The sequence below is a fragment of the Kitasatospora sp. RG8 genome, from assembly GCF_017813315.1.
GTDB lineage: Bacteria > Actinomycetota > Actinomycetes > Streptomycetales > Streptomycetaceae > Kitasatospora.
In genome coordinates this window covers 1-55,700 of record NZ_JAGIYX010000018.1, presented here as the reverse complement: position 1 = coordinate 55,700, position 55,700 = coordinate 1, and the positions used below count along the sequence as shown (strand labels likewise).

Genomic DNA, 55,700 nt, shown 5'->3' with positions numbered 1-55,700 from the left:
CGGACCGGCTCACCACTGAGGTCGCGCACTCGCACACTCACGGACCGCGGGCAGCGGGACTGCATCGGCAGGGCTGCATCGACGAGCGCCGACGGAACTGTGTCGGGGAGGCTGCGTCGACGGGCTGCATCGGCAGGCTGCATCGCGGCGGGGGCGGTGTCTCGGGACCTCAGTAGAGCAACGGCCTTCTCCTGTTCTGACGGGTGGCACGGATGACGCTACGGAGGCCCGCAGGCACCTGCAACCGATTTTCCTCCGTGCCGATCACGTGCCGATCCGGTGACAACCGCGTCCCGGTCAGGGGCGGATGTAAGGACGCCTTTATCCGCATGGCAGACTCCTCACCTGCCGTACGAGTGGCCCGGGCGTCCCCGGAACGTACGGCGTCCATCCACAGGGGGAATTGAACTGATGTCACACATATCCCGGACGACTCGTGCTGCACTGGGCGCCTCCGTGGTCGCGCTGACGATGGTGGTCGCGACGGCGTGCGGGCCGGACAACAGCGACACGACCGGGGCCGAGACCGCGGCGCCCACCACCGCGGCCACCAGCACGGACAAGCCGGGCGCGGCGCCGATCAAGCTGCCCAGCCTCGACGAGCTGAAGAAGTGGAAGTACGACGACTGGGAGAAGTTCGCCCAGCAGAACGTGATCACCCCGGCCGTGAAGGGCTACTGGGACCTCCAGAAGATCCTGAAGGCCAAGCCGTCCAAGCCCGGCCAGCCGAACCCGCAGCCGACGACGGCACCCACCGCCCAGCCGACCGGTACGGCCTCGGGCCAGCCCACCTCCCAGCCGGACGGCGGCAACGACCCGATGCCGAAGCTGGTCGAGGAGAAGCCCGTCCCGCACCCGTTCGCCAAGAACTTCCACGTGAACGGCAAGCTGTTCTTCCAGGACGGCAACCAGGAGTACGTCTGCTCCGGCACCGTCGTCTCCGACCCGGCCAACCCCGGCAAGAGCAACCTGGTGTGGACCGCCAGCCACTGCCTGCACGGCGGCAAGGGCGGCAAGTCGCACACCAACATCACCTTCGCCCCGGCGTTCAACAGCACCGGCGCGCTGAGCGGCGGCAAGCAGGGCTCGCTGGCGCAGGCCGAGCCGTACGGCGAGTGGGGCGCGGTCGCCGGCATCGTCTCCCCGACCTGGTCGAGCGAGGCCGACCCGGAGTACGGCGGCGCGTGGAGCCAGTACGACTTCGGCATCATCCGGGTGGCCAACCCGGACGGCAGCAACAAGTCGCTGGAGGAGGTCGTCGGCGGTTCGGTGCCGGTCTGGTTCAACGCCCCGCGCGACCAGATCACCGCGGTCAGCAGCTACGGCTACCCGGCCGGCAAGCCCTTCGACGGCATGGAGCTGGAGCACTGCGACAGCCCCAAGCCGGTCCGCCACACGATCGACCCGAGCCGCCCGGCGATGCTGACCATCGGCTGCAACGGCACCGGCGGCGACAGCGGCGGCGGCTGGTTCGCCACCAAGGACGGCAAGCAGGTCCTGGTGTCGGACACCTCCATCGGCGGCAACGACAACACCTGGGAGGCCGGCCCGTACCTGGACGACGTCGCCCAGCACGCGCTGGAGTACATCTCCAAGAAGAAGTGACCCCGGGCACGTCCTGAGGCGTCCGCGTCCGGGGGCGGCCCGCGTCCCGGACGCGCGCCGCCCCCGGACGACCCGTGTTCCGGGCCGCCGGGGCCCGCGGCCTCACCGCCGCGGGCCCCGGCGTGTTCCCCGGCTCTTCTAGAATCGGGGACATCATGAGCGCCACACTCGTAGTCAAGGACCTCAGCGCCGGCCACGGCGACCGCACCCTCTTCTCCGGCCTGGACCTGGTCGTCGCCCCCGGGGACGTGATCGGGCTGGTCGGCGTGAACGGCGCCGGCAAGTCGACGCTGCTGCGGCTGCTGGCCGGGCTGGACACCCCCGAGGGCGGGTCGCTGCGGCTCAGCCCGGCGTCCGCCAACGTCGGCCACCTGCCGCAGGAACCGGAGCGGCGGGAGGGCGAGTCGGTCCGGGACTTCCTGGCCCGGCGCACGGGCGTCGCGGCGGCGCAGGCCGCGCTGGACGAGGCCACCGAGGGCCTGGTCGAGAGCCGCCCCGGCGCCGACGACGCGTACGCGACCAGCCTGGACCGCTGGCTGGACCTGGGCGGCGCCGACCTGGAGGAGCGGGCCGAGGAGGTCGCCGACTCGCTCGGGCTCAAGGTCTCGCTCGACCTGCCGATGACGGCGCTCTCCGGCGGCCAGGCCGCCCGGGCCGGCCTGGCCTCGCTGCTGCTCTCCCGCTACGACGTCTTCCTCCTCGACGAGCCCACCAACGACCTCGACCTGGACGGCCTGGAGCGGCTGGAGTCCTTCGTGAAGGGCCTGCGCGCGGGCACCGTGCTGATCAGCCACGACCGCGAGTTCCTGGCCCGCACCGTCACCAAGGTGCTGGAGCTGGACCTCGCCCAGCAGCAGGTCAACCTGTACGGCGGCGGCTACGAGGCCTACCTGGAGGAGCGCGCGACGGCCCGCCGGCACGCCCGCGAGGAGTACGAGGAGTACGCCGACACCAAGGCGGGCCTGGAGGCCCGGGCGCGGATGCAGCGCGGCTGGATGGAGAACGGCGTGCGCAACGCGCGCCGCAAGGCCGGCGACAACGACAAGATCGGGCGCAACATGCGCTCCGAGTCCACCGAGAAGCAGGCCGCCAAGGCCCGGCAGACCCAGCGGATGATCGAGCGCCTCGACGTGGTCGACGAACCGCGCAAGGAGTGGGAGCTGCGGATGGAGATCGCCACCGCACCGCGCTCCGGCTCGGTGGTCGCCACCCTGCGTGCGGCGACCGCCCGCCGCGGCGGCTTCGCCCTCGGCCCGGTGGACCTGCAGATCGACTGGGCCGACCGGGTCGCCATCACCGGCGCCAACGGCGCGGGCAAGTCGACCCTGCTGGCCGCGCTGCTCGGCCGGCTCGAGCTCGACGGCGGCAGCGCCGTGCTGGGCTCGGGCGTGGTGGTCGGCGAGGTGGACCAGGCACGCGGGCTGTTCCTCGGCGGCGAACCGCTGGCGGAGGCGTTCGCCGCCGCCGTACCGGAGCTCACGCCGGAGGAGGTGCGCACGCTGCTGGCCAAGTTCGGCCTGAAGGCGGCCCACGTGCTGCGCGCGGCCGACACCCTCTCCCCCGGCGAGCGCACCCGGGCGGCGCTGGCGCTGCTCCAGGCCCGCGGGGTCAACCTGCTGGTGCTGGACGAGCCCACCAACCACCTGGACCTGCCCGCCATCGAGCAGCTGGAGTCCGCGCTCGCCTCGTACACCGGCACGCTGCTGCTGGTCACGCACGACCGGCGGATGCTGGACACGGTGGCGGTGAACCGGCGGATCGAGGTCAGGGACGGGCGCGTCCACGAGAGCTGAGCCCGGACGGGCCCGGCGTTTCCGGCGCGGGCGTTTCCGGTGCCGGCCCGGCGTTTCCGGCACGGGCCCGGCGTTTCCGGCGCGGGCCCGGCGTTTCCGGACCGGCCGGGGAAGTGGTCTGGACCTTACCTCTTCCCCGGCCGCCCGCCATGTGCTGTGCTGTCGGCCATGGTTGACAGTGCAGTTGACGACACCGCGGCCGGGACGCCCCACCCCACCGTCCCGCTGACCCCGATGACCGTGCCCGCCCACGAGGCGGAGGCGCGCAGCCGTTCCTTCCACGACGTGATGGCACGGCGACGGACCGTCCGCGACTACTCGACCCGCCCGATCCCGGACGGCGTGGTCGAGTGGGCGGTCCGCACCGCGAACACCGCACCCAGCGGCGCGCACGTCCAGCCGTGGCGGTTCGTGGTGATCACCGACCCGGAGCGCAAGCGGGCCCTGCGCGAGGCCGCCGAGGCGGAGGAACGCGAGTTCTACGCACACCGGGCCTCCGAGGAGTGGCTGGCCGCGCTGGCCCCGATCGGCACCGACTGGCGCAAGCCCTTCCTGGAGGACGCGCCCGCCGTGATCGTGGTGTTCGAGGTGCACAAGGGCCCGCACTCACCGCGCCCCTACTACACCAAGGAGTCGGTCGGCATCGCGGTCGGCCTGCTGCTCGCCACCCTGCACCAGGCCGGGCTGGCCACGCTCACCCACACCCCGAGCCCGATGAGGTTCCTCAACGAGGTGTGCGAACGGCCGTCCGAGGAACGGGCCGCGTACGTGATCCCGGTGGGCTACCCCGCGGACGGCGCGCGCGTCCCCGACCTTCGGCGCAAGGAGCTCGACGACGTCCTGGTGCGCCTCTGACGCGCCCCCGGGCTGCGCCCCGTCCCGGCGCGTTCCCGGTGGTGGCAGGTCTGGACCATGGTCATAATCGCGGTCATGAGTCCTGTCATGCCCCGGTCCTGTGAGGTCTCCCCCGGCCGGCCGCCGGAACTGCTGCGGCTGGCCGGCGGCGTCTCGCTGCACCGCCGCTCGACCGACCACGCGGCCGCGCTCAACGCCGCCGTCCGCGCCAACCTGGAGCACCTGCGGCCCTGGCTGGAGTGGGCGGCCGAGGCGCCCAGCCCCGCCCAGACCGTCGAGGTCACCAGAGCAGGGGTCGCGGCCTGGGACGCCGGCACCGACTACATCTACCTGGTCGGCCTGGACGCCCGGCCCGGCAGCGTGATCGGCTCGTTCGGCCTGCACGGCCGGATCGGCCCGGGCGCGCTGGAGATCGGCTACTGGGTGGACGCGGAGCACGTCGGCCGGGGCATCGCCACCGCCGCCGCCGAGGCGCTCACCGGGGCCGCGCTCGCCCTGCCCGGCGTCGGGCGGGTGGAGATCCACTGCGACCAGGCCAACGCGGCCAGCGCCGCCGTGCCGCGCAAGCTCGGCTACCGGCTCGCCCGGATCGACGACGCGGCGGTCCGGGCACCGGGCGAGACCGGGCGGCAACTGGTCTGGGTCAAGGAGCGGTGAGCCGGGGCGGGCCGCCGGTCGTTGCGACGGCCCGCCCCGGGGCCGCCCGGCACCACGGCCCGGAGCCCCGACCCGCCGTCCCGGCCCGCCGCTTCCGCGCGGCACGACCGGCGCACTCGGTACCGGGCGCTCAGTACCGCCCGCCGGTCGGGGCCTGGAGGGCGTCCAGCTCGGCGAGGTCCGCCGCCGGGAGCACCACGTCGGCCGCGCCCGCGTTGTCCACCAGGTACTTCGGCGTCTTCGTGCCCGGGATCGGCAGGACGTAGCGGCCCTGCGCCAGCACCCAGGCCAGCGCCACCTGCGCCGGCGTCGCACCGACCCGCGCGGCGACCTCCTTCACCTTCTCCACCAGGGCCAGGTTGGCCGCCAGCGCGTCCTCCTGGAACCGCGGCAGCGAGCGGCGGAAGTCGTCCGCCGCCAGCTGGTCGGCGGAGGAGATGCTGCCGGTGAGGAAGCCGCGGCCGAGCGGCGAGAACGGGATGAAGGCGATGCCCTCCGCCTCGGTGTACGGCACCACCTCGGCCAGCGCGTCCCGTGTCCAGAGCGACAGTTCGGACTGCACCGACGCCACCGGGTGCACCGCCTGCGCCCGCTTGATCTCCTCGACGCCCACCTCGGAGAGCCCGATCAGGCGCGCCTTCCCGGCCGCGACGACCTCGGCGAGCGCACCCCAGGTCTCCTCGATCGGCACCTGCGGGTCCACCCGGTGCAGCTGGTAGAGGTCGACGTGGTCGGTGCCGAGGCGACGCAGGCTCTCGTCGATCGAGCGCCGCACGTGCTCGGGACGGCCGTTGTTCTCCACCCGCTTGTCGCCGGTGCCGGCCACCAGGCCGACCTTGGTGGCCAGCACCGCGCGCTCCCGGTACGGGCCGGCCAGCGCGGCGCCGACCACCTCCTCGTTGCTGTACGGGCCGTAGACGTCGGCTGTGTCGATCAGGGTGACGCCGAGGTCCAGCGCCTCCCGGATCACCCGCACCGAGGTCTCGTCGTCGCGGTCCTGCAGGCCGTAGGCCCAGGTCATGCCCATGCAGCCGAGACCGACCACACCGACCTCGGGACCCTGCTGACCAAGTGTGGAGGTACGCATCTTCCGGTGCTCCTTCATGTCGCGGATCAACGGCTTCACCCTCTCTCTTGGAGTGCGCTCTAGGTCAAGCCGCCTCCCCGGCGAGCCACTCCCACCAGCCGCCGGCCAGCACGAGGTCGGCGAGGAACCGGTAGCCGCCCGCCCCCGGGTGGGCGCCGTCGCCACCGCCGGCCTCGGCGGCCCAGACCGGATCCGCGGCGACCGCGGCCGTCACGTCGACGAACGGCACGCCGCGTGCGGCACAGAGCACAGCCGTCCTCTCGGCCAGGGTCAGCAGCCGGCCCAGGTGCTCGGCGCCCCAGCCGACCACCGGGGGCGGCCCGACCACCAGGACGCCGAGGCCGCGCTCGCGGGCGCCGTCCAGCAGTGCGGCCAGGTTCTCCAGGCAGCGCTCCGGCGCCACCCGCGGCCGGCCGTCCTCCAGGGTGGTGTCGTTGGCGCCGACCGAGACCACCAGCCGGTTGTCCGCCCCGGGCAGGGTCCGCGCGTCGACCTCCGGCCAGATCCGGCGCAGCACGTCGGCCGAGGTGTTGCGCCGGATGCCCAGGTTGAAGGCCGTGAGGTCCTCGGGCGGCCCCGCGGCCGCCGCGGTCGCCTGGAGCACCCGGCCGACCCAGCCCCGGAACTCCGGGTCGCCGACGCCCTGGGTGAAGGAGTCCCCGATGAAACAGATGCGCAAGTCCTTGATCATCGGGTCACCGTAGGGGGGCGGCCGGCCGCGGCGCGGATCTTTTCACAGGGCGGACTCCCCCGTCCCCGTACGCCGACAGCCGGAGCCTTAAACCGTTCCTAAAACCTTCCCAGCAGCCCCCTCTGATGTGCCGTAGGTGCTTGACGTGCACAGCTGGTCTAGTCCAGTTTGAAGCTGCACCGCGCACCTCCCCGCACCGGACCACACCCCCGCCCGCCCCCGCCCGCGCCCCCTCGCGAGGCGGCGGCCGGCCGTCCCGAGAGGCACCCCACATGCCACGCGCGCCCCACGACACCCCCGCGCCCGAAACCCCCGCGCCCGACGCCGCCGCGGCCGGCGCCCCCGCCCGGCACCGCCGCCCCGCGGGCCGGGTCAAACTGCTCAGCCTCGCCGCCGCCACCGCACTGGCCGCCGGCGGGCTCGCCACCCTTGCCGGGAGCGCCGGCGCGGCCGACGGCAACCTGCTCGTCAACGCCGGTTTCGAGAGCGGCTCACCCGCCCCGTGGAGCTGTTCCGGCAGCACCGGCTCGGTCGTCAACTCGGGTGCGCACAGCGGCTCCTACGCGCTGAAGGGCGCCGCCGGCAGCAGCGACACCGCGCAGTGCGGCCAGAGCGTCACCGTGCAGCCCAACACCAGGTACACGCTGAGCGCCTGGGTCCAGGGCCAGTACGTCTACCTCGGCGCCACCGGCAGCGGTGTCACCGACCCGGCCGTCTGGACTCCCGGCGGCGCCGCCTGGCAGCAGCTGTCCACCACGTTCACCACCGGACCGGCCACCACCAGCGTCACCGTCTACCTGCACGGCTGGTACGGGCAGGGCGCCTACCTGGCCGACGACGTCACGCTCACCGGTCCCGGCGGCAACCCGTCCACCCCGCCGCCGACTTCGGGCACGCCGACGCCCACCGGCACACCCACCGGCACGGGGACGCCCACCACGCCGCCGCCGAACGTCGCCGTCCCGGTGGCCCCGTACATCGACATGGGCGCGTGGCCCACGCCGTCCCTGCCCGCGATGGCCACGGCCGGCGACCTGAAGTCCTTCACCATGGGCTTCGTCACCGGCGTCGGCTGCAAGGCCAGCTGGTTCAACGCCTACGACCCGCGCACCGGTTGGGCCAAGGACCAGGTGGACGCACTGCGGGCGGCCGGCGGCGACGTCAAGGTCTCCTTCGGCGGTGCCAGCGGCACCGAACTCGCCGCCGCCTGCACCACGGTGGACTCGCTGTTCGCCGAGTACGACGCCGTGGTCAAGGCGTACAACCTGCGCTACGTCGACTTCGACATCGAGGGCGCGGCGATCGCGGACACCGCCGCCAACGACCGCCGCTCGGCCGCGCTCGCCAAGCTGCAGAAGGCCAACCCGGGCCTGAAGGTCTCGTTCACGCTGCCGGTGCTGCCCGAGGGCCTGACCAGCGAGGGCGTCGCGATCGTGAAGTCCGCCCGGGACGCCGGCGTGGCCGTCGACCTGGTGAACATCATGGCGATGGACTACTACCGCAGCGGCGCCGACTACGGCGACGCGGCGGTCCAGGCGGCGCAGTCGCTGTACGGCCAGCTCAAGACGCTCTACCCGGCGAAGGGCGACGCGCAGCTCTGGGCCATGGTCGGCGTCACGCCGATGATCGGCGAGAACGACGACCACCAGGTCTACAACCAGGCGGACGCCCAGCAGCTGGTCGCCTTCGCCAAGCAGCACCACCTCGGCGAGCTGGCCTTCTGGGACGCCACCCGGGACGCCAACGCCTGCACCGGGGCGCTGTTCAAGTGCACCAACATCCCGCAGCAGCCGTACGAGTTCGCGAAGATCTTCGCCCAGTACGGCGGCTGAGCCGCGGTGCCGGCGGCCCCCGCCCGTCGAAGGGTCAGGGGGTCGCCAGCACCACCCGCGAGCGGTCGGCCGCGAGCCGCAGCGCGAAGCCGGCCATCGCGGTGCCCATCAGGTAGCGGTGCACCCGCTGCCAGAGCGGACGGCGGGCGAAGAACGAGGACACCGAACCGGCCGTCAGCACGAACACCGCGTTGCCGGCGATGCCGACCGCGATCTGCGTCAGGCCCAGCAGCAGGCTCTGGACGGCGACGTGGCCGCGCTCGGGCTGGACGAACTGCGGCAGCAGCGAGACGTAGAGGATCGCGATCTTGGGGTTCAGCAGGCAGGTCAGCAGACCCATGCCGAAGAGCCGGCCCGGCCGGTCGGCGGCCAGCTCCTGCGGCGCGAAGGCCGAACTGCCGCCCGGGCGGACGGCCTTCCACGCCAGCCAGAGCAGGTAGCCGGCGCCGGCGAACTTCATCGTCAGGTAGATCTCCGGCACCAGTGCGAACACCGTCGCGATGCCGGCCGTCGCCGCGAACAGGTAGGCCAGGAAGCCGACGAGGACGCCCGCCAACGAGATGAGCCCGGCCCGGCGGCCCTGGGTGACCGAGCGGGAGACCAGGTAGATCATGTTCGGACCCGGGATCAGCACCATCCCCAGCTCCACCGCCGCGATTCCGGCCACCGCACTGAGGCTCACCATCGTGCTCTCCCTGTTCCCCGCTCTGGTCGCGGCACATCACTCCGCGATCAAGGCCCTCATCCTACGAATAATGTGATCACACTCCTGGGGCGCGGCCGGTACAGTCCTCCCCACTGCCCGGGCGTCGCACATCGGCAGGCGCCCCGCCCCGCTCGGGCGTACAGCCGGTTCGAGTCCGACGGGGCCACCGAGCCACCACGGCACAGCACAGCACAGCACAGGGGGACGGACATGGCGCTCCGGAGCGACGGGAACCCATCGGCCGACGTGGTCACCGCCGAGGAACTGGCCGCCTTCAGCCGCACGCTCGGACGCCTGCGCGCCCTCCCCGCCGGCGACCGCGTCCGGCGGCACGCCGAACGGCAGTTGGAGTCCTTCGTCCGCGAGAGCCGCAAGCGCCGCCGCCAGAGCGCCAAGGACGAGGCCCGGAAGACCGACGCCGAGCTGATCGCCGCCACCGCGACCGGGGCCCGCGACCGGCGCGAGGACGCGCCGCTGGCCGGGCGTCCGACCGGCGCCCCGCTCGGCGAACTCCTACTCGGCCGCCGGTGCTACGTCTGCAAGCAGCCCTACCGCCAGGTGGACGCCTTCTACCACTCGCTCTGCCCGGTCTGCGCCGCCGACAACACCGCCCGCCGCGCCCTCACCACCGACCTGCGCGGACGCCGTGCGCTGCTCACCGGCGGCCGGGTCAAGATCGGCTTCCAGCTCGCCCTGATGATGCTGCGCGACGGCGCCGAACTGATCGTCACCAGCCGGTTCCCGCACGACACCGTCCGCCGGTTCCGTGCCGCACCGGGCTCCGCCGACTGGTGGAGCCGCCTCACGGTGGTCGGCATCGACCTGCGCGACCCGCGCCAGGTGCTCGGTCTCACCGATCACCTCCGTGCCGACGGGCGCCCGTTGGACATCCTGGTCAACAACGCCGCGCAGACCCTGCGCCGCCCGCCCGGGTCGTACGCGCTGCTGGCCGCCGGCGAGCAGTCCGCCCTGCCGGCCGCCTCGGCCGCCGCGGTGACGCACGCACCCGGGTTCCGGCCGATGCCGGCCCTCGCCCCGGCCTGGCCGGCCGCCGAACTCGACGCCTCACCCGCCGCGTTGACGGCCGAGGTGTTGCCCGACACCGCCGACGAGGCCGGGCTGCTGCCCGACCTCGCCCCCGCCAACTCCTGGTCCGTCCGGCTCGGCCGGCTCGACCCCGGCGAGGTGCTGGAGACCCAGCTCGTCAACGCCCTCGCCCCTGCGCTGCTCTGCGACCGGCTGCTCCCGCTGCTGCTGGCCTCCCCCAACCCCCGCCGCTACATCGTCAACGTCACCGCGGTGGAGGGCCGGTTCGCCGTCCGCAACAAGACCGCCGGTCACCCGCACACCAACATGGCCAAGGCAGCCCTCAACATGCTCACCCGCACCAGCGCCGATGAACTCGCCCTCCAGGACGTCCACATGTGCGCCGTCGACACCGGCTGGATCACCGACGAGAACCCGGCCCCCAAGAAGGCCCGCCTCTGCGCCGACGGCTTCCGGACCCCGCTCGACATCGTCGACGGCGCCGCCCGCGTCTACGACCCGATCGTCCGCGGCGAGGCCGGCGCACCGGTGTCGGGCGTCTTCCTCAAGGACTACCGCGAGGCGGCCTGGTGAGCCCCGCACCTCACACGCGGTCCTGCTGACCGCACCCCTGGGCAGAGCGGGCCGGCATCCCAACAATGGGCATGTCATAAGCTCGTCCCGTCCCACTCTTCACACCCAACGGGGGTACCGATCCATGTCCCTGAACACCCGTACGCCGATGAGCAGGCGCACCCTCGGCCGCACCGCCCTGCTCGGCGCCCTCGCCGCCGCCGGGCTGGGCACGGGCATGCCGCACGCCTCGGCGGCCACCGTCCCGGCCGGATCGGACTGGATGGGCGCCGTCGACCCGCAGACCTCCCTCGCGCGACTCACCCTCCCCGGCACGCACGACTCCTGCTCGCTCCACGGAGGAGGACTGGCGCAGACTCAGACGCTCTCGCTGCCCGACCAGTTGGCGATGGGCGTCCGCTTCCTCGACATCCGGTGCCGTGCCATCGACGGCGTCTTCGCGATCCACCACGGGCCGGTCTTCCAGAAGATCTTCTTCGGCGACGTCCTCAACCAGTGCCAGGCCTTCCTCGCCGCACACCCCGGCGAGACCCTGGTGATGCGGGTCAAGCAGGAGTACTCCACCGTCTCCGACGCCGAGTTCGGCGCCCTCTTCGCCGACTACCTGCGCCGCTGGCCGGGCCTGGTCCGGACCGAGGACGGGATCCCGCGCCTGGGCGAGGTGCGCGGCCGGATCGTCCTGATAGCCGACAACTCAGGCCTGCCCGGCCTCCGTTGGGGCGGCCCGCACACCGACATCGAGGACGACTACGAGATCGGCACCATCTTCGACCTCAACTCCCGGAAGTGGCCGGAGGTTTCCGCCCACCTGGACGCCGCCCGCACCGCCACCGACCCGCAGCGGCTCTTCCTCACCTTCACCTCCTGCACCGGCTGGGGCCTCTGGCCGCGCCAGGCCGCCGACGCCATCGCGCCCAAGCTGAGCGGCTACCTCGCAGCGCTCGACCGGTCCGCCCGGCCGGTGCTGGGCACCGTCCCGATGGACTTCGTCACGGCCGGTCCGGTGCGCTCGCTCTACGCGCTGAACTTCGGCGCCTGACCCTCCCGGGCCCGCCCCGCGGCGTGAGAACATCGCCTGATGCGCAGACTGACGGTGCTGGGTACGTGCGGGGCCTGGCCGGAGGCCGGGCGGGGTGCCAGCGGCTTCCTGCTGGAGTACGACGGGTTCCGCGTCGTGCTGGACCTCGGCTACGCGACGCTCCCCCGGCTGCTGGAGCACGCGCCCGCCGGGGACGTCGACGCGGTGGTCGTCACCCATGAACACCCCGACCACTGCGCCGACCTCAGCGCCCTCTGCCGCGCCCGCTACTTCGCGCAGCCGCGCGGTCCCCGCGTGCCGTTGTACTGCCCGCCCGGGGTCGTCGGGCGGGTCCAGGCGATGGAGCCGACCGAGGACCTGCACGAGGTCTTCGACGTGCACGAGCTCCCGGGGAACCACCGCGTGGGACCGTTCGCCCTCGATGCGGCCCTGCTGCCGCACCACGTCCCGCACGCCGGCGTCCGGTTGGCCGCCCCCGGCCTGACGCTCGCCTACAGCGGCGACGCCGGCCCGGACGAGGCGCTCGCCCGGCTGGCGGCGGACGCGGACCTGTTCATCGCCGGCGCCACCCTCCAGGGCACCGGGCCCGGGAACGACGACCCCTGTCTGATGAGCGCCGCGACGGCCGGCACCTGGGCGGCCCGGGCCGGCGCCCGGCGGCTGCTGCTCACGCACTTCTGGCCCGGCAGCGACCGCGCGCGCTCGGCCTCGGAGGCCGGGAGCACCTTCACCGGCGAGATCGTCACCGCAGACGAGGGGCTGCTGGTCGCCCTCTAGGCGGGTCCTCCCGGCGTACTCCCGGCGCGGTGGCAACCGGCCCGCGAGGGGTGCTCGGCGAACCCCACGTGCGCTGGACCCCACGTGCACCGGACCCCACGTACGCCGGACCCCACGTACGCCGGACCCCACGTACGCCGGACCCCACGTACGCCGGACCCCACGTACGCCGGACTGCTACGTGCACCAGAACAGGAACGGCGTGCAGGTCGGCGTGGGCTTCGGTGTGCTGGTGGCCGAGGGCCGCGGGGTGGTCGTCGGGGCCGTGCTCGGCACCGGCTGGGCCGGCGGGGCGGGCGCCGGTTCCGCGGCGCCGGTGGTCGCCGGGGCCGGCGGCGCGCCGGCTTTGGCGGAGGCGGAGGCGGAGGCCGCCGGTGCGGAGGCCGTGGTCGTGGTGGGCCCGGCCGGGCGGGAGCTGGTGCGTGTGGCGGTCGGCACGGCCCGGGTGCTGGTCGCGGCCGGTGCGGCCGGGGGCGTGGTGGGGGCCTGGGACGCTCCGCTCTGCGGCTCCGCCGTGGCCGGCCGGCCCGCGCCCGGGGCCGGCGGCGGGGTCTCCTCGCCGTTCGCGGCCAGGGCCGCCACGCCGAGGCCCGCGACGGCCAGGCCCACGACCGACAGCACGAGCACGCCAGGACGCCGGCCGGACCGACGCGCGGTGCGCCGCTGGGCGGACCGTCCGGCCGGCCGCCCGGAGAACGGGGGCGACGGCTCGGCGAGCGCCGGACGCGGTGCGACCGGGGTGTCCGGGACGCCGGTCGGTGTGTCCCCGGCGCCCGCGGGGGTGCCGCAACCGGGACAGGCGAGGGCGCCGTTCAGGTGGCGGCGGCAGGGTGCGCAGTAGTCCATGTGATCTTCCCGTGCTGCCGGGGTGGCCGGCACACGCCGGTGGTCGTCGGCCGGCTCCGCGCACGTCGTCGTGCGCATGCGGAGCCTAGGCAGCCCGCCTGTGGGGATTCCACACCTCACGGTGAGGCTTCTGAAAAGATGCCGTGTCGCCGCGCGCGCCGGGCCCGGACGTGGTGCCTGCGATCGCCCGGCGCGCCCGCCCCCTCCGCCCCGGCCCGCGTCAGCGCAGCCGGAACATCTGGACCGGCGCCCAGGTGTCGTGCCCCCAGTCCGACACCCGCAGCAGGCGGTCGCCGTCCAGGTGGAACCGGCCCTCGGTGCCGACCTGGAAGGTGGTCAGCCTGCGCACGGCCGACACCCGTCCGGTGGCTCCGTCCAGGACGTGGAGGTGCACGGTGCCGTCCGCCTCGCCGGACGGGGCGACCCACTTGCTCAGGACGAGGACGGAGCCCTCGACGCGGAACAGGCCGGTGATCCTCTCCTTGGACCGCCAGGTCCAGCGCACACCGCCGCCGGCCCGGGCGAACGCCGTCAGGTGGTCGTACGCCCCGGGGCCGGGACGGGTCGGGACGACGACGACCTCCTCCGTCGCCACCACGGGCCGGTCCGCCCCGATTCCGACCCGGCCGAGCACCAGCTCGCCGTGCCCGCCGACGGCGGGGATCCGCGCGGTGACCTCTCCCCGGTCGTCGAGGACGAACAGCGTCGGCTCCGAGGCGCGCAACCCCTTGCCCTCGACCAGCAGGACCGGCGGGTCCTGGTGCGCGACGTGCACGTCGGCGACCCGGCCGTCGAAGGGGAGGTCCGTCGCCGGGCCGGTGCTTCCCTCGGCGGCGCCGATCCGGCGCACGGTGGCCCGACCGCCCACGACCACGACCTGGACGAGGCCGGTCCCGGCCGTGGCCAGCCGGCCGGCCGTGCCCTTGCCGGCCGGGGGCGGCGTCCAGACCGGCCGCCCGCTGCGCAGGTCGCGGGCCACCAGGTGACGGTCGCTCAGCACCACCGCCCGGCCCGGGACCGCGGCCACCATGCCCGCCATCGGTTCGTCGTACTCGGAGTAGTACCGCCGGTCGTCGAACTCGGGCTCGAACGACCACAGGGCCTCACCACTGCGGACCTCGAAGGCGGTGACCGTGATGCGGCCCAGCCGACCGTCGTCCTCGTCCGCGTGGACCGCTAGCCCGACGCCGTCCGCCACCTGGTCGCTCATCGCGACCAGCACGCCCCGACGCGGTACGGTCCAGCTCCAGCCGGGCCTCCCGGTCTCGGTCGCGAAGCCGTGCAGCCCCTCCAGGGAGCCCCGGACCACCAGACCGGGGACGCACCAACTGCCCTTCCCGCCATGCCCCTTACCGGGTCGTCCGGGCGCCTCCCAGGCCGGCTTCTGCTGCCACAGCCGCCGGCGGCGAAGCCCGTGGACCACCTCGCCGGAGCGATCGGCCTCGACCCCCGGTCCGGTGCCCGTTCCTGGCGCGGTGGCGTCTGCGGTGCCCGTGGCGTCTGCCGTGTCCGTGGCGTCTGCGACGTCCGTGGTGCGGTCCGACGGCATGGTTCCCCCCTGGTGTTCGGCAGGCGTCATGCTAGGGCCCCGCCCCGGTAGCGGGTACGGCTCGGCGGCGAAAGCCCCGCGCCCGCCCCCGCTACGCCCCGCCCGCGCGCAGCGAACGCGCGCCCGCCCGGGCGAACGGGCCGGCCAGCAGGCCCAGCGCCGCGCCGAGGGCGAGGCCGAGCAGGTTGTCCGCGACGTCCTGCATGTCGCAGGCCCGGCCGATGGCGGGCACCGCGTACTGGGCGAGCTCCACCACGAACGGCAGCGCGACCGCGACCGCCAGGACGGCCACCACCCGGGGCTTGGTGCCGGCGAGGGCGGCGGCGAGGCCGATCGGCAGGAACACCAGGATGTTCAGGTCGGCCTGGCGCGAGGTCATCCACTCGCCCGGCGGGCGCAGCCGCGCGCCGGTCAGGGTGCAGTGCCGGACGGCGAACCGGGAGTACTCCCAGAACGGTCCCTGCGTGTCAGGGAGCAGCGAGAGCGTCACCACCCCGCCCAGTGCGAGCAGCAGCACGAACGCCACCGCCCAGTGGGCCCGCAGCAGTCGCCCCACCGGCCGGTTCAGCAGGGCGGCCGGCACCAGCGAGCAGAGCAGCCCGGGCCAGAACATCGGCATCGTGCCGAGGACAGCTGTGATCACGCCAGAACGGACGCGTCGGACTGCTGCCCGGTTCTCCGTCCCGGCGGAAAGGACGCGGGGGCCGCCTCGACTCCGGCCGCGCCCCCTCCCACCACCCGCCGGCCGCACTCCCCGCCGGCCGTACACCCCACCGCCACCCGCCGTCCGCCGGCCGCGCCGACCGTGCCGGGCCGGTGCCCGGACCCCCGTACCGGGCACCGGCGTCGGACCCATCCTGGCCGCCGGACCGGGCCCCCGGCCAAGGGTTTCGGCGCTCGCCTAAACCCCCTGCTGGACGCGGTGCACACCCTGCGGGAGACTCAACGGAACTGCTGGGGAGGGCCGTTGCTCCGTATCCACTTCACCGCCGATGATCTCGCCCGGGTCCGGGTCGCCCCGACCCTCGGCCCCCTGAGCGAGGCCTTCCTCGGCCTGCACCAGCTCACCGGCCGGAACGGCTGCCCGCAGTTCCGGCCCTGGCGCCGGCTGTTCTCCCGGACGCTCGGCGACGGCCTCCGGCCCCTGGCCTCGCTCAGCCCCCATCTGGACATCGGCACGCTCACCAAGCGGGACACCACCGTCGAGGGCGGGCTCGACCACCTGCTCGGCACCCCCGACCGGACGTTCCGGCTGGAGGTCGCCCACATCGCCACCGCCCGCACCGATCCCCGCTGGCACACCGCCCTCCAGCAGGGCGACCTGCCCGCCCGCCGTCTGCTGGCGGACTCGCTGGCGGCCTGCCACGACCTCACCGTCGGCCCGCACTGGGGCCGGCTGCGCGCCCGGCTGGACGCGGTCCGGGCCGAGTACGGGCGCACCCTGGTGGACGGCGGCGTCGAGCAGTTGCTGGCCACCGCCCACCCGCAGCGGATCCGCTGGCGGGCCCCGGTCCTGGAGGTCGACTACCCCAGGGACGGCGAGGTCCACCTCGAAGGCCGGGGGCTGGTCCTGGCCCCGGTGGTCTTCCTCCCCGATCCTCCCGTGCTGCTCACCGACGGCCAGGACCCGCAGGCGCCGCCCACCCTCGCCATCCCGGCCGTCCGCGACGTCCTGACCGCCGCCGCCCTGTGGAGCGAGGAGGGCAACGGCCCCGGACGCCACTCGCTCAACGCCCTGCTCGGCCGGACCAGGGCCGCCGCCCTGGACGCGGTCTCGGCGGGCTGCACCACCACCGAGCTGGCCCTCCGGCTCAACGTCTCGCCCGCCTCCGCCAGCCAGCACGCCACCGTGCTGCGCAACGCGAACCTCATCACCACCCAGCGCCGCGGCGGCGCCGTCCTGCACACCATCACGCCGCTCGGCATCGACCTGCTCAACCGCACCACCACCGCCCGCGCCCCGGAGCGGGCCGCCCAGGTGTAACGGGCCGCCCCGGTGTAGCGGGCTCCGCCGGGCAGGCGCGCCGCCCGGCGAGGCGCCAAGGCCCCCGCGCCGGCGGCGTGTCCGGTGCCGCCGCGGTTCGACCACGGCCCGGACGCCGGCCGACCGGTGCCCGGGCCGCCCGCCCCCGGGGCCGGGCCGACTCCGCTTCCCCTCGGCCCGACTCCCTCCCCCCGTCCCAACTCCCTTTCCCTGCAGCACATATCGCATGACAATCGGCTATCTCGCTCGATCGAGCGAACAATCCGGTGTATCCGGATTTCCGCCGCCGGATGGGGGAACATCAGCACGTCCGCGCCCGAACGAACCAACGTCCGGGCGGTACCGAATCCGGCCACTTGGATCAGCCCGTGACTACCTCCGCCCCCGTGTGGGACTGCCCCTTCAACCACACCGAAGGCCTGGAGTTCGACCCCCTCCTCAAGCAACTGCTGCTCGCCGAGGAGCGGATCACCAGAATCCGGCTGCCGCACGGTGAGGGCGAGGCCTGGCTGGCCACCCGGTACGAGGACGTCCGCGTCGTCACCACCGACCGGCGGTTCAGCCGCGCGGCCGGAATCGGCCGGGACCTCCCCCGGATGACCCCCGCCCCGATCGCCCAGGCCGAGGCGATCAACCTGATGGACCCGCCCGCCCACAACCGGCTGCGCCGGCTCGTCGCCAAGGGCTTCACCAACCGCCAGGTCGAGCGGATGCGCCCGAAGACGCAGCGGATCGTCGACGGGTACCTGGACGACATGGAGGAGCACGGCTCCCCCGCCGACCTCGTCCACCACCTCTCCGGCCGGCTCCCCATGACCACCATCTGCGAGATGCTCGACATCCCCGAGCAGGACCGCGCCGGGCTGCGCGGGCACGCCGTCGCGATGATGACCATGGGTCCCGGCAGCGGCGACGGCCAGGAGCGCGCCAAGGCGGCGCTGCGCGCCTACTTCTCCGAGCTGACCGCCGCCCGCCGCCGCGACCCGGGCGAGGACCTGATCAGCGCGCTCGCCACCGCACGGGACGACGAGGAGCTGCTGGACGACCAGGAGCTCGCCGTGATGGCCATGGTCCTGCTGGTCACCGGCCACGACACCAGCACCTACCAGCTCAGCAACATCACCTACACCCTGCTCACCCGCCCCGAGCAGCTCGCCAAGCTCCGCGCCCGGCCGGAGACGCTGCCGCGCGCCCTGGAGGAGCTGCTGCGCTTCATCCCGTTCCGCCAGGGCGTCGGCATCGCCCGGGTCGCCACCGAGGACGTCGAGCTGGGCGGTGTCCTGATCAGGGCCGGCGAGGCCGTGCACGTCTCCTACCTGGCGGCCAACCGCGACCCGGCGGTGTTCGAGCGGCCCGACGAGCTGGACCTCGACCGCGGCACGGCGAACCACATGACCTTCGGCTACGGCACCCACCACTGCGCGGGCGCCCACCTGGCCCGGATGGAGCTCCAGGTCGCCATCGGCACGCTGCTGCGCCGCTTCCCCGGGCTTCGGCTGGCCGTCCCGGCCGCTGAGCTGGACTGGCGGACGGGCTCGATCTGGCGCTACCCGCGCACCCTGCCGGTCGCCTGGTGACCTCCCCGCCGCACCGCCCCGGCGCCCGTCCACCGCACCCGTAGGCCAATGCCCGCGCGGCCGCCGGCCACGCGGGTCACCAGGGGAGACCTCACACCCATGGCAACACTCTGCCGTCCCGCCATCGCCGTACCCGAACACGTCATCACCCTCGACCAGACCCTCGACCTGGCCCGCTCCCTGCACGCCGGCCACCCCCAACTCCCCCTCGCGCTCCGGCTGATCGAGAACACGGGGGTGCGGACCCGGCACCTGGTCCAGCCGATCGACGAGACCCTGCGGCACCCCGGCTTCACCACCCGCAACGCGGTCTACGAGCGCGAGGCCAAGCTCCGCGTCCCCGAGGTGGTCGAACGCGCCCTCGGCCACGCCGAGTTGTCCGCCCGGGACATCGACCTGATCGTCTACGTGTCCTGCACCGGCTTCATGATGCCCTCGCTGACCGCCTGGCTGATCAACACCATGGGCTTCCGCTCCGACACCCGCCAGGTGCCGATCGCCCAGCTCGGCTGTGCGGCCGGCGGCGCCGCGGTCAACCGCGCGCACGACTTCTGCCGCGCCTACCCCGGCGCCAACGTCCTGATCGTGGCCTGCGAGTTCTGCTCGCTCTGCTACCAGCCGACCGACCTCGGCGTCGGCTCGCTGCTCTCCAACGGCCTCTTCGGGGACGCGATCGCCGCCGCGGTGATGCGCGGCCGCGGCGGCACCGGTGTGCACGTCGAGCGCAACGGCTCGCACCTCGTCCCGCACACCGAGGACTGGATCTCCTACGGCGTGAAGGACACCGGCTTCCACTTCCAGCTCGACAAGCGCGTCCCGGGCACCATGGAGATGCTGGCCCCGGCCCTGCGCACGCTCGCCACCGAACACGACTGGGACGTCTCCGGGCTCGGGTTCTACATCGTGCACGCCGGCGGCCCGCGCATCCTGGACGACCTCTGCCACTTCCTGGACCTGGAGCCCGCCGCGTTCCGGTTCAGCCGGGCCACGCTGACCGAGCGCGGCAACATCGCCAGTGCGGTGGTCTTCGACGCGCTGGCCCGCCTCTTCGCGGAGGGGGACGTCGCCGACGGCACCCACGGTCTGATCGCCGGCTTCGGCCCGGGCATCACCGCCGAGATCTCGCTGGGCAGTTGGGTCGGCGCCCCGATCGAGGCGGCCATTCCGCACCGCCCGCGGGTCCTCGACACCGTCGACCGGCAGCCGAAGTTCGGCGTCCCGGCCGTGACCTGACGACCCGGCGGACCAGTCGCCGGGCCTGCGGAACGGCCTGTGGAACAGCCTGCGGAACGCTCTTCGGGACGGGTCGGCGAAGGCCCGGGCGGACTATGATCGGCAGATGACGGACACCACCGAAAGAGCCGGCGGACTGACCGACCTGCCCGCCCGGTTCCCGAAGTTGCACGCGCCGCAGTACTGGGCCTGGGGGCAGTTCGACGCCCGGTTCTCCACCGCGCTGCCGCCGGACGAGCTCGTCACCAACGTCCACCTGGTGGGGTTCACCGCCGAACGCATCGTGCTCTGCCGGGACGACCGCGACCACTGGTTCCTGCCCGGCGGCACCCGGGAGAGCGGTGAGTCGATCGCGTCCTGCCTCGTCCGGGAGCTGAAGGAGGAGGCCGGCGCCCGCCTGCTCGGCGAGCCGGTCTGGCTGGGCGCGCACCGCTGCGTGACCGACAGCCCCGAGCCGTACCGGCCGTGGCAGCCGCACCCCGAGAAGGCCTGGCTCTGGGGCTGGGCCGAGGTCGCGGTGGACTCCGTGCCGACCAATCCGGACGACGGCGAGCAGGTGGTCGAGGTGCGGGCGGTCGAGCCGGCCGAGGCTCAGCGGCTGCTGGTCCGCAGCCACGAGGCCTGGTGGGGCGAGCTGGTCGGGCTCGCCGTCGAGCTGCGGGGGCGGGCCGCCGCGGGCTGAGCCCGCACCCCGGCCGCCACAGGCCGAAGGCGCGCACCCTCACGACGCACGCCCCTCACCACGCCACGCCCCTCACGGCACGCACCACGCCCCCCGGGGCGGCGGACTTGTCGGGGCCGAGGACACACCCGCAGGGGCCGAAGATCACCGGGATGGCCGAACAACGCGGCGCATTGTCCGATATGCGGTGATATGACTCTTTTGAACTCGGGTCTGCACCGACGGGAGCGTCATGGACAACTATCCGCTTCTCAACATCTTCTGGACGATGCTGGAGCTGTTCCTCTGGATCCTCTGGTTCTTCCTGCTGTTCAAGATCATCACCGACATCTTCCGCAGCGAGGACCTCGGCGGCTGGGGCAAGGCCGGCTGGCTGATCCTGGTGATCCTGCTGCCGTTCCTCGGCGTGCTCGTCTACGTGATCGCACGCGGCAGGTCGATGGGCGAGCGCGACGTCGCCCAGGCGCAGAAGAGCGAGGCCGCGTTCAAGGCGTACGTCCGTGACGCCGCCGCCGACACGCCAGGGGCCGGCGGCGCGGGGGGCGGCGGCCGCAGCCACGTGGACGACCTGGCCAAGCTGGCCGACCTCAAGGCCAGCGGCGCCATCAGCGAGGAGGAGTACCAGAAGGCCAAGGAGAAACTCCTGGTCTGACGCGTTCCGGGCGTGACGGACGGCGGCGGGCCGGTGGACGTGCAGTCCACCGGCCCGCCGCCGTCGTACGTCCGCGGGCTCAGCGCCGCCCGGAGCGGCGGCCGCCCTCGGAGCCGGAGCCGCCGCCGGTCAGCCCGGCCCGGCGCAGCGCGTCCGCCATGGCACTGTTGGCCGGCGCGGCCTGGCCGCCCGCGGCGGAGCCACCGCCCGAGCCACCGCCCTGCCCGCGGCGGTCCTGGCGCGGCGGGCGCCCCTGCCGGGCCCCCCGGTCGCCGCCGCGGTCGTTCCCGCGGTCGCCCCGGTCGTTCCCGCGCGGCCCGCCGCGGTCGCCGCCCCGCTCGCGCCCGACCTCGTCGTCCAGCCGCAGGGTCAGCCCGATCCGCTTGCGCGGCACGTCCACGGTCGTCACCCGGACCGTGACGATGTCGCCGGGCTTGACCACCTCGCGCGGGTCCTTGACGAAGGTCTTCGACAGCGCCGAGACGTGCACCAGTCCGTCCTGGTGGACGCCCACGTCCACGAACGCGCCGAAGGCCGCGACGTTGGTGACCACGCCCTCCAGCACCATGCCCACCTCCAGGTCGCCGATCTTGTCGACGCCCTCCTTGAAGGTCGCGGTGCGGAACGCCGGGCGCGGGTCGCGGCCCGGCTTGTCCAGCTCGCCGAGGATGTCGGTGACGGTCGGGATGCCGAAGGTGTCGTCGGCGAAGTCGCCGGGCCGCAGCGCCCGCAGCGCGGTGCCGTTGCCGATCAGCCCGCGCAGCTCCCCGCCGGTCGCGGCCAGGATCCGCCGCACCACCGGGTACGCCTCCGGGTGCACGCTGGACGCGTCCAGCGGGTCGTCGCCGTCCGGGATGCGCAGGAAGCCCGCGCACTGCTCGAAGGCCTTCGGGCCGAGCCGGGCGACGTCCTTGAGCGCCCTGCGGGTGCGGAACGGGCCGTTGGCGTCCCGGTGCGCGACGATGTTGTCGGCGAGCGTCCCGGTGATGCCGGAGACCCGGGTCAGCAGCGGCGCGGAGGCGGTGTTGACGTCCACCCCGACCGCGTTCACGCAGTCCTCGACCACGGCGTCCAGCGAGCGGGAGAGCTTCACCTCGCTCAGGTCGTGCTGGTACTGGCCGACCCCGATCGACTTGGGGTCGATCTTGACCAGCTCGGCCAGCGGGTCCTGGAGGCGGCGGGCGATCGAGACCGCACCGCGGATCGACACGTCCAGCTCCGGCAGCTCCTGCGAGGCGAACGCGGAGGCCGAGTAGACCGAGGCGCCGGCCTCGCTGACCATCGCCTTGGTCAGCTTCAACTCCGGGTGGCGCTTGATGAGGTCCTCGGCGAGCTTGTCGGTCTCCCGGGAGGCGGTGCCGTTGCCGATCGCCACCAGGTCGACGGCGTGCTTCTCCGCCAGCGCCGCCAGGGTGGCGATCGAGGCGTCCCACTTGTTGGCCGGCTGGTGCGGGTAGATCGTGTCGTGCGCGACGACCTTGCCGGTGGCGTCCACGATCGCGACCTTCACGCCCGTCCGGAAGCCCGGGTCCAGGCCCATCGTGGCGCGGGTGCCCGCCGGGGCGGCCAGCAGCAGGTCGCGCAGGTTGGCGGCGAAGACGCGCACCGCCTCGTCCTCGGCCTCCTGGCGCAGCCGGCCGCGCAGGTCGATGCCGAGCCGGACCAGGATCCGCGTCCGCCACGCCCAGCGCACGGTGTCGCCGAGCCACTTGTCGGCCGGGCGGCCGTGGTCGGCGACGCCGAAGCGCGCCGCGATCCGCTGCTCGTAGTCGCTCCCGCCCGGGAGGTCGCCGGCCTCCTCACCGTCGTACGGGGAGAGGTCGAGGTCCAGCACCTCCTCCTTCTCGCCGCGCAGCATCGCCAGGATCCGGTGCGAGGGGAGCCTGGTGTAGGGCTCGGCGAAGTCGAAGTAGTCGGCGAACTTGGCGCCTTCCTGCTCCTTGCCGTCCCGGACGGTGGCGACCAGCCGGCCCCGCGTCCACATCCGCTCGCGCAGCGAGCCCACCAGGTCCGCGTCCTCGCCGAACCGTTCGACCAGGATCGACCGGGCCCCCTCCAGCGCGGCGGCCGCGTCCGCCACCGACTCGTTCAGGTACGCCGCGGCGAGCGCGGCCGGATCCTGCGCCGGGTCGGCGAGGAGCGTGTCGGCCAGCGGCTCCAGGCCGGCCTCACGGGCGATCTGCGCCTTGGTGCGCCGCTTCGGCTTGTACGGCAGGTAGATGTCCTCCAGCCGCGCCTTCGAATCGGCGGCCAGGATCTGCGCGCGCAGCGCGTCGTCCAGCTTGCCCTGCGACTCGATCGACTCCAGGACGGCGGTGCGGCGCTCCTCCAACTCGCGCAGGTAGCGCAGCCGCTCCTCCAGCGTGCGCAGTTGCGTGTCGTCGAGCGAGCCGGTGACCTCCTTGCGGTACCGGGCCACGAACGGCACGGTCGCCCCGCCGTCCAGCAGCTCGACCGCCGCCTTCACCTGCCCGTCGCGAACGCCCAGCTCCTCGGCGATCTTCCGCTCGATCGCCTGCTGGGCCTGCTTGGCCGCCTGTTCGACTGGCGTGGTCACTGAGCCGGTCACCTTCTCCAGAGTTGCTGTCCCCGTATGTCCCTGCATTCTGGCACTGCCCGGTGACGGCTCCCGGCCGCGCCCGTGCCCGCCGGGCGTGGCGCGGGCCGCCGTTCACTCGTCGACGGTCGGTGACGGGCGGCCGTCGTCGGCGATCCGGATCAGGTGGGTCCGTCCGAGGCCGGTCACCAGGCGCAGTTGGTCCGGCCCGACCCAGACGAGCTCCTTGATGCCGTGGCGGTCGATGTCCGCGACCTGCCAGCGGCGGACGCTGAGGCCCGAGCCGTCGTCGACGTAGACGTAGGAGTACGGGTCCGGTCCGAGCCCGGCCGTCCCCTCCTTGACCACCAGACGGCGGTCGAGCCGGCCCGGTGCCGCCTCGGTGCGGGTCGTCTGGAGTTCGTCCGAGAAGACGCCGGCGAGGAGCCAGAGCGGCACGCTCCCCACGATCAGCGTGAGCACCACGGCACCGAGCGCGCTGCGGAACCAGCCGTGCGAACGCCCGAGGACCAGCGCCACGAAGAGCAGCACCAGTGCCGACGTCCCGAACAGGAGGGGCTCGTCGAGCCACTCGCGCAGGACCAGCAGCCCGCCCGAGCGTGCGTTCACCCGGCCCACCACGGCGGCACCGGCCAGCGTGGCCGATCCCCCGAGCGACCCCGACATGACCCAACGGTCCCATCCGATCGTCATGTCACCACTCAATCATGTTCGAAATTCACCCAACTCGCCGCTCCACCTGGCGGTACAGTGCCGGGCATGTGCGCTGCCGCTCGGATGCACAACCACCCGCACGACGACGAACCGGACATCGACGCCGCCCTGGTCCGGCGGCTGCTCGCCGCCCAGTTCCCGCAGTGGAGGGGGCTGACGCTCGAACGGGTGCCCTCCGCCGGGACGGACAACGCCATGTTCCGCCTCGGGCCCGAACTCGCCGTCCGGCTGCCCCGGGTGAGCTGGGCCGCCGACAGCGTCGCCCGTGAACAGCAGTGGCTGCCGAAGCTGGCCCCGCACCTGCCGCAGCCGATCCCCGAACCGATCGCCCACGGCCGGCCGGCCTCCGGCTACCCCTGGGAGTGGTCGGTGCTGCGCTGGCGCGGCGGCGCCAACCCGGTCGTCGGCTCGGTCACCGCACCCCTGCGGCTGGCCCAGGACCTCGCCGCGTTCGTCAGCGCGCTGCGTGCGGCCGACCCGGCCGGCGCCCCGTCGTCCTCCCGCGGCGTCCCGCTCGCCACCCGGGACGCCGCTACCCGGGCCGCGATCGGCCGGCTGACCGGGACGATCGACACCAGAGCGGCAACCGCCCTCTGGGACAAGGCCCTTCAGCTCCCCGAACCCACCGCCCGGCCATCCTGGATGCACGGCGACCTCTCCCCCGGCAACGTCCTGCTGGCCGACCAACACCTCGTCTCCGTCATCGACTTCGGCCTGATGGGTGTCGGCGACCCGACCGCGGACCTCATCGTCGCCTGGAACCTCCTCCCCGCCCCCGCCCGCCCCGTCTTCCGCTCCGCGCTCGCCGTCGACGACGCCACCTGGGAACGCGGCCGCGCCTGGGCGCTCTCCATCGCCCTGATCCAGCTCCCCTACTACCGCAGCACCAACCCCTCACTGGCCGCCAACTCCCGCCACGTCATCCGCGAGGTGCTGGCCGACCGCAGCGTCTGAGGATCACGGTCGGGGAGCCCCCCGGAGGGCGGTTCCCCGGCCGGCCGGCTCACGTGCCCGCACTTCGACGCCTATGCCGACGCCCGCGTCGGCGTCTCCGCCGTGGCCTCTGCCGGCGTCACTGCCGATGCTTCCGGCATCTCCGCCGCTGCCGACGTGGCGGTGATCAGCCGGGCCAAGGACTGGGCCGTCCTGCTCAGTCTCTCCCTCATCGGCATCGGCCAGGCATGGGAACGCGGCCTGGCCGGCGGGCAGCCGCACTGGGGACGGGCGGGGCGGGAGGCGCTGGACCGCGTCCTGGCCGCCTGACCGGCGCCCGCCCCTCAGCCCAAGGCCGCGCGCGCCTCGTCCACCGACCGCAGGACGGCCCTCGCGTCGGCTCCTGCCGCGAGGGCGGCCGCCTCGTCCAGCAGCGCGAGCGCGTCACCGGGACGCCCCTCGGCGGCGGTGAGGTACGCGAGCCCGACCAGGTTGGCGGCGACGCCCGCGGCGAAGCCGAGGTCGCGCCGCAGCCGGGTGGACTCCTCCAACAGGGCGCGGGCGTCCGCCAGTTCGCCGGCCATGTGGGCGGCGATGCCGAGGTGGCGCAGGGCGTAGGAGAGCGTGCGGTTCTCGCCCGCCGCGGTCGCGAGCTCGCGCGAGCGGTGGAGGGCGGGGAGGGCGGAGTCGTGGTCGCCCTGGACCACCTGGTGGTAGACGCCGGTCCAGAACTCCGCCTCGGCCTCGCCCGGCTGGTCACCGAGGGCGTGGTAGAGCCGGGCGGCCCGCTCGAAGAACACCAACTCGTCCGTGTCGGCGGTGCCTTCCTGAAGGTGGCGGGCGTGGAGAACACGGCCCCGGGCGAGCGAAAGGTCCGCCTCGACGGCGTCCAGCTCGCGTCCGGCGACCGGAAGGGCCTCCGTCTCGCCGCCGAAGGTGGCACGGTCGCAGAGCAGTTGGGCCCGTTCGATTCGTTCGTCCATGGCCCTGAGCCCATGTCGCCGAGCACGGCGGCGGGTCGCAGCCCCGGGCGGTGCGCAGGGAGCGTACCGCCCGGGGGCGCCGACCGTCAGAACAGCGCGTCGGCGAGCCGGTCGACCTGGGCGGCATCCGAGGCCCAGCAGTACAGCACCACCTCGTCGGCCCCGATCCCGCGGTATCCCTCCACCGCGGCCCGGATCGCCTCCGGCGTCGTGAGCAGGCTGTTGGCCATGTACTCGGCGCGGCCGGTGAAGGCGTAGTAGTCGTGGAGGTTGCGGCGGGCGCTCTCGCACGTGGCCTCCGGGCCGAGTGCCACCGACGCCTGGGCGACGAGCCGCGGCCGGCCGGGGCGCTCGTGCCGCTCCCAGGCCGCCTCGACCTGCCGGTACAGGCCGTCCATGGTCTGCGGCGGCAGCGCCGCGCCGAGGAAGCCGTCCCCGAACCGGCCGACCCGCTCGATCGCCGCCGGCGCGAACCCGCCGAACAGCACCTCGGGGCCGCCCGGCGTCGCGGGAGCGGGCCCGATCGGGCCGACCCCCTCGCCGTACGGCGCACCGGACCAGGCCCGGCGCAGCAGTTCCATCTGCTCGTCGAGCCTGCGGCCGCGACGGCGGAGGTCGATGCCGGCGGCCAGGCAGTCGTCCTCGCGTCCGCCGATGCCGATGCCGAGCGTGAACCGCCCGCCGGAGAGCCGGTCGAGGGTCGCGGTCTGCTTGGCCAGCAGGGCGGTGTTGTGGTGCGGTGCGATCAGCACCTCCGTCTGGACCCGGATGCGGGACGTCGCTCCGGCCAGCGTGGCGAGCGCGACCAGCGGCTCGGGGTTGTCGTACACCAGCCGGTCGAGCAGGCCGATCGTGCTGAACGGGCCCGCGTCGGCCTGCCGGGCCCAGGTCAGGAGCTGGGCGGGGTCGTCAACGGGAAGGCCAAGGCCGATCTTCATGGGGGGAAACCTCCGGAGGGCATGCCGAATCTGCGTGCCGCCCCTCCGTAGCACCGCGCGCTGTGCGCGGGCCTGCTCCCGTTCTGCGGCTTTCGTTCCAGAGAGCGTTCATCTCGTCAGAGTGGCACCACCGTACGCATGTTGACCGGCGTCGGGCAACCCGTTTTCCGGAGCGAGGAGCCGGGCGTGGCGCCTGCGCCGGTCCGACGACCACGCCGGGGGCCGACGAAGGATGCGCTCGATAGGGTGCGGGCATGACACGCCACATCGCCTTCGACGCACTCTGCAACTTCCGTGACCTGGGCGGCTATTCGACAGCTGACGGTCTTTCGACGCGCTGGGGACTGCTCTACCGGTCGGACTCGCTCGGGAAGCTCTCCTCCTCCGCCGACCTGGAGCGGTTCCGGGAACTCGGCATCGGGACCGTGATCGACCTGCGCTACCCGTGGGAGATCGCCCGCCGGGGGCGGATCGCCGAGCTGGACGGGGTGGCCTACCACAACCTCTCGATCGAGCACCGGCCGTACGACCAGGCCGAGATCGACCCGGGGCTGGACCCCTGGCGCTACCTGGCCGACCGGTTCGCCGAGGTGGCCGAGGACGGGGTGGTGGAGATCCGGGAGGTGCTGGAGTTGATCGCCACGGCCGACCGGCCGGTGGTGTTCCACTGCGCCTCGGGCAAGGACCGCACGGGGCTGATCGCCGCACTGGTGCTGACCCTGCTCGGGGTCTCCGAGGACGACGTGGCCGCGGACTTCGCGCTCACCGAGCTGGCCACCCCGCGGCTGGTGGCCGAATGGCACGCCGCCAACCCCGGGCGCGAGCTGCGCTGGCCGGGCTTCGGGCGCGCACCGGAGACGGTGATCCGGCTCGCGCTCGCCGACCTCACCCGGGCCCACGGCTCGGTGCGTGCCTACGCCACCGGCAAGCTCGGCATCGACGAGGGACTGATCGGCGACCTGCGCGCGCGGCTGCTCGCGGAGTAGCCGGCCGCCGGGCCGGGACGGGCCCGGCCGGGGTGCGCCGGCCTCGGCAGGGACGGAACGGTCCGCACGGCCCGACGCGTTGTCACGCCCCCGGCGAAGGTGCCGGCTCCGGGGAGAGCGGCAGCGTGGCGGCGACCCGGAAGCCCGAGCGGTACGGCGTGGCGGTCAGCTCCCCTCCGAACAGCGCGATCCGCTCGGCGAGCCCGATCAGCCCGTGGCCGGTCGACAGCTCCCGCCGGGCCTCGGGCCGGCGGCCGGCGCCGTCGTCCACCACCTCGACCTTCAGGACGTCGGACCAGGTGATCCGCACGGCCGCGCGGCTGCCGGGCCCCGCGTGCTTGGTGACGTTGGTGACGGCCTCCTGCACCAGCCGGTAGGCGGTCAGGTCGAGGCTGTCGTCGAGGCGTACCGGCGTGCCGCTCACCTCCAGGTCGATCACCACCCCCGCCCGCCGGACGTCCTCCAGCAGCGGCGCCAGGTCCGCCAGGCCGTGCCGGACGGCGTGGTCGAGGGGTGCGTCGGCGGTCCGCAGCAGCCGGAGCATCCGGCGCAGTTCGGCCATGGCGCTCCGGCCGAGGTTCTCGATGTGGGTGAGCGCCTCGGCGGTGCCGGCCGGATCGGCGGGCGCCGTGGCCCGGGCGGTCTCGGCCTGGAGGACGATGACGGCCACGGCGTTCGCGACGATGTCGTGCAGCTCGCGGGCGATCCGGGTGCGCTCGGCGGCGACGGCCTGGCGGGCCCGGGCGAGTTCGCGCCGGTCGTGCTCGGCGGCGGCCGCACTGGCCCGGCTCCAGCGTCCGACACCCCAGGCGACGGCCGTCACCGGCAGGTAGAAGGCGAGGTCCACGATGAGCACCGGGGTCGCGTACCCGGGTGGCTGTCCGGACACGGTGTACCAGGTGTCCAGGGAGGCGGGGACGAACGCGAGGGCGAGGGTCGTCAGGGCCGCGGCCCGGCGACACTGGCGGGCCACCGTGTAGAGGGCGATGAGGAGTCCGAAGTACGGCGTGAACCCGAAGTGCGTGCTGATGGTCAGCGCGTCGCCGACGACCGCGACCGCCCAGACGACCGCGAACACCGCGACCGGCCACCGGCGCCGGAAGGTCAGTGCGACGACCTCCGGCAGGGCCAGGGCGATCTGCAGCAGGCGATCCGGCCAGGTCGTCCCCGGCACGACCGGCGTGCCGAAGTAGAACAGCTCCGGGATGACGACCGCCAGCGCCAGTGCGGCGTCCTGGAGGCGCACGGACTGCACCCACCTGCGCTGCCCGGCCCGCACCACGGTGTCCGCCTCCTCGTCAGGGGGTCCCGCCCGGGCGCTTCTCGTCCGGGACGATGCGGACGCAGCAGCTCGTCGAGGGGCAGCAGACCCCCTCGATGAAGATCGCGACATCGGCTGTGGCCGCGGCGAGCCACCAGGCCTCCGGCGGCGGCGCGAGGGCGTCCGGCGGGCGGGCGACCGGATAGCCGAGGTCGGCGTACGCGGCCCACAGGTCACCCCGGTGGCGCAGCACGCTCTCGGTGAGTCCGTCCCGGGTGATGTCCGGGGCGGCCTCGGTGTGCCGCGACGGCCGGACCAGCGGCAGCACGGCGGCGGATGCCCGGATGCCGTCCACGACGAGCGCGGCCAGGTTGAGCCCGGCCGCCGGGATCGTCTCGGCGCCCCCGCCCGGGTCGGGTGATTGGGAGATCCGGACGAGGAACCGCCGCCAGGGGTCGCCGAGCACCACGGGTGGGTCCGGGACCAGGACGGTGGTCGTTCCGGTCAGGAAGCCGTGGGCGAGGATGTCGCCCGGCCTCCCGCCCGGTTCGCGGAGGAGCACCGTGGCACCGACGGAGGGATTCCGGGTCGGTTGGTCGTTCATGGTGGAGGGTTCCCAACTGGGTGTGGGCGTCGGCGAGACCTGGCCGAGGAGTCCGGACCATCGTCACGCGCCCGCCGCTCCACGCCCGGACGAGCGGGCTGTGCGGGTGGGCCGGCTCCGATTCCGGCCCGTTCTCGGGGGACGCCTCCACCGTCACCCCTTCCCGGTCCCGGACGCATGGGCCCCAGGTCCCGGTCACGCCCCCGATACGGCGAGTGACGATCCCGGAGGGCCGCCGGGGCCGGGCGGCGGGCGGCGGCCGGGCCCGGCGTCCTGCTCAGCGCGGGCTCGACTCGGGCTCCACTCGGGCTCGACTGGGGCTCGACTCGGCTCGACTGGGGCTCCACTCGGTCCGCAGGCTCAGCGCGGGCTCAGTGCCACCGTGTGCTCACGGCAGCGTGGCCTCAGCGGCGGGGCTTGCCCTGGCCGGAGCCCGGCTGGGGCTTGCGCGACCGGTGACGCCCGCCCTGGGGCCGACGGGCCGAAGGGGCCGACGCGGCTGCCGTGGCGGGCCAGTGGGCGGGGCGGGTGAGCGTCTCCGGCAGGCGGGTGGTGGCGTCGCCGCGGGCGGCGTTGAGCTGGGCCTGGGTGAGGAAGAGGGCCTCGGTGAGGTCGGCGCCGGTGAGGTTGGCGTCGCGCAGGTCGGCACCGACGAGGTCGGCGAGGCGCAGGTCGGCGCCGGAGAGGTCGGCGGCGACCAGCAGCGCGCCGCGCAGGTTGGCACCGCGCAGGTCCGCCCCGCGCAGGCGGGCGCCGAACAGGTCCGCGCCCCGGTGCTCGCGTCGGCGGGGCACCGCAGCGCGGACGAGTTCGCTCGCCTTGAGCAGCAGCTCGGCCACGGCCTGCCGGTGGGCGGGGACGTCGACCGCGAGGATCTCCTCGGGGGTGCCGGCGGCGAGCCGTTCGGTCTCCGCCAGGGCCCGCCGCAGCTCGGCGTGGACGGGGCGGGCGGGGGCGAAGGTGAGCGCCTCGGTGAGGTACCAGAGCAGCTCGTGGAGCTGGCGTACGACGGGGAACACGTCGAACATCCGCTTCGCGCTCGCCGGCTCCTCCCGCCAGCTCCGGCCGCCGAAGGTGACCTGCGAGACGTGCTGGCCCGCACCGAAACAGTCGTACACGGTGCAGCCCTGGAAGCCCCGGTCGCGCAGTTGGGCGTGGATGCCGCAACTGAAGTCGGTCCGGAGGTTGCGGCACGGGGTGCCGGCCGGCTTGTCGACGGCGAAGTCGGCGCCGGCGGCGAACGGCAGCGCGGCGCAGCACAGCCCGAAGCAGTTCCCGCAGTCGGAGAGCAGGTTCAGCGGCGCGGGCGCGGAGGCGGCCGGGGAATCAGGCGTGGGCTCGGTCACTGTGCTGCTGGTCCTCCGTACTCCGGCGGGACCCGGCCGGTCCGGTCCCCGGTAGAGCGTACCGACACCATCGTCGCGTCCGCGGCGGGCCGGGAACCGGGGGCCGGGTCACGGCGGTCCGTTAGTGTGGTCGGCCGGTGTCGGTGCAAGTCCGGAACGGTCCGGAGCGGATCCGGTGCGGGTCCGGAGCGGAACCGGGGGCACCGGAGACACCCGGAGCAAGCCGATCACGACCCCGGTCGGCAACCGATCAGTGGAGGAAGCAGGCATGTCCCGGCACGACGTGACGGCGTACCCGGACACCGAGGGAACCCAGGGCGCCGAGGGAACCCAGGGCACCGAGGGAACCCGGGGCGCCGAGGGAATCCGGGGCACCGACGGCACCGGGCCCACCAGGGCCGGTGGAGCCGCTGAGGCCACCGAGGCCGGTCCCGCCCGGGCCGGCGACGCTCTCCGCCTCTCCCCCCGGGCCCGCACCGCCGCCCTCACCCTGCTCTGCTTCGCGGTCTGCCTCGGCATCGCCGCCCAGCAGTGGACCACCCTCCAGCTGGGCGGGTTCGACCTGGGCATCTTCGACCAGGGTGTGCGCGGCTACGCGCACTTCGGCTTGCCGGTGTCGTCGCTGAAGAGCTTCCACCACGCGTTCCCCCCGGGCTTCTCCCTCCTCGGCGACCACTTCTCGCCGGTGATCGCGCTGATGGCGCCGCTCTACTGGATCTGGGACGACCCGCGGTCCCTGCTGATCGGCCAGGCCCTCTGCTTCGCCGCCGGGGTGCCGCTGATCCGGCGGGTGGCGGACCGCTGCTTCGCCGACGCAGACCCGCGCACCGCCCGCCGTGCCGCCGACCTGGCGGGGCTCGCGTACGGGCTGGGCTGGCCGCTGCTGGTGGCCTCGCGCGGCGGGTTCCACGAGGTGGCGTTCGCCGTGCCGCTCACCCTGCTGATGCTGGAGCGCGGGATGGCCCGCCGCTACGCCACGGCCGCGCTGGCGGGGCTGCTGCTCTGCTGCACCAAGGAGGACATGGGCCTGGCGGTCGGCGCGTACGGGTTGGTGCTGCTGCTGCGGGCCCGCCGGGACGAGGACCGCGAGCGCCGCCGGCAGAGCGCCCGGTGGGGCACCGGCTTCCTGGTGGGCGGTCCGCTGGCCTCCGCCGCCGCGATCGCCTGGCTGATCCCCGCGATGGGCGGGGCGCCGGGCTACTACTGGAACTACCAGTCGCTGGGCACGGACGGCGGCGACGCGCTCTCCCACGTCCTCCGGGACCCCACCCTCCTCGTCTCCGCGCTCTTCGACGCACCGCTGAAGCCGCTGCTGCTGCTCTGGATCTTCGGCACCCTGTTCCTTCTCCCGCTCCGCTCGGCGACGGTGCTCTGCGCCCTGCCGCTGCTCGCGGAGCGGGTGCTGTCCAGCAACCCGAACCACTGGTCGATCGCCCGGCACTACGACGCGTTCCTCTGGCCGATCCTGCTGGTGGCGGCGCTGGAGGTGCTGGGCCGCCACCACGGCCACGCGCTGACCCGCCGGCTCGGTGTGGCGGCGGCGGCCGTGACGGTCGTGGCGGCGCTGCCGCTGGGCGCGGCGAACCTGTTCGTCCCCGCCTACTGGCAGCCCAAGCCCAGCGAGGCGGCGCTGCTCCGGGGCGCCGGGCAGATCCCGGACGGCGCCACGGTCGAGGCCGACAACCAGGCCGCGCCGCGGCTCTCCGCCCGGACCGACGTCGTCCTGGTGGACGAGAAGCCGCGCGGCCGCGAGTACGTGCTGATCCGCTCCGACAAGCGGGCGTTCCCCTTCAAGACGGACCGCGAGCAGGCGGCCCGGATCGAGCTGCTGCTGGCGCACGGCTACCGGCAGATCTGGTCCGAGGGCGGCGTCGTGCTGCTGCACCGGGAGGGCTCCGAGCCGGTCCCCGGCGAGGAGGTTCCCGGCCCGGACAGCACCCCGTACCAGGACGAGGTGCCGTCCGACGTCGGCCACAACCTCTTCCGGGGCTGACCGGCGCGCCACCTGCCCGCCGGCCCCGCCGGACGAGCGCCCGCCCCGACCACGCGGGCCCCTCGGACCTAGCCCCTCGGACCAACTAGTGGTCGGACGGCTCGTACGGGAGCAGTTCGGCGCGCTTCGGGGGCCGGCCGTCACCGGACGAGCGGCCGGTGAGGCGGCGGCCGAGCCAGGGGCCGAGGTGGGTACGGGCCCAGCGGGCGTCGGCGGCCAGCTTCTCGGAGCGGCCGCGCGGCGCGGCGGCCGGCAGCGGGGCGCGCCAGTCGAAGGAGGCGGGCCGGCCGAGCGACTCCAGTACGGCCTCGGCGACCCTGCGGTGGCCCTCGGGCGAGAGGTGGAGGCGGTCCTCGGCCCAGAGCCGGCGGTCGTCGAAGCAGGGCGCGGAGAACAGGTCGACCACCGCGATGCCCGGATCCTGGCCGAGCTCGTGCACGAAGGCCTTCATCCGCAGGATCGCCGGGAGCAGCCGGGCACTGCCGGCCATCCTGCGGGTGGGGTCGGTACTGGTGAACATCACCACGGTGGCGCCGGTGGCGCGCAACGCGGCCGCTGAGCGGCCGAGCAACTCCTCGACCCGGGCGATGTCGCAGCGCGGGCGCAGCACGTCGTTGAGGCCGCCGGCCAGGGTGACCAGTTCGGCGCCCATCGCGGTGGCGGCGGGAACCTGCTCGTCGTGGATCTGTCCGATGAGCTTGCCCCGGACGGCGAGGTTGGCGTACCGGAAGGCGCCGGCGGGCTGCTCGGCGGCGAGGCGGTCGGCGACCCGGTCGGCCCAGCCGCGGTACTGGCCGTCGGGGAGCAGCTCGTCGCACATGCCCTCGGTGAAGGAGTCCCCGACGGCGACGTAGCCGGCGTATCCGGTCCGACCGGTCCGGCCACCGGGAGCGGCGTGAGCGGGCTCTCCGGTGGGCGTGGTGGGCACGCTGGGCGCGCTCTTCTCCGCTGTGTTCTCCATAGCCCGACGATCGTACGCGCAGGGCCCCGGCGTGCGACGGCGGGGCTCGTCCGCTTCCGGCCCGGACGGGTTCGCGTCGGCACGACCGCATCGAGGGGACCGCAGCAGCACACCGCATCAACGCGACCGCTCATCGACCACCGATCACCCGTTTATCGGTGCCCGGCACTGTGATGCGACCTCACCGCCCGCTCCCCGGGCCCCGGCCACGGCCCCGGGCAGCCCGGAGGCAGGAGCGTGCGGTGCGCGCGTGCGCGGCGTTCGAGCCGTCGGCGCGGGGCCACGACCGGCGACGGGGGTGCCGGTCGTGGCCCGGGCCACGACCCGGGCCTCGCCCGGCCGCCACCGGTCCGGCCCGGCCGGGTCCGACCCCGCGCACCGCGCACCGCGCACCGCGCACCGCGTCCGTCAGACCGCCGGCGGCTCGAACAGCGTCCTCATGGTGAACGCCTCCGGGGTCGGCCCCTCCGCCCGCAGCAGGGTGAGCTTCTGCTGGGCCTCCTGCGGAGTGGGGCGGTGACCCACCGGCACCCACCAGAGGACGGTCATCGCCTCGGTGGGGCGGGCGAACCACTCGCGGCGGCGTCGCATGACCGCCCGGTGTTCGGGGTGGTAGACGTAGGCGCCGAGCGCCTTGGGGTCCCGCCAGACGGAGAGGTTGACCAGCAGCCACTCGTCGTCGAAGATCCGGAATCCGGTGGCGTAGCCGCCGTCCTCCTTGAGGCGCCAGACGAAGCCGTCGGCGTCGTCGGCCAGGGCGTTGACCCGTCCGAGGGCGGCGACGAAGCCCGCGAGCAGCGGACTGTCGACGGGTTCGAGCATCCGCGAGATGTTCACCTGGGCGAGTTCGTAGGACGTCACCCGCTGAACGCTAACCCGCCGCCGCCACCGTGTCCGCGGCCGTCCCACGCCCGGCCTCCGTCACGGCGCGCCCGGCCTCGGCCCCGTGCGATCCCTGTGCCCCGTACGGTCCCTGCGCCCCGTGCGGTTCCTCCGTCCCGAACCCGCCCGTGGTGCCGGTGACCCAGTGCGCCCGCACCGCGTCCGTCGGCCGCTGCTCGCCGAGGGCGCCGAGGCCCCAGACCCCCAGCGCGTCGACCACCTGACGGAGCGTCGCGCCGCGCTCGGTGAGCTCGTACACGGTGGCGTTGGCGGGCCGTTCGAGCCGGCGGCGCAGGACCAGGCCCTCGCCCTCCAGCTGCTTGAGCCGCGCGGCGAGGATGTCGGTGGAGACGCCGGGCAGGTCGGCGTGCAGGTCCGTGTAGCGGCGCGGGCCGGCCAGGAGTTCACGGACGATCAGGAGGCTCCAGCGCTCCCCCACCGCGTCCAGGGCGCGGGCGACGGCGCAGTACTGGTCGTAGCTTCGGCGTGACATGTGGATCAGCATAGCCAAAAGGTTGGACTTTCCAAGTGCTTACTTGGTAGAACAAAGTAACCATGAACCATGCGGGGTGACGGTCGGGAGGCCGCAGATGGAGTTTCGGCAGTCCAGCAAGCTGACGGACGTGTGTTACGAGATCCGGGGCCCGGTGGTCGACCGGGCCAACGCCCTGGAGGAGGCCGGGCACAGCGTGCTCCGGCTGAACACCGGGAACCCGGCGACGTTCGGCTTCGAGGCGCCGGAAGAGATCATCCAGGACATCATCCGCAACCTGCCCAACGCGCACGGTTACAGCGACTCCCGCGGCATCCTGCCCGCCCGCCGCGCCGTCGTGCAGTACTACCAGCAGCGCGGCGTCAACGGGGTCACCGTCAACGACGTCTACCTCGGCAACGGCGTCTCCGAGCTGATCCAGATGGCCGTCACGGCGCTGGTGGACGACGGCGACGAGGTGCTCGTCCCGATGCCGGACTACCCGCTCTGGACGGCCGTGGTCCGGCTGGCCGGCGGCAAGGCGGTGCACTACGCCTGCGACGAGGAGGCGGAGTGGTACCCCGACCTCGACGACATCGCGGCGAAGATCACCGCCCGCACCAAGGCCATCGTGGTCATCAACCCGAACAACCCGACCGGCGCGGTCTATCCGAAGGAGCTGCTGGAGGGCATCCTCGAACTCGCCCGCCGGCACCACCTGATGGTCCTCGCGGACGAGATCTACGACAAGATCCTCTACGACGGCACCGAGCACCACTGCCTGGCCGCCCTCGCCGACGACGTGCTCACCCTCACCTTCAACGGCCTCTCCAAGTCCTACCGGGTGGCGGGCTTCCGCAGCGGCTGGCTGGTGGTCTCCGGGCCCAAGCAGCTCGCCGCCGACTACCTGGAGGGGCTGACCATGCTCTCCGGCATGCGGCTCTGCCCCAACGTCCCGGCCCAGTACGCCGTGCAGGCCGCACTCGGCGGCCACCAGTCCATCAACGACCTCGTCCTGCCCGGCGGCCGGCTCACCGAGCAGCGCGACGTCGCCCACAAGGCGCTGAACGAGATCCCCGGCGTCAGCTGCGTCAAGCCCAAGGGCGCGCTGTACGCGTTCGCCAAGCTCGACCCCGCCGTGCACAAGATCGTCGACGACGAGCAGTTCGTGCTGGACCTGCTGCTGCGCGAGAAGATCCACGTCGTCCAGGGCACCGGCTTCAACTGGCCCCGCCCGGACCACTTCCGCTTCGTCACCCTCCCCCGCGCCGACGACCTGGAGACGGCGATCAACCGCATCGGCCGCTTCCTCACCACCTACCGCCAGGTCTGACACCCCGCCGCGGGGCCCCGGATGCACCCCTGGGCCCCGGGCGGCACCCCGGAGGCCGCGCCGGCGCGCGCGCTGATCTCCAAGGCGCTGGAGCGCAAGGACGAACCCCCGGCCGTCCTGGAGGAGTACGCCGTCCTGGAGGAGTACTACGGCCCGTCCTACGGGGGCGACCCCTACGGCTCGTAGGCTTGGCGCCCATGACCGTCCTCCGCTCCGCCGCCCTGTTCGCCCTCGCCGCGCTCGCCGAGATCGGCGGCTGCTGGCTGGTCTGGCAGAGCGTGCGCGAGTCCCGGCCGTGGTGGCTGGCCGGGCTCGGGGTGGTGCTGCTCGGCGGGTACGGCTTCGTCGCCGCGCTCCAGCCGGACAGCCACTTCGGCCGGGTGCTGGCCGCGTACGGAGGCGTCTTCGTGGCCGGCTCGCTGCTCTGGGGCGTGGTGGTGGACGGGTTCCGGCCCACCCGCTACGACGTGGCCGGGGCGCTGATCTGCCTGGCCGGGGTAGCCGTGATCATGTACGGACCCCGGCGCTGAAGGACTGACCGACCGGCTCCGCACCCGTCCGGCCGTCCGGGTGCCGGGACACTGGACACCCGGACGGCCGCCCCGCCGCAGGCCTCCGCGCGCTACCTGACGCCGGCCGCCGCACAGGCGTCCGCGTACTGCGGGGTGCAGATCTCGGTCGCCTTGTAGAGGCCGCCGCCGACCACCGTCGCCTGCACCTTCGCCTTGGTCACCACGATCGGGGTGAGCAGCAGCGAGGGAATGCGCAGCCCGCCGCTGTCGACGACCGCGCTGACCGACGAGCTGATGTCCATCCCCTTCAGCAGCTGAACGGCGATGCTGCCCGCGGCGTCCGTCTCGGGCTTGTATGGCTTGTAGATGGTGAAGGCCTGCTCGCCCGAGAGCACCCGGCGCACCGCGTCCAGCGAGGCGTCCTGCCCGCCGACCGGGACGTTCCTGATCCCGGCCGCCTTCAGCGTCTCGATGATGGAGGCCGCCATGCCGTCGTTGGCGGCGTACACGGCCTGGAAGCCGTCCTTGCCGAGGGTGCGGATGGCCTCGTTCATCTTCGCCGTGGCCACCTCCGGCTTCCACTCGCCGGACTGCTCGTAGACGATCTTCTTGACCTTCTCGTCGAGCGCCCGGTGCGCGCCGGTCTTGAACATCGCGGCATTGGGGTCGGACTCGGCGCCGTTGATCATCACGACCGAGGCGGAGGAGGCCTTCGGGCCGAGCGCCTCCAGCAGGGCCTGGCCCTGGATCTCGCCGGTGCGCTGGTTGTCGAAGGAGACGTACGCGGCGACCTTGCCCTCGGCCAGCCGGTCGTAGGCGATGACCTTCGCCCCCTTCGCGGCGGCGGCCTCGACCCAGGGCGCGGTGACCTTGGCGTTCACCGGGTCGAGCAGGATGACCTTGACGCCCTTGGCCAGCAGGTCGTCGAACTGCTGCTTCTGGGCGGCCTCGTTGCCGTCCGCATTGGCGTAGTCGACGACGCAGCCGGTGCAGAGCGATCCCACCGTGGACTCGATCAGCGGCTTGTCGAAGGCCTCGTACCGGGTGGAGGACGCCTTTTCGGGCAGCAGCAGACCGACGGTCGTGCTCGCCACGCCGTCCGTACGGGGCCCTGCGTCGCTCCCGCCGCAGGCCGCGAGGGTGAGGGCCAGCGACACGGCTGCCGTGCCCGCGGCGACGCAGCGGGTCGTTCTGGCCGCGCGCCGGGTCGTTCTCTTCATGGTGGGGATTGCCTCCTGACTGCGCCGCGGCGTTGCGGCAGAGGACGGAGTCAATCCGCACCCGAGGCCCACGTCAATAACTGAAGGGACAACTCGTTACCGGGCTGCTCGATTCGTTATGAAGTGAAGACTTTGCGGACATCGCTGCACGACAGCCATGACACCACCACGTACCGGCGTCAATTCTTCAACGAGAAAGGGGCATCGGAGAGGATCCGGCGGACGGCGACGGGGTGGGCGGGCCCGGGCCGGGCGGCCGTAGGGTGGGCGGCGACCGCGCTGCCGCTTGCGAAGGACGGGACGACCATGGCGAAACCACCCGAGATCGGCGCCCCGGCACCCGGGTTCACCCTGCCCGGGCTGCTGCTGGACGAGGAGAGCGGGACCGCGGAGCGCCGGGAGTACCGGCTCGCCGAGGCGAAGGGCAGCCCGCTGGTGCTGGTCTTCTACCCGGGCGACGACACCCCCGTCTGCACGAAGCAGCTCTGCTCGTACAGCTCCGACCTGGACCGGTTCCGCGGGCTCGGCGCCACCGTGTGGGGCATCAGCCCCCAGGGGCTGGACAGCCACGAGCAGTTCGCCCGCAAGCACCGTCTGGGCTTCCCGCTGCTCGCCGACCCGGAGCGGACCGTCGTCCGCGCGTACGGCATCGCGGTGCCCGGGCTCGGGCTGCGCCGGTCGGTGTTCGTCCTGGACTCCGACGGCACGGTGCGGTGGAAGCACGTCGCGCTGGCCGGGCTGACCTTCCAGCACAGCGACACCCTGGCGGAGCAGCTGGCCGCCCTCTGACGACGCGCGACGGCCCGGCCGGGAGCTTGGGTTCGGTCCCGGCCGGGCCGTCGTCGGAGCAGGGGCGCGCCGGAAGGCGTGATCCGGCGAGCGCCGGCGCACGGGAGCGCCGACGCGCCTACCGGGCGCGGTCCGTCACCAGCCCCAGCCGCCGCCCTCGCCGTCGTCGTCCGTCTTGCCGTCCCAGCCCTCGCCGACCTTGCGCAGGATCGTGTAGTGGTCGACCTGCGTGCCGTCCTCGGCCAGTGCGGTGACCTTCATGGACGACTTCTGGCCCAGGTGGGCCGGGGTGACGTCGACCTTGATGAAGGAGTAGCCGGTGTAGCGGACCCGCGACCACTCGACCGTCTCGGTGACCTTCACGCCGCCCTTGGCGAAGTGGTAGGTCTCCACCGAGTCGAGGCGCTGCTCGTGGCCCTCGTAGGTGTCCGGGGCGTCGAAGCGGTACAGGCTCCGGCCGGCCGCGCCCGCCGTCACGTAGACGACGCCGTCGGTGGCGGGCTCGATGGTGGCGCCGCTCGGCACCGCCTTGGAGACCTTGTTGCCCAGGATCGCGTCGGTGCGCTCGTAGACGTGGTTGTGGCCGTTGATGACCAGGTCGACCCGGTACTTCTCGAACAGCGGCACCCACGCCTCGCGGACACCGCCCTCGGAGGCGTGCTGGTGGGTGGTGGAGAAGGCGCAGTGGTGGAAGAAGACCACGATGAAGTCGATGGTCTCGTCGTTGCGCAGGTCCTTGAGGGTGCGCTGCAGCCACGAGGTCTGCTTGCCCGCCGAGATCCCCAGGTTGACCGGGATCTCGTAGGAGACGTCGTTGGCGTCCAGCGAGATGACGCCGACGTTCTTGTAGCGGAAGGAGTAGACGCCGGGGACGGTCCGCGGGTCCGGGCCGTTGTCCGGCAGGTAGAACCGGGTGTTCTCGCCGCCGTAGCCGTTGTGCGAGTACCAGGCCTCCATGTCGTGGTTGCCGTAGGAGACCATCCACGGCACCTTCGACGCGACCGTCTCGGTCTGCACCAGGAAGTCGTCCCAGGTGCGGGCGTTGTAGACCGACTTGTCGGGGTCGGTGCCGGAGCCGGCCGGGTCGGCGTAGCAGATGTCGCCGGCGTGCAGGTGGAAGGCCGGGTTCTGGGCCAGGATGATGTGGTCGTTGCCGGCCGCGTGCGCGCTGACGCCCTGGTCGCCGAAGGCGGTGAAGGTGAACGGCTCGTACACCTTGCCCCAGCGGTGGTCGCGCGGGGGCGCGGTGCGGAAGGTGTTGAGGGTGGAGATCGCCTGCTGCGAGGCGGGGTCGAAGCCCTGGTGGCCGACACCGTAGTAGTACGTGGTGTCGGGCTGGAGGTCCTCCAGCGCCACGTGCAGGTAGTACTGGTCCACCGGCTGGCTGGTCGGGGTCAGCGCGGGGGTGTGCAGGGCGCGCACCTCGGCCTGGACCTTGTGGCTGAGGTCCCACGGGTGCTTGCCGTAGCGCAGGAACGGCTTCTTCACCGGGGCCGGGACCTGCCAGGAGACCCGGAACTGGGTGTCCGGCTCGGGGCCGAAGGCGAGGTGACGGCCGATCGGGGCGACCAGCGAGCCGTCGACGCCGTCGGTCACACCGCCCGTCAGCAGCTGCGGGGAGGCCGGCGCGGCGGTCGCGGTGCCGCTGCCCAGCGCACCGCCCACGGCCAGCGCGCCGACGGTGACGGCGCCGGTGCGCAGCATCCGGCGGCGGGAGAAACGGGCCCGCAGGTACTCGTGCTGCTCGGCCATGCTCATGCGGTCGGCGAGCTTCGCGGGCACGCCCATGTTGGGGATATCCATGGGCGGGACTCTTCCAGCGGAGCGTGGACCGGACACGGACGTGCGGTGAACGAGCACCGGCGCGCCGGTCAGTCGAACGCCAATGTTCGACCATGCTTCGGCAAAGCCTCGGTGCGCGTGCGGAGCGGACGCGATCATCCGCCCTCCCACCGGCCCTGATGCACCCGCACGTGCCGACCGGTCAGGAGTCACACCGTCAGGCGCCGGACGGACGGTGGCGAGGACGCCCGGACGGCCACGCCGCCGGACGGCCGGACGGTCAGGAGGCCTCGTCCCAGGTGGAGGGGGCGCGGTTGCCGGTGCCGTCGCAGGTGCGGCAGATCTCGTCGCGGTAGGCGTGCTTGGCGCCGGCGGCGTCGACCCGGTAGCGGACGTAGACGCCCGTGCCGTCGCAGAGGAAGCAGTTGCCGCCCCCGCCGCCGACCTCGGTGGTGCCGGTGCCCTGGCAGGTGCGGCAGCTGAGACCGGCGGTGCGGCCGGTGCCCGCGCAGATACGGCAGACCGTGGTCACGTCGTCTTTCCTCCCAAGCCGGGGCGCCCCGGGAAATGGTAGTGCCCCGGCCCGCCGAGCGGACCGCCGAGGAACGTGCCCACGGTCGGCGGACGGCCGTCCGGCGGTCCGGCGGTCCGGCTCCGCGGCCGGGCCGCGGAGATCGGCCTCAGCCGGACAGGCCGTCGCGGACGCGGCGGGAGACGCTGATCTGCTGGAGGTCGAGCAGCCCCGGCGGATCGGCCAGGCCGGGGCCGCCGGCGTGCACCCACTCGGCTATCTCCTCGACCATGTCGTCCGCCAGCACCCAGCCCAGCCAGACCGGACGGCCGCCCGCCGCGCGGCCCTCGCCGGAGGGGCCGACCACGACGACGTTGGAGTGCGCGCACACGTCCAGGCACTTGACGGCCCGGACCCTGCCCGCCGGGCCGACGGCCTCGCGCAGCCGCTCGTACTGGCCGGCGTGGTCGACGCCCGGGTGCTTCTCCTGGGTGCCGCAGCAGCAGCCCCGGCAGACGGTGACGGTCACCGGGGCGGCGGGCCCCCGCGCGCCGGAGGCCTGCCCGCCGCGCTCACGGTCCCGACGGCTCATCGTGTCTCCCCCTCCTCGTTCGGCAGGGCCCGCCGCCACGCGCGTTCGCGCAGCAGCCGAAGGCCGTTGAGGCCGACGATCACGGTGGAGCCCTCGTGCCCGGCGACGCCGAGCGGCAACGGCAGCGTACCTGCCAGGTCCCAGGCCGCCAGCACGGTGATGAACGCTCCGGCGATCACGAGGTTCTGGACGACCAGCCGGCGGGCCCGCCGGGAGAGCGCCACCACCGCCGGGACGGCGGTCAGTTCGTCGCGCACCACGACCGCGTCGGCGGTCTCCAGCGCGAGGTCCGAGCCGGCCCGGCCCATCGCGATGCCGGTGTGCGCGGCGGCCAGCGCGGGTGCGTCGTTGACGCCGTCGCCGACCATCAGCACCCGGCGTCCGCCGTCGGCGAGCTCGCGGACCGCGGTCAGCTTGTCGTGCGGCAGCAGCCCGCCGCGGACCTCGGTCAGGCCGACCTCCGCGGCGAGACGGTCGGCGGCCCGCTGGTTGTCGCCGGTGAGCAGGACCGGCGGGCGGCCGGTGAGCGCGGCCAGGCCGCGGACGGCGGTGGCGGCCTGCTCGCGCGGGCGGTCGGCGAGGCCGAGCACGCCGACCGGCTCGCCGTCGCGCAGCACCAGGACGGCGGTACGGCCGGCCTCCTCCAGTCCGGTGACGGCGGGGTGCGTCCGGTACGGGCCGGGTGCGCCGACCGCGACCACCGCTCCGCCGACCAGCGCCCGGACGCCGACGCCCGGGGTGGAGGTGAACCCGTCGGCCGCGGGCACCGCGAGGCCGCGCCCGCGTGCGGCGGAGACCACGGCGCGGGCCAGCGGGTGCTCGCTGGGGTGCTCGGCGGCGGCCGCGAGGGCGAGCAGCTCGTCCTCCGTCGGCCGTTCCTCCCCGGGGACGGCCAGCGGGACCACTTCGGTGACCCGGGGCGCTCCCTCGGTGAGGGTGCCGGTCTTGTCGAGGGCGACGGTGTCGGCCTGGCCCAGCCGCTCCATCACCACCGCCGACTTGACCAGCACGCCGTGCCGGCCGGCGTTGGCGATCGCGGAGAGCAGCGGGGGCATGGTGGCCAGCACCACGGCGCACGGCGAGGCGACGATCATGAAGGTCATGGCGCGCAGCAGGGTGGCGGTCAGTTCGGCGCCGAAGGCGAGCGGGACGGCGAAAAGCAGCAGGGTCGCAGTCACCAGGGCCGCGGCGTAGCGCTGTTCGACCTTCTCGATGAAGAGCTGGGTGGGCGCCTTGGTCTCGGACGCCTCCGCGACCAGGGCGACGATCCGGGCGATCACGGTGTCGGCGGCGTCCCGCCCGACCCGGACGCGCAGCGCGCCCGTGCCGTTGAGCGTGCCCGCGTACACCTCGTCCCCGGCGGTCCTGGCGACGGGCAGCGGCTCGCCGGTGATGGTGGCCTGGTCGACGTCGCTCGCACCGTCGAGGACGCGGCCGTCGGCGCCGATCCGCTCGCCGGGGCGGACCAGCACGACGTCGCCGACGGCGAGCCCGGCGGTGGGCACGGTCTCCTCACGGCCGTCGGCACCGATCCGGCAGGCGGTGGCGGGGGCGAGGTCGAGCAGGCCGCGGACGGAGTCGGCGGTGCGGGCGGTGGCGAGTGCCTCCAGGGCGCCACTGGTCGCGAAGATCACGATCAGCAGGGCGCCGTCCAGCACCTGGCCGATCGCGACGGCGCCGATCGCGGCCACCACCATCAGCAGGTCGACGTCGAGGGTCCGCTCGCGCAGTGCCTGCAGCCCGGCCCTGGCCGGCTCCCAGCCGCCGGCCAGGTAGGCCCCGGCGTACAGCGCCCCGGACGCCCAGCCCGGTCCGCCGGCGAGCTGCACGGCGAGGGCGGCCAGGAAGGCGGCCGTGGCGGCGGCCGCCCAGCGCGCCTCGGGCAGGGCCAGGACCCGGGTGCGGCGCGGCTGTGGTGTCGCGGGTGCGGTGGAGGCCGGCGGTCGGGTGAGCACGGTGGCGGACATGGGCGCCACCATACAGGAACATATGAACACACTTTCATTCGTTCATGTGTGCCCATCCCGTCCGGCACCCGCCCCGTAGGATGCCCCCATGGGACACGCAGCCGCCGAGCACACCGTGCCGCAGATGCGCCTGGACGCATCCAACGCGGCCAAGGTGGCGAGCACGCTCCAGGCCCTCGCCACCCCCTCCCGCCTGCTGATACTCGCCCAGCTCCGTGAGGGCCCGCGGGCCGCCACCGAACTCGCCGACGCCGTCGGCATGGAGCAGTCCGCCTGCTCCCACCAGCTCCGCCTGCTCCGCAACCTCGGCCTGGTCGTCGGCGAGCGCCGCGGCCGCTCGGTGGTCTACTCCCTCCACGACGACCACGTCGCCGCCCTGCTCGACCAGGCCGTCTACCACGTCGACCACCTGCGCCTCGGCCTCCCCGACGAGCGCTGAGCGCTGAGCGCCGGACACCGAACGCCGGGCACTGAGCGCTGAGCGCCGGGAGACGAGCGCTCAGCGCCGGACGCCGGGAGACGGCCCGCGAGTACCGGCCTGCGAGTAACGGCCGGTGAGCAGTCGCCCGGGGGATCAGGCTTCCGCCCGGTCCTGCGCCTCCAGGACTTCGTCGCCGTGCCGGTAGCCCCACTCGCCGAGCGCCTCCAGGGCCGGGAGGAGGGTACGGCCGAGCGGGGTGAGCGCGTACTCGACGCGGGGCGGGGTCTCGGCGTAACTGCGGCGCACGACCAGGCCGTTGTACTCCAGGCGGCGGAGCGTCTCGGTGAGGACCTTGGCGCTGATGCCGCCGATCCGGGCCCGCAGTTCGCCGGGGCGTTCGGGGGCGTCGCGCAGCGCCCAGAGCACGACCGAGCTCCAGGTGTTGGCCAGCAGGTCGAAGGCGACCCGCGCCCGGCAGTCCGCCAGGTACGTCTCGCCCGGCACCTCGTCCACCGCTCCCCCTAGCAGGTCCGTCACGCACCGATCGGTAACCACCGCCGTTCCTAGTGTCATCCCGTACCGGCCGAACAGGACTGAGCGAACGGGAGATTCGGATGCGGATCGGCATCATCGGGGCGGGGAACATGGCGCAGGCACTCGGCGGGCAGTGGGCCCGGGCCGGGCACGAGGTGGTGTTCGGCGCCCGGGACGCGGCGCGGGCGGCCACGGCCGCCGGGCAGGCCGGCGCGGGCGCCCGGGCCGTGGCGGGACCGGCGGCGGCCGCGGCGTTCGGCGAGGCGGTGCTGGTCGCCGTGCCGGCCGGCCAGGCGGAGGGCGTCCTGGCGGCGGCGGCCCCGCCCGCCGGGCGGGTGCTGATCGACTGCACCAACCCGGTCGCGTTCCCGCCCCTCGCCCTGACCACGGCGGGCGGGCCGTCGATGGCCGAGCGGATCGCGGCGGCCGCACCGGGCACGCACGTGGTGAAGGCGTTCAACGTCTGTCACGAGAGCGTCTGGCGGCTCACCCCGCCGGTCTTCGACGGCCGCCCGCTGGCCGTTCCCCTGTGCGGGGACGACCCGGACGCGCTCGCCCTGGTCGGCCGGCTGGCCGCCGACCTCGGCGCCGAGCCGGTGCCGGCCGGCGGCCTGGCCGCGGCGCGGCTGCTGGAGGCGACCACCGCGTTCGTGATCGGCCTCTGGTTCGCCGGCCGGGACGCCCGGGCCGTCTTCCCGCCGTTGGCTCACGCGGGCGGCCGGGACTGAGCGGAGGCGGGGTCAGGGGATCTGCCACTGCTGGTACTTGTTGCCGGGGGTGCAGGTGGTCATGGTGACCTGCTTGCCCGCGCCGTTGTCGGTCAGGCAGGTCGACCCCGAGTAGTCCTTGAGGTAGTAGACGCCCGAGGTGCCGGCGCCGACCACCGACCAGTTGTTCAGGAAGCCGAACCCCGACGAGAGCATCACCTTCCGGCTCGACTGGTTCGAGAAGTCGGCCTCCTGGACGAGGGCCGGGCTGCTCAGGTTGCACGGGTAGATCTGGTACCAGCCGCCGGGATCCGGGTCCGAACGCACCCAGCCGTAGGCGGTCGTCCCGCCCATGACGGCCGCGGCGCCCGCTGTCGGGCTGCCGGTGGCCAGGCCGAGCTTCTGGCCGTCGGCCACGTTGACGATGTCGCCCCACTTCGCGCCGCCGCACCCGGCGGGCACGGTCGGTGTCGACGGCTTGGGGGCGGGCTGGTTGGGCGCCGGCTGGTTGGGCGCCTGCGTCGTCGGAGCGGGCACGGGGGCCGGTGGGGCGGGCTGGTTGGCCGTGGATCCACCGCCACCGCCACCGCCGCCACCACCGGCGTTCCCGCCACTGTTGCTGCCGCCCCCGCCGCCACCGCCCGGCTTCGGCGCGGTGCCACCCGACCCACTGGCAGCTCCGCCGGCCGCACCCGCCGACGAGCCCGTGCCGCCCGCCGCGGCGCCGCCGCCGCCGGACTGCGGGGCCGAACCCTGGGACTGGCCGCCGGTGTTCGGTGCGGCGGCGGCCTCGGACTGCGCGGCGGCCGGGGCGCTCGGTGTCGCGTCGGCGCTCGCCGGCGGCGTGGTCGGGGTCTGCGAGGCCGGCGGCGTGGTGGCCGCCGACGGATCGCCGGCCGTGGTGGCCGGGGCCGAGACGGCGGGCTGCGCGCCGGGGGTCTGCGCCTGCGACTGGAACGGGCTCCGGTCGACCAGCAGGGCCGTGGCGGCACCCGTGGTGATGATCACCGGGACGACGACGGGTACCAGGAACCGGCGCCACGACCGGCCCGCACCGGAGTCCGCGGCCGTCCGCGGCCCCACCGTCGCCACCTCGGCCCCGGCGGCGCCGGCCGCCGGGGCCTCGGGAGCGGGGGGAGGCACGGGGCGCACGACCGCGGCGACCGGCGCCGACCGGTCGCCGACCGCGGCCCGTGCCGCGGCCGCCATGGCGGCCGCGTCCGCGAACCGGTCACCGGGCTGTTTGGCCAACGCGCGCGCAACGAACTCCCGCACCGCCGGCGCGAACTCCTCCGGCAGCTCCGGAGCGGGTTGCTGGACGTGCTTGAGCGCCACCTCGACCACGCTCTCGCCGGTGAACGGCGGCAGGCCGGTGAGCAGTTCGTAGCAGACCACGCCGAGCGAGTAGAGGTCCGAGGCCGGTGTGACGCCCCCGCCCCCGGCCTGCTCGGGCGCCATGTACAGCGCGGTGCCGATCACCACGTTGGTCGCCGTGAGCGTGGTGCTCACCAGCGCCCGCGCGATGCCGAAGTCCGTCACCGTCACCCGGCCGTCGGCCCCGAGCATCAGGTTGGAGGGCTTGACGTCCCGGTGCACGATCTCCTGCTGGTGCGCGGCGTGCAGGGCGTCGAGCGCCGTGGCGAGCATCCCCAGGACCTGCTCGGCGGGCATCGCCCCGTCCTCGGCGAGGACCTTGTCCAGCGGCCGCCCCTCGACCAGCTCCATGACGATGTAGGCGATCCGCTCGCCCTCCGCGTCGTTCTCGCCGTAGTCGTGGACGTCCACGATGCCCGGGTGGCTGATCGCCGCGAGCAGTTGGGCCTCGCGCCGGAACCGTCTCGCGAACGTCCCCTCCTCCAGCAGCCCCGCGTGCAGGATCTTCACTGCAACCTGCCGTTCCAGCACCCGGTCGTCGGCGCGCCAGACGGCGCCCATGCCCCCGCCGCCGATCCGCTCGGTCAGCGTGTAGCGACCTCCGAGTACGGTCCCCCGCCCAGTCATGCCCCGCCCTTTCCCGGTATCCCGCCCCAACGGGTCGTCAACAACCATGTGCATGCCGCCATCAGTCTCCCCCGTCCGTCACCGCGCCGGTTCCGGCGGCCCCGGCTCGGGCCGCAGCGAGCGCCAGATGCTCTCGGGCAGGATCCGCGCGGCCTCGGCCAGGTCCAGGTCGTAGGTGTCGGACAGCCAGCGGCGGGCCGCCTCCGCGACCGGCCCCATGACCAGGACCTCGACCATCGGCCCGGGCACGGGCGCGATCTCGCCCCGCTCCATCCGGGGCCGCATCCAGGCGCCGATGACCGCCATCCGGGCCGCCTTGGCGGCCCGGATCTGCTCCGCCCGGGCGGCCAGGTAGCCGGAGTAGGCGGAGGCGTGGAGGAAGAGGGCGGCGTCGCGGTGCTCCTGCGTGAAGCGCAGGTAGGCCAGGACGAGCGCCCGCACCCCGGTGCGCGCGGTGCGGCTGCGCTCCAGCGCGGCGGTCATCTCGTCGAACAGCCGCTCCAGGCACCGGATGTAGAGCGCGGCGGCGAGACCGTCGAAGCTCCCGAAGTGGTGGTAGAGACTGCCCAGGCTGACCTTGCTCGCCGTGGTGACGGCGGTGACGGTGAACCCCTCCTGGCCCGACTCCGCGTACACGCGCAGCGCGGTGCTCAGGAGCAGCTCGACGGTCGCCTCGCCCCGCTGCTGCTTGGGGGACATCCCCGGTCCTCCGCTCGACCCCCGGGCGGCCCCCGACACGGACTCGGCCGCCAACTCGGCAAGCATAGGGCAGGGTTGGAGAACTTCTCTAGAAAGAAGCTCTACTTTCGCGAGCGCTCCGGCGCTCGGCGCCCGCCCGCTACGCCGTCGCGGCGGCGGCCGCGCGGCCCGCCGTACGACCGGAGAAGAGGCAGCCGCCGAGGAACGTCCCCTCCAGGGAGCGGTAGCCGTGGACGCCGCCGCCGCCGAAGCCGGCCGCCTCGCCGGCCGCGTACACGCCGTCCAGCACCTCGCCGCCGGGGCGCAGCACCCGGGCGGAGAGGTCGGTCTCCAGCCCGCCGAGCGACTTGCGGGTCAGGATGCCGAGCCGGACGGCGATCAGCGGGGCGGCGGCCGGGTCGAGGAGGCGGTGCGGGGCTGCGGTGCGGATCAGCTTGTCGCCGAGGTACCGGCGGGCGCCGTGGATGGCGGTGACCTGGAGGTCCTTGGCGAACGGGTTGGCGAGCTGGCGGTCCCGGGCCTCGACGGTGCGGCGCAGTTCGTCGGGGTCGATCAGCGCCTCGCGGGTCCTGGCGTTCATGCCGCGGGCGAGGTCGGCCAGGTTGCCGGCGACCACGAAGTCGGGGCCGTGCCGCAGGTGGGCCCGGACCGGGCCGGGGGCGCCGGGCAGGGCGCGGCCGAGGACGCCGCGCAGGGAGCGCCCGGTGAGGTCGGGGTTCTGCTCGGAGCCGGAGAGGGTGAACTCCTTCTCGATGATCTTCTGGCTGAGCACGAACCAGGTGTGGTCGTACCCGGTGGTGCGGAGGTGTTCGAGCGTGCCGAGGGTGTCGAAGCCGGGGAAGAGCGGGACGGGCAGCCGGCGCCCGCGCGCGTCGAGCCAGAGGGAGGAGGGGCCGGGCAGGATGCGGATGCCGTGCCGGGCCCAGATCGGGTCCCAGTTCTCGATGCCCTCGGTGTAGTGCCACATCCGGTCGCCGTTGATCAGGTTGCCGCCGGCCTCGCCGGTGATGCCGAGCATCAGCCCGTCGACGTGCGCGGGGACGCCGGAGAGCATCCGCTCGGGCGGGGTGCCGAGCCGGGCGGGCCAGGCCTTGCGGACCAGGTCGTGGTTGCCGCCGATGCCGCCGGAGGTGACGATCACGGCCTGGGCGCGCAGCTCGAAGTGGCCGGCCACCTCGCGCGAACTGGCCTCGCCGCGGGCGGCCGCACTGGGCACCAGCACCTCCCCGCTCACCGTGTCCGTCACCCCGGCGTTGGCGCCGAGTCCGGTGACCCGGTGGCGGAACCGCAGGTCGACCAGCCCGCGGGCGGCCGCGTCCCGGACCCGCCGGACGAAGGGTTCGAGCAGGCCGGGCCCGGTACCCCAGGTGATGTGGAAGCGGGGCACGGAGTTGCCGGGCCCGTCGGCGAGGAGCCCGCCGCGCTCGGCCCAGCCCACGACGGGGAAGAACCGCACGCCCATCCCGTGCAGCCAGGCCCGCTTCTCGCCGGCCGCGAAGTCGACGTACGCCTCGGCCCAGCGGCGCGGCCAGGCGTCCTCGGGGCGGTCGAAGCCGGCGGTGCCGAGCCAGTCCTGCCGGGCGAGCGCGTGCGAGTCGCGGATCCGCATCCGGCGCTGCTCGGGCGAGTCGACGAAGAAGAGGCCGCCGAAGGACCAGTGCGCCTGCCCGCCGAAGGAGGCCGCGGGCTCCTGGTCGAGCAGGATCACCTTCCTTCCGGCGTCGGCGAGTTCGGCGGTGGCGGCGAGCCCGGCCAGTCCGGCTCCGATGACGATGACGTCGGCGTCCAGGGCCATGCGGGGTCCTCCATCGGTGCTCCGGCGGTGCGCGCGTGCGCCCGATACTGCGGCCTGCGACGGGACGCGTCAACCGGCCGGTAACAACGGGCGGCGACGGCAGTTCGATGACGAGCAGCAGCGTGAATTCCGCTCCGGGGCGTTTCGGAAATACCTTCGATACGCGATGGAGCGTAATTCCGAAATACTTCTGACGGTTTTTCGGAAACTTCCCCGCAATGCATGGACGAACGCGAAACCTGACAGTAACTTACTTGTGAGTAGTAGCTGTGGCCGCGGCTCGCACGACCCCCCACCCACCGTCGTTTCTCTCCCCCAGGAGGAACCGTGCTCCGCCCTGCCCGGAAGCTCCGCACCACCCCCACGTCCGGCTCCGCCGCGCCGAAGGCCCGGAAGTCCGCCCTGCTCGGCGCCGCCGCACTGGGCGCCGCGCTCGCCCTGACCTCCACCAGCGCCCAGGCCGCCACCCCGGCGCCCCACCACTACGTGGCGCTCGGCGACTCGTACGCCGCCGGCGCCGGCGTGCCCGGCCAGTCGGCCGGTCTCTGCCTGCGCTCGGACCGCAACTACGGCCACCTGGTGGCCGCCGCGCTCAAGGCCGGCGCCTACACCGACGTCACCTGCGCCGCCGCCAAGGTGAAGGCGATGACGCAGCCCCAGTACGACGCCTTCCTCCGGGTCAACGACCCCCAGCTGGACGCCGTCACCGCCGACACCGACCTGGTGACCCTCGGCATCGGCGGCAACGACCTCGGCGCCACCGACCTCGGGCTCGGCGACCTGGTCGGCGTCTGCATCGCCGGTGCGGTGGTCAACCCGCTCGGCACCCCCTGCAAGGACGTCTTCCACCACGGGTACTGGGACTGGTCGACCTGGTCCTGGCAGTACGGCAACGACGACCTGGCGGACCGGACCGCGGCCGCGAAGCCGCAGATCGCCGACACGCTCCAGCGCATCCACGCCAAGGCCCCCAAGGCCCGGGTGCTGCTGGTGGGTTACCCGTCCGTACTGCCCGCCGACGGCTCGAAGTGCTTCCTCCGCCAGCCCGTCACCGCCGGCGACGTCGAGTACATGTACGGCGTCCTCGGCAATCTGAACGCCATGCTGAAGGCCACCGCGGCCGCCAACGGCGCCACCTACGTGGACACCGCCACCCCGACCGCCGGCCACGACGTCTGCTCGGACGACCGCTGGATCGAGGGCGCGCTGCCCGGCGCCCCGGCCGTCCCGTTCCACCCGAACGCCACCGGCGAGAAGGTGATGGCGGACGCGGTGCTCGCCGCCCTGCGCTGACGCACCGCGGGAAAGCCCCGAGGGGGCGGTGACCGGACCCCGGTCACCGCCCCCTCGGTCGTGCCGCGGGAACTACGGCTTGATGCGGACCACCTGCGGGTCGTGGTCGCTAGCCTGCACGGCGAACTCGCTGTTGATGTGCACCACGTCGTACTTGGCGTACCCGACCTCGGGGCTCACCAGGACGTGGTCCAGCACCTGCGAGTTGCCCTGGTAGACGTAGGAGTACTGCTCCTTCTCGGGCAGCTCGTTCACCAGGTCGCGGAGCACGCCGTCCTTGGTGAGCGCGGCCAGCGCGGGCGAGAACTGGTAGTCGTTGAAGTCGCCGAGCGAGACCACCTTGGCCTCCTTGTCGGCGGCCAGCAGCTTGGCGACGAAGGCCTGCTCGACGGTGGCCTGCTTGACCCGCTGCACCTCGGAGCTGCGGGCCGGGGCCTGGAAGCGGCTGTCGATGCCCTGGTCGCCGCCCTTGCTGTTGAAGTGGTTGGCGATGACGAAGACCTTCTTGCCGCGGAAGGAGAACTGGCCGACCAGCGGCTTGCGGCTGTTGACCCAGGCCTCGTCCGCGGGGTCGATCCGGCCGGGCGAGGCGGTCAGCGCGGTGGCCGCGCCGGTGCCGGCCACGTCCACCGCGGAGGTGGCGGAGCCGCCGGGGATGTCGGTGAAGGAGACCCGCTGCGGGTTGAAGAGGAAGACCTGGCGGATGTTGCCGCCCGGCTCGCCGCCGTCCTTGCCGTTCTCCGGGTCGATCGAGCGCCACTCGTACGCCGGGCCGCCGGCCGCCTTGATCGCGGCGATGAACTTGGCCACGGTCTGGCTCGCGTCCACCGTGCCGTCGTTCTTGGAGCCGTTGTTGTCCTGGATCTCCTCCAGGGCGATGACGTCGGGCGAACGCAGGTTGGTGACCACGGCCTGGGCCAGGTCGGCGAACTTGGCGTCCGGGTTGCCGGGGGCCAGGTTCTCCACGTTGTAGGTGGCGACGGTGAGTTCGCGCTCGCCGGCCGGGGCCGTCACCTCGCGCTGGAGGTGGTTGTCCCGGAGCGCGCCGAGGGTGCCGGCGACCAGGGTGTAGCCGCCGAACTGGTTGTAGTCCAGCGGGCCGCTGGTGGTGCCGGCCAGCTCGTCGCCGACGTTGGCGACCGGGAACGGCTGCTGGGAGACGGGCGCCTGCTGCTGCACCATCAGGCGGCCGACGTTGGGCTCGGCGTACGACTCGTAGAGCACGCCGCCGCGCTTGCTCTTCTGGTCCTGCTTGTCGGCGGCGACCCAGAGCTCGTTGTACTTGTCGGTCGCCTGGACCACCCGGACGTCCTTGACCTCGACGAGCATGCCCTCCAGCGACTCGTAGAAGTCGAGGGCGTACTTCTCCGGGTTCAGGGCGACGCCGTTGACGGTGCCGTCGGCACCGGCCGCCGGGCTGTAGGTGCCGGGGATGTTGCGGGTGTCCACGACGACCGGCGCCGGCAGCGGGTTGCCGGAGGAGACCACGGTGACGGCCGGGCCGCTCAGCTGGGTGAGCGACTGCGAGCCGCCGCCGAAGTTCGGGTAGTACTCCGTCACCTTGCCGCTCACCAGGACCGAGTCGCCGACCTTGACGGTCGGGGCGGCGCTGCCGGTGTAGACGAAGACGCCCTCGCTGGTGGCCGGGTCGGCGTCCGGGTTCGGGTCCTGGATCCAGAAGCCCTTGGAGCCGTAGCCGCGCACGCCGGTGACGATGCCCGGCACGCCGGCGACGGTCTTGCCCGTCTGCGGGGATATCCGGGTGGTGCCCTGGATGTCGTGGATGCGCAGCGGCCCGGGCTCGGTCGGACCCGCCGGGGCCGCGTCGGCCGAGGGCGCGGCCACGGCGGCCGGGAGCGGGACGAGCACCAGCGAGGCGGCCAGGCCGGCCGGCACGAGGGTGGCACGGAGCAGCGCGCGGCGCGAGCGGGGGCGGGGAGCGGGGGACGTGGTCACCTGGGCGGGACTCCTTGGTCTGCCGTGGCGCGCGGCGGCACGGCAACGGGGGCGGCACGTTCGCCCGGCGGACGTGGGGCCGCCGGGCCGTGAGGGTGGGTCGGAGGTACGCCGAGCAGGCGCACATCGCGCACTACCCGCGTAGAGAGCAGACGGGAGCCGGCAACCGCCCCCCGCAGCGCTCTCAAGATACGCGCGTAGAAAATGACGCGACAAGACCCCGGCGGTGAACAATCGCCGCCATGGACCGTGCTGACGGTCACACAGTGGCGGGCCCGCCGGCCGGGGAATCCCCTGACCGGCGAGCCCGCCGTACTGAACCCCGCTACCGGACCGACGCCGTCCGACCCCCGTTTACCAGCCGCCGGAGCCGATCTCGGTGCGGGAGCTCAGGCCATTGCCGGTGCCCTTGTAGAGGTAGAGCTTCCCGGTCTGCCCCGGGTCGGAGTCCACCGCCGCCAGGTCACCGATGCCGTCACCCGTGAAGTCCGCGCCCGCGTAGTCGGAGATCCCGTTCCAGCCACCCGTGCCGATCTCCACCCGGCTCCCCAGGCCGTTCCCCGTCCCCGGGTACAGCCAGAGCTTGCCGGTCGACTTCTCGGTCGCGACGATGTCGTCCCGGCCGTCCTTGTTCATGTCACCGGGGCTGACGATCTTGTTCATCCCGTTCCAGCCACCGGAGCCGATCTCCACCCGCTTGCCCAGGGCGCCGCCGAGGCCGGGGTAGAGGAAGAGCTTGCCGGTCGAGTTCTCGCTCGCCACGACATCGGCCACGCCGTCACCGGTGAAGTCGCCCACCGCGGTGTTGTTCATGCCGTTCCAGCCGCCGCTGCCGATCTCGATCCGGCCCTCGACGCCGTGGCCGTTGCCCGGGTACACCCAGAGCTTGCCGGTCGACTTCTCGGTCGCCACGATGTCGTCCCCGCCGTCACCGTTCAGGTCACCGACCGCCAGGTTGCCCATCCCGTTCCAGCCACCGTTGCCGATCATCACCCGGCCGCCCAGCGCCCCCGTACCGGTCCCCGGGTAGGAGAACAGCTTGCCGGTCGACACCTCGACCGCCACCAGGTCCTTCTTGCCGTCGCCGTTGAAGTCACCCGCCGTCAGGTTCGTCATCCCCGGGTCGGCCGGCCCCGCCGGGTACGGGTCCGCGTGGTCGGTCGACAGTCCGGTGCCGGGGCTGCACGTCCAGGCGCCGGCCCCCTGGTCGGCGAGGATCTTCTCGGCGACCAGGATCTGTTCCTTCTTGGTCGCCTGGTGCGGATAGGCCGCGTACTGGGTGCCGCCGTAGTGCCGCCAGTTGTACTCGGAAATCTGCAGGCCGCCGTAGTAGCCGTTCCCGGTGTTGATGGACCAGTTGCCGCTGCTCTCGCAGGCGGCCACCTTGTCCCAGGTGCTGACCGACGCGGCGCCGGCCGTCCCGGCGAGGCAGAGCGGTGCGACGCTCAGCGCGAGGACGGTCAGGCTCCTGCGCAGACGGGTCTGTGCGGACATGGGTGTTCTCCCCCTGGATTCGGTGCGGACCGATGTGGATTCGGGACTGCGTCGTCGTGCTTCGCGGCTCACCAGCCGCCGGAGCCGATCTCGGTGCGGGAGCTCAGACCGCTGCCGGTGCCCTTGTAGAGGTAGAGCTTCCCGGTCTCGCCCGGATCGGAGTCCACCGCCGCCAGGTCACCGATGCCGTCACCCGTGAAGTCCGCACCCGCGTAGTCCGAGATCCCGTTCCAGCCACCCGTGCCGATCTCCACCCGGCTCCCCAGACCGCTCCCCGTC

Annotated in this window: 51 protein-coding genes and 1 pseudogene; 25 read left to right on the top strand and 27 right to left on the bottom strand. The window is 73.7% G+C overall.

Features of this window, described 5'->3' with window-relative positions:
• Positions 1–411: 411 nt before the first annotated feature.
• From J5Y04_RS24915 to J5Y04_RS24900, 4 genes are all read left to right on the top strand, one after another.
• Positions 412–1,605, top strand: coding sequence for a hypothetical protein (locus tag J5Y04_RS24915; protein WP_209414338.1), 1,194 nt, complete (start codon positions 412–414; stop codon positions 1,603–1,605).
• Between the two features lie 155 nt (positions 1,606–1,760).
• A complete protein-coding gene (locus tag J5Y04_RS24910) occupies positions 1,761–3,398 on the top strand; it encodes an ABC-F family ATP-binding cassette domain-containing protein (protein ID WP_209414337.1) in 1,638 nt (545 codons plus the stop codon).
• A 168-nt stretch (positions 3,399–3,566) separates the two neighbouring features.
• On the top strand, positions 3,567–4,253 hold the full coding sequence (locus tag J5Y04_RS24905) for a nitroreductase family protein (RefSeq protein ID WP_209414336.1): 687 nt from the start codon (positions 3,567–3,569) through the stop codon (positions 4,251–4,253).
• A 75-nt stretch (positions 4,254–4,328) separates the two neighbouring features.
• On the top strand, positions 4,329–4,910 hold the full coding sequence (locus J5Y04_RS24900) for a GNAT family N-acetyltransferase (protein ID WP_209414335.1): 582 nt from the start codon (positions 4,329–4,331) through the stop codon (positions 4,908–4,910).
• Between the two features lie 130 nt (positions 4,911–5,040).
• Here J5Y04_RS24900 and J5Y04_RS24895 read toward each other — a convergent pair whose 3' ends face one another.
• The gene (locus tag J5Y04_RS24895) at positions 5,041–5,997 is read right to left on the bottom strand and encodes an aldo/keto reductase (RefSeq protein WP_209414334.1); all 957 of its coding nucleotides are present in this window, start codon (positions 5,995–5,997) and stop codon (positions 5,041–5,043) included.
• Positions 5,998–6,061: 64 nt separating this feature from the next.
• Positions 6,062–6,688, bottom strand: coding sequence for a GDSL-type esterase/lipase family protein (locus J5Y04_RS24890; protein WP_209414333.1), 627 nt, complete (start codon positions 6,686–6,688; stop codon positions 6,062–6,064).
• A 272-nt stretch (positions 6,689–6,960) separates the two neighbouring features.
• On the opposite strand from J5Y04_RS24890, the gene J5Y04_RS24885 reads away from it, so the two are divergent.
• Positions 6,961–8,520 carry a carbohydrate binding domain-containing protein gene (locus tag J5Y04_RS24885; RefSeq protein WP_209414332.1) on the top strand — a complete coding sequence of 520 codons (1,560 nt, stop codon included), beginning with the start codon at positions 6,961–6,963 and terminating at the stop codon, positions 8,518–8,520.
• 34 nt (positions 8,521–8,554) lie between these two features.
• Here the strand turns inward: J5Y04_RS24885 and J5Y04_RS24880 are convergent, their stop codons facing one another.
• Complete coding sequence (locus J5Y04_RS24880) at positions 8,555–9,205, bottom strand: LysE family translocator (protein ID WP_209414331.1); 651 nt, start codon at positions 9,203–9,205, stop codon at positions 8,555–8,557.
• 231 nt (positions 9,206–9,436) lie between these two features.
• Here J5Y04_RS24880 and J5Y04_RS24875 point away from each other — a divergent pair, with 231 nt between their 5' ends.
• The 4 genes from J5Y04_RS24875 (at position 9,437) to J5Y04_RS24860 (ending at position 13,503) form a co-directional block, all read left to right on the top strand.
• Complete coding sequence (locus tag J5Y04_RS24875) at positions 9,437–10,846, top strand: SDR family NAD(P)-dependent oxidoreductase (protein WP_209414330.1); 1,410 nt, start codon at positions 9,437–9,439, stop codon at positions 10,844–10,846.
• A gap of 124 nt (positions 10,847–10,970) precedes the next feature.
• The gene (locus J5Y04_RS24870; RefSeq protein ID WP_245205376.1) at positions 10,971–11,885 is read left to right on the top strand and encodes a phosphatidylinositol-specific phospholipase C; all 915 of its coding nucleotides are present in this window, start codon (positions 10,971–10,973) and stop codon (positions 11,883–11,885) included.
• Positions 11,886–11,924: 39 nt separating this feature from the next.
• Positions 11,925–12,662, top strand: a complete 738-nt coding sequence (locus J5Y04_RS24865; protein ID WP_209414329.1) for an MBL fold metallo-hydrolase — start codon at positions 11,925–11,927, stop codon at positions 12,660–12,662.
• A 181-nt stretch (positions 12,663–12,843) separates the two neighbouring features.
• Positions 12,844–13,503 (top strand): hypothetical protein, encoded by a 660-nt coding sequence (locus J5Y04_RS24860; RefSeq protein ID WP_209414328.1) that lies wholly within the window; start codon positions 12,844–12,846, stop codon positions 13,501–13,503.
• A gap of 225 nt (positions 13,504–13,728) precedes the next feature.
• Here J5Y04_RS24860 and J5Y04_RS24855 read toward each other — a convergent pair whose 3' ends face one another.
• Together J5Y04_RS24855 and J5Y04_RS43610 are read right to left on the bottom strand one after the other, a co-directional pair.
• Positions 13,729–15,057, bottom strand: coding sequence for a PQQ-binding-like beta-propeller repeat protein (locus J5Y04_RS24855; protein WP_209414327.1), 1,329 nt, complete (start codon positions 15,055–15,057; stop codon positions 13,729–13,731).
• Positions 15,058–15,148: 91 nt separating this feature from the next.
• The gene (locus J5Y04_RS43610) at positions 15,149–15,700 is read right to left on the bottom strand and encodes a VanZ family protein (protein WP_209414326.1); all 552 of its coding nucleotides are present in this window, start codon (positions 15,698–15,700) and stop codon (positions 15,149–15,151) included.
• A 324-nt stretch (positions 15,701–16,024) separates the two neighbouring features.
• On the opposite strand from J5Y04_RS43610, the gene J5Y04_RS24845 reads away from it, so the two are divergent.
• From J5Y04_RS24845 to J5Y04_RS24825, 5 genes are all read left to right on the top strand, one after another.
• Positions 16,025–17,041: a helix-turn-helix transcriptional regulator gene (locus tag J5Y04_RS24845; protein ID WP_209414325.1), complete on the top strand. Its 1,017-nt coding sequence runs from the start codon at positions 16,025–16,027 to the stop codon at positions 17,039–17,041.
• 368 nt (positions 17,042–17,409) lie between these two features.
• Positions 17,410–18,618 (top strand): cytochrome P450, encoded by a 1,209-nt coding sequence (locus J5Y04_RS24840; RefSeq protein ID WP_307853272.1) that lies wholly within the window; start codon positions 17,410–17,412, stop codon positions 18,616–18,618.
• A gap of 99 nt (positions 18,619–18,717) precedes the next feature.
• Positions 18,718–19,851, top strand: coding sequence for a type III polyketide synthase (locus J5Y04_RS24835; protein WP_209414323.1), 1,134 nt, complete (start codon positions 18,718–18,720; stop codon positions 19,849–19,851).
• Between the two features lie 106 nt (positions 19,852–19,957).
• On the top strand, positions 19,958–20,533 hold the full coding sequence (locus tag J5Y04_RS24830; protein ID WP_209414322.1) for an NUDIX domain-containing protein: 576 nt from the start codon (positions 19,958–19,960) through the stop codon (positions 20,531–20,533).
• Positions 20,534–20,765: 232 nt separating this feature from the next.
• Positions 20,766–21,185 (top strand): SHOCT domain-containing protein, encoded by a 420-nt coding sequence (locus J5Y04_RS24825; protein WP_209414321.1) that lies wholly within the window; start codon positions 20,766–20,768, stop codon positions 21,183–21,185.
• A 79-nt stretch (positions 21,186–21,264) separates the two neighbouring features.
• Here J5Y04_RS24825 and J5Y04_RS24820 read toward each other — a convergent pair whose 3' ends face one another.
• Together J5Y04_RS24820 and J5Y04_RS24815 are read right to left on the bottom strand one after the other, a co-directional pair.
• Positions 21,265–23,790 carry a Tex family protein gene (locus J5Y04_RS24820; protein WP_209414320.1) on the bottom strand — a complete coding sequence of 842 codons (2,526 nt, stop codon included), beginning with the start codon at positions 23,788–23,790 and terminating at the stop codon, positions 21,265–21,267.
• Between the two features lie 66 nt (positions 23,791–23,856).
• Positions 23,857–24,435, bottom strand: a complete 579-nt coding sequence (locus J5Y04_RS24815) for a hypothetical protein (protein WP_209414319.1) — start codon at positions 24,433–24,435, stop codon at positions 23,857–23,859.
• A 66-nt stretch (positions 24,436–24,501) separates the two neighbouring features.
• Between J5Y04_RS24815 and J5Y04_RS24810 the strand changes: the two genes are divergently transcribed.
• Both J5Y04_RS24810 and J5Y04_RS24805 read left to right on the top strand, forming a co-directional pair.
• Positions 24,502–25,410, top strand: coding sequence for an aminoglycoside phosphotransferase family protein (locus tag J5Y04_RS24810; protein ID WP_245205374.1), 909 nt, complete (start codon positions 24,502–24,504; stop codon positions 25,408–25,410).
• A 156-nt stretch (positions 25,411–25,566) separates the two neighbouring features.
• Entirely contained in the window at positions 25,567–25,719 is a 153-nt protein-coding gene (locus J5Y04_RS24805) for a hypothetical protein (RefSeq protein ID WP_209414318.1), read from the top strand.
• Positions 25,720–25,733: 14 nt separating this feature from the next.
• Here the strand turns inward: J5Y04_RS24805 and J5Y04_RS24800 are convergent, their stop codons facing one another.
• Entirely contained in the window at positions 25,734–26,372 is a 639-nt protein-coding gene (locus J5Y04_RS24800) for a tetratricopeptide repeat protein (protein WP_209414317.1), read from the bottom strand.
• Positions 26,373–26,458: 86 nt separating this feature from the next.
• On the bottom strand, positions 26,459–27,310 hold the full coding sequence (locus J5Y04_RS24795; protein WP_209414316.1) for an LLM class flavin-dependent oxidoreductase: 852 nt from the start codon (positions 27,308–27,310) through the stop codon (positions 26,459–26,461).
• 254 nt (positions 27,311–27,564) lie between these two features.
• Here J5Y04_RS24795 and J5Y04_RS24790 point away from each other — a divergent pair, with 254 nt between their 5' ends.
• A complete protein-coding gene (locus J5Y04_RS24790; protein WP_209414315.1) occupies positions 27,565–28,296 on the top strand; it encodes a tyrosine-protein phosphatase in 732 nt (243 codons plus the stop codon).
• A gap of 82 nt (positions 28,297–28,378) precedes the next feature.
• Here the strand turns inward: J5Y04_RS24790 and J5Y04_RS24785 are convergent, their stop codons facing one another.
• The 3 genes from J5Y04_RS24785 to J5Y04_RS24775 all read right to left on the bottom strand — a co-directional run bounded on the left by J5Y04_RS24785 (position 28,379) and on the right by J5Y04_RS24775 (position 31,507).
• Positions 28,379–29,542 carry a sensor histidine kinase gene (locus J5Y04_RS24785; RefSeq protein WP_209414314.1) on the bottom strand — a complete coding sequence of 388 codons (1,164 nt, stop codon included), beginning with the start codon at positions 29,540–29,542 and terminating at the stop codon, positions 28,379–28,381.
• A gap of 52 nt (positions 29,543–29,594) precedes the next feature.
• A complete protein-coding gene (locus J5Y04_RS24780) occupies positions 29,595–30,161 on the bottom strand; it encodes a hypothetical protein (RefSeq protein ID WP_209414313.1) in 567 nt (188 codons plus the stop codon).
• Between the two features lie 404 nt (positions 30,162–30,565).
• Entirely contained in the window at positions 30,566–31,507 is a 942-nt protein-coding gene (locus J5Y04_RS24775; protein ID WP_209414312.1) for a pentapeptide repeat-containing protein, read from the bottom strand.
• Positions 31,508–31,775: 268 nt separating this feature from the next.
• Between J5Y04_RS24775 and J5Y04_RS24770 the strand changes: the two genes are divergently transcribed.
• Positions 31,776–33,500, top strand: coding sequence for a DUF2079 domain-containing protein (locus tag J5Y04_RS24770; protein WP_245205371.1), 1,725 nt, complete (start codon positions 31,776–31,778; stop codon positions 33,498–33,500).
• Positions 33,501–33,585: 85 nt separating this feature from the next.
• On the opposite strand, the gene J5Y04_RS24765 is transcribed toward J5Y04_RS24770, so the two are convergent.
• From J5Y04_RS24765 to J5Y04_RS24755, 3 genes are all read right to left on the bottom strand, one after another.
• Complete coding sequence (locus tag J5Y04_RS24765) at positions 33,586–34,461, bottom strand: SGNH/GDSL hydrolase family protein (RefSeq protein ID WP_209414311.1); 876 nt, start codon at positions 34,459–34,461, stop codon at positions 33,586–33,588.
• A 408-nt stretch (positions 34,462–34,869) separates the two neighbouring features.
• The gene (locus J5Y04_RS24760; protein ID WP_209414310.1) at positions 34,870–35,322 is read right to left on the bottom strand and encodes a DUF3291 domain-containing protein; all 453 of its coding nucleotides are present in this window, start codon (positions 35,320–35,322) and stop codon (positions 34,870–34,872) included.
• Positions 35,323–35,332: 10 nt separating this feature from the next.
• Complete coding sequence (locus J5Y04_RS24755; RefSeq protein ID WP_209414309.1) at positions 35,333–35,836, bottom strand: helix-turn-helix domain-containing protein; 504 nt, start codon at positions 35,834–35,836, stop codon at positions 35,333–35,335.
• A gap of 97 nt (positions 35,837–35,933) precedes the next feature.
• On the opposite strand from J5Y04_RS24755, the gene J5Y04_RS24750 reads away from it, so the two are divergent.
• The 3 genes from J5Y04_RS24750 to J5Y04_RS24740 are packed head-to-tail and all read left to right on the top strand — an operon-like array spanning position 35,934 to position 37,678.
• Positions 35,934–37,148 (top strand): pyridoxal phosphate-dependent aminotransferase, encoded by a 1,215-nt coding sequence (locus J5Y04_RS24750; RefSeq protein WP_209414308.1) that lies wholly within the window; start codon positions 35,934–35,936, stop codon positions 37,146–37,148.
• Positions 37,149–37,169: 21 nt separating this feature from the next.
• Complete coding sequence (locus tag J5Y04_RS24745) at positions 37,170–37,334, top strand: hypothetical protein (RefSeq protein WP_209414307.1); 165 nt, start codon at positions 37,170–37,172, stop codon at positions 37,332–37,334.
• Positions 37,335–37,345: 11 nt separating this feature from the next.
• Entirely contained in the window at positions 37,346–37,678 is a 333-nt protein-coding gene (locus J5Y04_RS24740) for a YnfA family protein (RefSeq protein ID WP_148645715.1), read from the top strand.
• Between the two features lie 92 nt (positions 37,679–37,770).
• Here J5Y04_RS24740 and J5Y04_RS24735 read toward each other — a convergent pair whose 3' ends face one another.
• Positions 37,771–38,880, bottom strand: coding sequence for a sugar ABC transporter substrate-binding protein (locus J5Y04_RS24735; RefSeq protein WP_209414306.1), 1,110 nt, complete (start codon positions 38,878–38,880; stop codon positions 37,771–37,773).
• Between the two features lie 306 nt (positions 38,881–39,186).
• Between J5Y04_RS24735 and J5Y04_RS24730 the strand changes: the two genes are divergently transcribed.
• Positions 39,187–39,669 (top strand): peroxiredoxin, encoded by a 483-nt coding sequence (locus tag J5Y04_RS24730; RefSeq protein WP_209414305.1) that lies wholly within the window; start codon positions 39,187–39,189, stop codon positions 39,667–39,669.
• A gap of 135 nt (positions 39,670–39,804) precedes the next feature.
• On the opposite strand, the gene J5Y04_RS24725 is transcribed toward J5Y04_RS24730, so the two are convergent.
• From J5Y04_RS24725 to J5Y04_RS24710, 4 genes are all read right to left on the bottom strand, one after another.
• Positions 39,805–41,472 (bottom strand): metallophosphoesterase family protein, encoded by a 1,668-nt coding sequence (locus J5Y04_RS24725; RefSeq protein ID WP_209414304.1) that lies wholly within the window; start codon positions 41,470–41,472, stop codon positions 39,805–39,807.
• A 259-nt stretch (positions 41,473–41,731) separates the two neighbouring features.
• Positions 41,732–41,983, bottom strand: a complete 252-nt coding sequence (locus J5Y04_RS24720) for a hypothetical protein (RefSeq protein ID WP_148645711.1) — start codon at positions 41,981–41,983, stop codon at positions 41,732–41,734.
• Between the two features lie 148 nt (positions 41,984–42,131).
• Entirely contained in the window at positions 42,132–42,554 is a 423-nt protein-coding gene (locus J5Y04_RS24715) for a (2Fe-2S) ferredoxin domain-containing protein (protein WP_209414303.1), read from the bottom strand.
• Positions 42,551–44,521: a heavy metal translocating P-type ATPase gene (locus tag J5Y04_RS24710; RefSeq protein WP_209414302.1), complete on the bottom strand. Its 1,971-nt coding sequence runs from the start codon at positions 44,519–44,521 to the stop codon at positions 42,551–42,553. Before J5Y04_RS24710 ends, J5Y04_RS24715 begins: the two co-directional genes overlap by 4 nt.
• A gap of 88 nt (positions 44,522–44,609) precedes the next feature.
• On the opposite strand from J5Y04_RS24710, the gene J5Y04_RS24705 reads away from it, so the two are divergent.
• Positions 44,610–44,960, top strand: a complete 351-nt coding sequence (locus J5Y04_RS24705; protein ID WP_209414301.1) for a metalloregulator ArsR/SmtB family transcription factor — start codon at positions 44,610–44,612, stop codon at positions 44,958–44,960.
• 135 nt (positions 44,961–45,095) lie between these two features.
• Here J5Y04_RS24705 and J5Y04_RS24700 read toward each other — a convergent pair whose 3' ends face one another.
• On the bottom strand, positions 45,096–45,479 hold the full coding sequence (locus tag J5Y04_RS24700) for a winged helix-turn-helix transcriptional regulator (RefSeq protein WP_374106098.1): 384 nt from the start codon (positions 45,477–45,479) through the stop codon (positions 45,096–45,098).
• A 77-nt stretch (positions 45,480–45,556) separates the two neighbouring features.
• On the opposite strand from J5Y04_RS24700, the gene J5Y04_RS24695 reads away from it, so the two are divergent.
• On the top strand, positions 45,557–46,204 hold the full coding sequence (locus J5Y04_RS24695; RefSeq protein WP_209414299.1) for an NAD(P)-binding domain-containing protein: 648 nt from the start codon (positions 45,557–45,559) through the stop codon (positions 46,202–46,204).
• Between the two features lie 12 nt (positions 46,205–46,216).
• On the opposite strand, the gene J5Y04_RS24690 is transcribed toward J5Y04_RS24695, so the two are convergent.
• The 3 genes from J5Y04_RS24690 to J5Y04_RS24680 form a co-directional block, all read right to left on the bottom strand.
• Positions 46,217–48,184, bottom strand: a complete 1,968-nt coding sequence (locus tag J5Y04_RS24690; protein WP_209414298.1) for a serine/threonine-protein kinase — start codon at positions 48,182–48,184, stop codon at positions 46,217–46,219.
• Between the two features lie 78 nt (positions 48,185–48,262).
• Complete coding sequence (locus tag J5Y04_RS24685; protein WP_209414297.1) at positions 48,263–48,883, bottom strand: TetR/AcrR family transcriptional regulator; 621 nt, start codon at positions 48,881–48,883, stop codon at positions 48,263–48,265.
• Between the two features lie 139 nt (positions 48,884–49,022).
• Positions 49,023–50,678 carry an FAD-binding dehydrogenase gene (locus tag J5Y04_RS24680; RefSeq protein ID WP_209414296.1) on the bottom strand — a complete coding sequence of 552 codons (1,656 nt, stop codon included), beginning with the start codon at positions 50,676–50,678 and terminating at the stop codon, positions 49,023–49,025.
• A gap of 327 nt (positions 50,679–51,005) precedes the next feature.
• Here J5Y04_RS24680 and J5Y04_RS24675 point away from each other — a divergent pair, with 327 nt between their 5' ends.
• Positions 51,006–51,971, top strand: coding sequence for an SGNH/GDSL hydrolase family protein (locus J5Y04_RS24675; protein ID WP_209414295.1), 966 nt, complete (start codon positions 51,006–51,008; stop codon positions 51,969–51,971).
• A gap of 72 nt (positions 51,972–52,043) precedes the next feature.
• On the opposite strand, the gene J5Y04_RS24670 is transcribed toward J5Y04_RS24675, so the two are convergent.
• The 3 genes and pseudogenes from J5Y04_RS24670 to J5Y04_RS24660 form a co-directional block, all read right to left on the bottom strand.
• Complete coding sequence (locus J5Y04_RS24670) at positions 52,044–53,927, bottom strand: endonuclease/exonuclease/phosphatase family protein (RefSeq protein WP_374106096.1); 1,884 nt, start codon at positions 53,925–53,927, stop codon at positions 52,044–52,046.
• Positions 53,928–54,281: 354 nt separating this feature from the next.
• Complete coding sequence (locus J5Y04_RS24665; RefSeq protein WP_209414294.1) at positions 54,282–55,421, bottom strand: FG-GAP-like repeat-containing protein; 1,140 nt, start codon at positions 55,419–55,421, stop codon at positions 54,282–54,284.
• A gap of 68 nt (positions 55,422–55,489) precedes the next feature.
• Positions 55,490–55,700 (bottom strand): annotated as a pseudogene (locus J5Y04_RS24660) (ATP/GTP-binding protein); the annotation flags it as partial.

Excerpts from the sequence above, each read along its gene's own strand:
- J5Y04_RS24915 (WP_209414338.1), top strand. The coding sequence starts at position 412 with ATGTCACACATATCCCGGACGACTCGTGCTGCACTGGGCGCCTCCGTG.
- J5Y04_RS24910 (WP_209414337.1), top strand. The coding sequence starts at position 1,761 with ATGAGCGCCACACTCGTAGTCAAGGACCTCAGCGCCGGCCACGGCGAC.
- J5Y04_RS24905 (WP_209414336.1), top strand. The coding sequence starts at position 3,567 with ATGGTTGACAGTGCAGTTGACGACACCGCGGCCGGGACGCCCCACCCC.
- J5Y04_RS24900 (WP_209414335.1), top strand. The coding sequence starts at position 4,329 with ATGAGTCCTGTCATGCCCCGGTCCTGTGAGGTCTCCCCCGGCCGGCCG.
- J5Y04_RS24895 (WP_209414334.1), bottom strand. The coding sequence starts at position 5,997 with ATGCGTACCTCCACACTTGGTCAGCAGGGTCCCGAGGTCGGTGTGGTC.
- J5Y04_RS24890 (WP_209414333.1), bottom strand. The coding sequence starts at position 6,688 with ATGATCAAGGACTTGCGCATCTGTTTCATCGGGGACTCCTTCACCCAG.
- J5Y04_RS24885 (WP_209414332.1), top strand. The coding sequence starts at position 6,961 with ATGCCACGCGCGCCCCACGACACCCCCGCGCCCGAAACCCCCGCGCCC.
- J5Y04_RS24880 (WP_209414331.1), bottom strand. The coding sequence starts at position 9,205 with ATGGTGAGCCTCAGTGCGGTGGCCGGAATCGCGGCGGTGGAGCTGGGG.
- J5Y04_RS24875 (WP_209414330.1), top strand. The coding sequence starts at position 9,437 with ATGGCGCTCCGGAGCGACGGGAACCCATCGGCCGACGTGGTCACCGCC.
- J5Y04_RS24870 (WP_245205376.1), top strand. The coding sequence starts at position 10,971 with ATGTCCCTGAACACCCGTACGCCGATGAGCAGGCGCACCCTCGGCCGC.
- J5Y04_RS24865 (WP_209414329.1), top strand. The coding sequence starts at position 11,925 with ATGCGCAGACTGACGGTGCTGGGTACGTGCGGGGCCTGGCCGGAGGCC.
- J5Y04_RS24855 (WP_209414327.1), bottom strand. The coding sequence starts at position 15,057 with ATGCCGTCGGACCGCACCACGGACGTCGCAGACGCCACGGACACGGCA.
- J5Y04_RS24835 (WP_209414323.1), top strand. The coding sequence starts at position 18,718 with ATGGCAACACTCTGCCGTCCCGCCATCGCCGTACCCGAACACGTCATC.
- J5Y04_RS24830 (WP_209414322.1), top strand. The coding sequence starts at position 19,958 with ATGACGGACACCACCGAAAGAGCCGGCGGACTGACCGACCTGCCCGCC.
- J5Y04_RS24825 (WP_209414321.1), top strand. The coding sequence starts at position 20,766 with ATGGACAACTATCCGCTTCTCAACATCTTCTGGACGATGCTGGAGCTG.
- J5Y04_RS24820 (WP_209414320.1), bottom strand. The coding sequence starts at position 23,790 with ATGCAGGGACATACGGGGACAGCAACTCTGGAGAAGGTGACCGGCTCA.
- J5Y04_RS24815 (WP_209414319.1), bottom strand. The coding sequence starts at position 24,435 with ATGACGATCGGATGGGACCGTTGGGTCATGTCGGGGTCGCTCGGGGGA.
- J5Y04_RS24810 (WP_245205374.1), top strand. The coding sequence starts at position 24,502 with ATGTGCGCTGCCGCTCGGATGCACAACCACCCGCACGACGACGAACCG.
- J5Y04_RS24800 (WP_209414317.1), bottom strand. The coding sequence starts at position 26,372 with ATGGACGAACGAATCGAACGGGCCCAACTGCTCTGCGACCGTGCCACC.
- J5Y04_RS24795 (WP_209414316.1), bottom strand. The coding sequence starts at position 27,310 with ATGAAGATCGGCCTTGGCCTTCCCGTTGACGACCCCGCCCAGCTCCTG.
- J5Y04_RS24790 (WP_209414315.1), top strand. The coding sequence starts at position 27,565 with ATGACACGCCACATCGCCTTCGACGCACTCTGCAACTTCCGTGACCTG.
- J5Y04_RS24780 (WP_209414313.1), bottom strand. The coding sequence starts at position 30,161 with ATGAACGACCAACCGACCCGGAATCCCTCCGTCGGTGCCACGGTGCTC.
- J5Y04_RS24770 (WP_245205371.1), top strand. The coding sequence starts at position 31,776 with ATGTCCCGGCACGACGTGACGGCGTACCCGGACACCGAGGGAACCCAG.
- J5Y04_RS24765 (WP_209414311.1), bottom strand. The coding sequence starts at position 34,461 with ATGGAGAACACAGCGGAGAAGAGCGCGCCCAGCGTGCCCACCACGCCC.
- J5Y04_RS24755 (WP_209414309.1), bottom strand. The coding sequence starts at position 35,836 with ATGTCACGCCGAAGCTACGACCAGTACTGCGCCGTCGCCCGCGCCCTG.
- J5Y04_RS24750 (WP_209414308.1), top strand. The coding sequence starts at position 35,934 with ATGGAGTTTCGGCAGTCCAGCAAGCTGACGGACGTGTGTTACGAGATC.
- J5Y04_RS24745 (WP_209414307.1), top strand. The coding sequence starts at position 37,170 with ATGCACCCCTGGGCCCCGGGCGGCACCCCGGAGGCCGCGCCGGCGCGC.
- J5Y04_RS24740 (WP_148645715.1), top strand. The coding sequence starts at position 37,346 with ATGACCGTCCTCCGCTCCGCCGCCCTGTTCGCCCTCGCCGCGCTCGCC.
- J5Y04_RS24735 (WP_209414306.1), bottom strand. The coding sequence starts at position 38,880 with ATGAAGAGAACGACCCGGCGCGCGGCCAGAACGACCCGCTGCGTCGCC.
- J5Y04_RS24730 (WP_209414305.1), top strand. The coding sequence starts at position 39,187 with ATGGCGAAACCACCCGAGATCGGCGCCCCGGCACCCGGGTTCACCCTG.
- J5Y04_RS24725 (WP_209414304.1), bottom strand. The coding sequence starts at position 41,472 with ATGGATATCCCCAACATGGGCGTGCCCGCGAAGCTCGCCGACCGCATG.
- J5Y04_RS24715 (WP_209414303.1), bottom strand. The coding sequence starts at position 42,554 with ATGAGCCGTCGGGACCGTGAGCGCGGCGGGCAGGCCTCCGGCGCGCGG.
- J5Y04_RS24710 (WP_209414302.1), bottom strand. The coding sequence starts at position 44,521 with ATGTCCGCCACCGTGCTCACCCGACCGCCGGCCTCCACCGCACCCGCG.
- J5Y04_RS24705 (WP_209414301.1), top strand. The coding sequence starts at position 44,610 with ATGGGACACGCAGCCGCCGAGCACACCGTGCCGCAGATGCGCCTGGAC.
- J5Y04_RS24695 (WP_209414299.1), top strand. The coding sequence starts at position 45,557 with ATGCGGATCGGCATCATCGGGGCGGGGAACATGGCGCAGGCACTCGGC.
- J5Y04_RS24690 (WP_209414298.1), bottom strand. The coding sequence starts at position 48,184 with ATGACTGGGCGGGGGACCGTACTCGGAGGTCGCTACACGCTGACCGAG.
- J5Y04_RS24685 (WP_209414297.1), bottom strand. The coding sequence starts at position 48,883 with ATGTCCCCCAAGCAGCAGCGGGGCGAGGCGACCGTCGAGCTGCTCCTG.
- J5Y04_RS24680 (WP_209414296.1), bottom strand. The coding sequence starts at position 50,678 with ATGGCCCTGGACGCCGACGTCATCGTCATCGGAGCCGGACTGGCCGGG.
- J5Y04_RS24665 (WP_209414294.1), bottom strand. The coding sequence starts at position 55,421 with ATGTCCGCACAGACCCGTCTGCGCAGGAGCCTGACCGTCCTCGCGCTG.